Below are 54,749 nucleotides of genomic sequence, written 5' to 3'. Positions count from 1 at the left end.
GATAGCGCGCGAGGTGTCCGGCATCAGGTAGAAGTTTTTGGTACACGGCGTAGTCGGTGATTCCGGATTCGGCTTCAGGCAGGTCCCGGTCGCATTGACGCGAAACGAGGTGTTCCCTTTATTGGTTATTTTTCCCGCCACATAGACGAAGTCGATCTTCTTATCACGAGGCTGAACCACCAGAATGGTACTCACCACCGCACGCGTCATCCCGGTGCCGTTTTTTGGCGAACCGCTGTCCACCTCTTCGCTCACCCCTTCGTCCGTGAAGGTAATGCGGTAGTAACGCTCTTTGTTATCGGCATTACCGTGATAGTAGAATTTGACAATGTTGCTGGTGCCGGCGGGCATCACCATGCGCGTCGGCGTCAGCAACAGCTCGTCCACTTTCTCCGGATTAATGACGATCCCTTCATCCATCGGGCTGCTGATCCGCTGTGCGCGAACAGAAACAATACGCACGCTGTCTGCTTCGTTTTTTATTTCCTTGGCGGTGGAATCAGCGTCCGCTGGAATAATGGTGGTGACTTTTCCCACATTAATGGCCAGCGCGGAGGAAGAAATAAATAATAAAAATAAGAAGGCGGATTTGAGGTTAAACATGCTATTTCCCTAAACAGGGGCTTGCGCCCCTGGATCGATCAGGCCTTAGCCCCAGGTTGCGCGGAACGCAACGGCAACGGTACCTTCCCACAGGCTGTTGGTCAGGTCTTTGAACTCTTTCGTCGCGCCTGCGTTGTCCTGAGCGGAGTCAACGTAGAAGACGAATTTGTCCTGGCCGGTAATTTCGGTATCAGCCACCGCGCCAGCGCTGGTGGTCAGGTTCCACAGGCCAGAAGAAACGCCGGTGTTAGAAGAAGAATCAACCAGCGTGGTCCATGCGGTAGATTTTGCACCTACGGTGCCACCGATAGAGCCCAGATCGTTACCGCCCCAGCGCGCGCCTACCTTCAGTTTGGTCGCTTCACCACCCACGCTGAACAGCGTGTTGTTGGAATCGTCGAGGATGGCTTCAAGCTTGAAGCTGGTCGCCGTCGAGTGATCGCCACGGATAGCCACATCAAACAGACCGGTATCGGTGTTGAAAGATTTCGTGTTGGCGCTGTAAACGAAGTTCAGAGCACGCGTTGGCGTTACAACCAGGTCAGATTCGCTGTCTTTGGTCGCAGTTGCCTGCCAGGTAGCAGACGCCGTAGTTTCTGCGGCATTAACTGCGCTCAGAGCAGAAACAGACAGCAGGGAGCCCAGAACGATAGCGTTCAGTTTGTTCATTTATTTAGTCCTTCAAAAAAGAATCCACGTGTATAAAAAGGGGAGCCCCTTTTTCGAGGCGGAGTATAGACAGCCGCAAAATAACGAGGCAATACAGAAAAATTCACTCAGCGGTGCGCAACAATAAAAACATAAATAAATCTCCCGTATCTTATTGTTACGTATTGAGTAAATTACTCAACTTCTCGAGCGATAGATAAATATCGATTTTTCAGTAAAGAGAAATATCAGGACGTTGGAACAGCCACACACATCATTACAGGTAAAACCAGCCCCTTAATTAACCAGGCGTGCGGTTTAACGCTGGTAATATAGAAGAAGTTGATATTATCAAGTAACATTTCGTTTACAACACCATCCGGCGCTACATCATCTTCAGATTTATTCAGCTTTTTATCCTTAATATAAAAGATATTGCTTCCGTCGACTTTTTCTACGCTGAGCGTGTAATTCCTGTCAATCAGGTAGCTTTTGCCCTCTTTCTTTAGCACGCCTTTGTGAATAACCGTCACAACATCTTTGTTGTTGAACAGGAATAGCGTGGTTAACGACATATCGGTTAAATCACCCGTGGAATAGGTTTTCCAGGAAATGGTATCTGACTGGCAGCCAAACCCCTCATCCTGCGTTCTGGTAAAATAGACCCACACTAAGGCGATGACAGAAAGTACCAGTACGATACCGAACATGACACTCATTTTAGTCCTTGACATATTTTAACTCCCGGTCAGGCTTCTGTAAGAAATGCAGTTCTTATAATCGTCGATACTGTCCTGCTGATAACAGATAGCCAAAAAATAATTTTCTATCTGTGACTTTTTAAACCTGGAATAGTAAGCGTCGGCAACCTGGTGTTGACAGTCGATATGTTGTTTTGCAAGGACCTCTTTTACGTGATTAAAGTAGTGTTGCCGCGGTTGAAACATATTCTTATCGATAAGGTATACCGTACACCTGTCCACTTTACCGAGCAGATGCATATCAGAATCTTTCAGGCTCTCGGCATAGGACACTCTCTGGTGCAACAGTAAAATAACGGTGCCAATAACGATAACCAGTAACAACGTGCACAGTGAAAGAAAGAGCGTATGCATCGATATTATTCGTTTAGGCGGATCGGCGTCTTTCTTATGCAGTAATGTATCAGCCTCTTCAGAAGCAGATTGTTCGCTAAGCGCTGACACAACCGGCGGCCTGACCGTGTGATGCTCAATATGCGCGGCAAGGCTGAAGCCCTTGCCGCGTATGGTTTTTATCAGCAACGGGTCGCACCCTAATGTTCGAAACGCTTTTCTGATTTCACTGACGGCAACGTTCAGACTCACCGAGGAGCCGGAGAAGCCATGGTCCTCCCAGACCTTCTTTATCAGGTCATCTCTGTCGAGTGTTTTACCATTGTTGATGATAAGTTCATAAAGCAGACGTCCCGCCTGGTTAGATAACTTAATGGATGACTCTTCCTCTCCATTAATCATGATCATACCGGCATCCACTTCATAAAGCATTGTAAGATCAATGAGATACTTCATATAATTATTACGCCATTGTTAAAATTTTGTGCATTTGCCAGGCAATAATAAGTCTAAAGTTTATGTGGTCAAGTCGCGTGATATTAATTAAGAGAGGAATTCATAAAGCTTCATTAATTAACGATTATTAATTCATTAATAAAAATCTTCGAACTTACGCATTTAGGTTAAAACATTAAAAAAAACGTCCAGACAAGATTATAATCTTAAACTTTCGAAGTTGTTGGAATAATGTTTTGTTGTGTACATTTTTAGTGCAACATAATATCGTCAAAGCACTTTCCCGCGTCGCCATGCGTCTAGCCGGTACATCAGGGACATGTGTAGCCGATTAACATTCATTCTAAATTACACAAATCTTTATGGAGTTTATCATGTTCAAATCGATCATGACCGTTTCACTTCTGGCTGCCGCTGTGGCTTCTACCAGCGCTATGGCCGCAGACAATTCGGCGGGTGGTATCATTAACTTTACCGGCGCAATTACCGATACAACCTGTACCATTAACGGTGGTAAAAGCGCGGACTTTACCGTTGCGCTTTCCCCTATTACGGTAAAAGATGCAGGCACCACGGTTGGCCTGATCACCAAGAATAAAAAATCAATTGCGCTGACCTTCTCAGGCTGTACGCCGGCAGCAGGAACGACCGGTACTCCGCTGAAAGTTTATTTCTCCAGCGCGGATAATATCTCCACTGACGGTAAATACCTGCTGAATAACAGCGTGAACGAAAACGATGCCAGCGTGGCGCGTAATGTCGGCTTTGCGCTGGTAGAGCCAGGTTCGTCTACGCCTATTACGCTGAACCAGGCTTACACAACCAAGATTATGGGCACATCGACCAAGCCAGATTCCGAAACGCTGACGCTGGATGTTTATTACTATAAAACAAACGCCGCTGCCGCAACGGTGGGCGAGTTAAGCTCCAACGTAACGTATACCATTTCCTACCTGTAATAATGATTATTCAGGCTCTGCTTTCGCAGAGCCTGCATTTAAGGTTGCAATCATGCGCAAGGCAATTTTGCTGGCAGGCTTACTGCTAAGCACGGGTCACTCATGGGCCAATATTGTCATTAATGGCACCCGTGTCCTTTATCCTGAAAATAACAAAGAGGTGATCGTCCAGTTAATGAATACGGGCGATGCGCCCGCTCTGGTGCAATCCTGGATAGATGACGGTGATATTAATTCCACGCCGGAAACCGCAAATGTGCCGTTTCTGCTGTCGCCACCGGTGATAAAGGTCGATGAACATAATGGCCAACAGCTTCGTATTAAAAAGCTGCCGTCCAGTTTACCTGCGGATCGCGAATCCGTCTTTTTCCTGAATGTCCTTGACATTCCGCCCAAGCCTGAAAATTTGCAAAACCAGAATACCGTTCAGCTGGCGATTAAATCCCGTATCAAGCTTTTTTATCGGCCCGCTGCACTTAAAGGCACGCTGGATGACGCGGTGGCGAAACTGACGCTCGCCGCCGACGGCGATCGCCTTCGCATCACCAATAACAGCCCGTTCCATATTACTGTGGCCAATATTTCGCTGGGTAAAACGAAATTACTCCAGGAATCCCCGATGGTTTCCCCGTTTGGGCAGCTGACGGTTACCACAAAAAATACGGTTAAGCGCGGTCAGACCCTCGAGCTGATGTATGTGGACGATCTTGGCGCGTATAAAACCCGGACTTTCACCAGTCAGTGATCGGAAAGACTCACCATGAAAATGAAACAAAACAGACTCTGTCTGCTGGCAGTCTGCACGCTTCTGCTTTCGCATAAATCAGGGGCCGTCTCGTTTGATCCCTCCCTGCTTGCTGGCGCATCCGGTGAGTCCGATCTGTCACGCTTTTCCGAAAACAACGTCATGCCAGCCGGCAGTCAGGAGATGGATATCTACGTAAACGGCAGCTGGAGGGGGCGTTATACCGTCATCTACGGCGAGCAGCGTGACGACATCCGTCTTGCCTGGAAAGATGCCCAGTCGCTTGGCATTAATACCGCGTCCGTTCCTGCGCCTGCCATTGCGCATGGGCAGGTCCAGCTGCGCGATCTGGTTCAGGGCGGTGAAGTCAAAACCGATACCAGTACCCTGAGCCTGGCGCTCACCGTTCCGCAGGCGGCCGTGCTGCGTACAGAAGAAGGTTACATTGCCCCCCAGTTCTGGAGCGAAGGGATCCCGGCGCTGATGCTCTCGTGGAACACGACCTGGTATAACACCCGTACTAAGGGCACGGCGAAAGACACGAACGATGATTTTTATGCCGGGCTGGATTCCGGCCTTAACCTGTTCGGCTGGCAGTTTCGCGACAGCAGCGCCTGGCGGAAATCGGCCAGCGGGGAGAGCCAGTGGCAGAATAATACCCGTTACCTGCGCCGCCCCCTGGCCTCGCTGACCTCCAACCTGACGCTGGGTGACTTTTATATGCCGGGCGATCTGTTTGATTCGATGCGCGTGCGCGGCGTGTCGCTGGCGTCGGACATGAAAATGCGCCCAAATTCGCAGCAGGGTTTCTCACCGGTGGTTCACGGCGTGGCGCGGACGAACGCCCTGGTGAAAGTTATCCAGAACGGCAACGTGATCTACCAGGAGAACGTGCCGCCGGGCCAGTTTACGCTCGACAGCATTCAGCCTACCGGCTCTGCGGGCGATCTGCTGGTCGTTGTGCGTGAGGCAGACGGATCGCAGCAGTCCTTCACGGTGCCGTTTTCCGCCGTGCCCGGCATGTTAAAAGAGGGAGTAAGCCAGTACAGCGTGGTGGCGGGTAAAGTGCACCAGAACACGCTCGACGCCGAACCCGCATTTATGCAGGCCACGCTACGCTACGGGTTCAACAACCTTATCACCGGGTATACCGGGACGATTATTAGCGATGACTACCAGGCCGGGCTTGTCGGTACCGGGTGGAACCTTCCCTTTGGCGCGGTCTCGTTTGATGTCACCCACGCTAAAACCACCCTACAGGATCGCACCAGCAGCGGTCAGAGCTATCGCGTGTCGTACAGCAAATTTATCGATACCACCGCCACCAACTTCACCCTGGCGGCCTATCGCTATTCCACTAAAGGCTATTACAGCTTTAGCGACGCACTCTATTCACGTGAAGGGTATCAGCGCCTCAGAGCGCAATACGACGAATACGAAGATCGGTTTGGCGTGGCGCCCGACATGTCCCTGAGCACCTGGGATGCCCTGCGCGCCGCACAGCCCAAAAACACCTTCACGCTTAACCTTAATCAGCGCCTGCTCGATAACTGGGGCACGGTATTTATCTCCGGCACACAGCGCGATTACTGGAATTCGCAGCAAACCACGCGCGAGTATCAGATGGGCTATTCCAACGCCATTGGCCGCGCCAGCTATACCCTGTCGGCCAGCCGGGTGCGTAATAAAGACAGCGAAGAAGAGACGCGCCTTTATCTCTCCCTCAGCCTGCCGTTCTCGCTGTTTGATAATAATGCCTGGATCACCTCCAGCCTGACGGCCAGCGATTCACATTATGATCAGAGCAACATCAGCATGAGCGGGAATGCGCTGGCGTCGAACCGCCTGAGCTACACCCTCTCCGGCAGTAATGCGCGTGGGGGTAAAAATGCGGCAAGCGTTAACGCGGCGTACCGTTCGAACTTTGCGACACTCGGCGGCTCTTACAGCGAATCCTCTGACTACCGCCAGACCGGGCTCAGCGGACGGGGAAGCCTGGTGGCCTACCCGTGGCACGTTCTCGCCTCAAACGAAACCGGCAGCACCATGACTATCGTCGATGCGCCTGAGGCGGAGGGGCTGATGGTGAACGGCGATGAAAGCATTGTGACTAACCGCGATGGCGTGGCGCTGGTGCCTTACGCTACCCCGTACCGCAAAAACGCCATTACGTTATCGCAAACGGAAAACAGCGCGGGGGCGGAAGTGATCGGCAACATGGCTAACGTGGCCCCTTACGACGGGGCGGTGAGCTATATCCGCTTTGAAACCGACAAACGCCAGTCGTGGGTGCTGCATGCGACGCGTGCCGACGGCAAACCGCTGCCCTTCGGGACCGAAGTACTTGATGAAAACGGTGAGTCTGTCGGGTATGTCGGCCAGGCCAGCGTACTGTATATCCGCGCTGAACAGCCGCCACGCGCGCTCAACGTGCATCTCCGCGGCGGGAAGTGCGAAATTTCTGCCCCGGCCTGGGGGCTGAACAGCCCCTCATCGGTTTGCCATTAATTACGGATTATCATTATGTTACGATCATTCATGTTCCTGCTCCTCACCAGCATTAGCGGGATGAGCTATGCCACCTGCTCCGGCAGCAGCATCGTTTATGGCACGCCCATTACCGTGGATTTATCGGATAAGCTGAGCCCCGCCACGCCGACCTGGACAGGCAGCTTCTCCACCCAGTACAGCGGCTCGTTCAACTGCACGACGGGCAACAGCGAGTTTTCATACACGCCGATCCTGTCGACCGACAGTAAATACGCCACCATCCTCGGGTTCAGCAACAATAAGTATATGGTGCGGGCGGAGATCACCAATCCCCCGGCCAACAAAACCCTACCCGCCAGCGGAAACCATACGGCGGCTGAACTGAACACGCCGTTTACGGTTCGCTTCACCCTCGTTAGCCAGAGCGGCACCACGCTGACGGGTGATACGGCGAACATGAGCGACGTTCTGTTCGTCAGCGACATGAGCGGATTGTCGTTTTTGGAAATCATCCTCTGGCCAATCAATCAGGTCATCAAAATCGCCCAGTGGTTATTCAGCGGGTTCAAGTGGCCTTACGACAACCGCGATATGTTTGGTCAGCCGATGATCATCAAATACGCGCCGAAGCTGACTACCTGCTCCTTTGACAACGCGGGGCTGACCGTGGCGCTTCCGACGCTCGGCATTCCCCAGCTCAGCGCGTCCTCACAACCGGGGCTGACGCCTTTTTCACTGAACATGAGCTGTCAGAACGTCGGGGTTAACGGTAATTCCGATCGAACAATCGAGATGTTTCTTTCCAGCACGCAGCTGCTGTCAACCGACAGCTCGGTGCTGATCGACGGCAGCAGCAGCGCGGCGCAGGGCGTGGGGCTACGGCTGATAAAGCGCGATGCCCCGCAGACGCCGGTAACCTTTTCGACCTCAACCACCAGCCGCGGCAACGCCACGATGATTTTCAGTGTGGCGGCTGGCGCGGCGCTGAACGACCATTTCACCGTTCCTATGGCCGCGTACTATTACGTGTGGGCACCCGCCCGGTTAAGCCAGGGCAAGATCAATACCTCGGCTACGCTGAATATTATCTATCCCTGATGTGAACTATTCCTCCATCTTTCCAACCATTTGCACATACTTAATCAGTTCGCTATGGTTGGAAAGATTCAGCTTTTTCATCGCATTGTGTTTCTGTGTGGCAATGGTGCTTACCGAGCGGTTTCGATGACGGGCAATCTCGGTCGTTGAAAATCCTTCCACGATAAGATGAAGCACCTCCCACTCTCTGGCCGAGAGGATAGATCGCGATCGGGAACCTGACCGCACTACCCGCCTGAGCCACGAAGAGAGCGACGGTTTTTGTTCATCCGTCATGAGCAACGCGGGTAATTCTTTTTTCAGTTCAGTTAATTCATCCTGCTGGCTGATGGTTAATTCAAATTTCATCTCCAGAACTTTTTTTAACAGCCCGTACGGCAGTTCGGGTACCAAAAGCACGCGGCTGACGTGATGTGATTTACATAAAGATGTGAAACGGCTGCTGATCTCTGCACTCCACTCTTTATGATTAAGCAGATAATTAAATTCAGTGAAGAAAACATCCACATCATTATCTGCCACCGCCGCCAGAACCTGTTCTATGGAATCGACCTGAGTAATCTTCAGTACGTAATCGGGTAAAAGGTCCTGGAGTGCCCGGCATATTATCTCTTTAAATATATTTATTTTGTAAAACACCATTACCCTTACGACACGCTCAGTATTATCCATATCTTTTCTAAATTCTCGTGACCGGAGGAAAACGATAATAGTTTATGTATTCACCACTCACAACCTCTTCGCGCCAGGATTTTATCCTCCTCAGAGTTAAAAATCTGAACAAGGACATTAAATTTATAGAAAAAATTCTATTTTATTCTGCAAACGCTTTTCTCTCGCAGAGAAAGGTCTGTAGATAATCCTGAAACGATCGTAACCTTTCTGACATAAACACCAGTAAGCCACTGAAAAAACGGGGCATAAACCCCATTAAACAACCGCCAAATGCTTATTATCCACGCTTTTGCAGAATAAAAATCTGGCATGAATATTATTAGAAGATTAAAAAGATTGCATTTATCATTAAAACCATTTTTCAATTTTATCTTCCGCTAATAATTAGCAGCAGCTTTACTCGACAGATTGTATTGGCTTACATTGATGTCATCGCATCGCGTTATTTGAAAAAAGTGTTCGCTATTCTTTGTGAAATAAGAGAGTGCGAGTCCACCAGTATCTCTTATATGGACTGTTTACTCAGCGAAAGGAGAATGCCAATGCAAAATAAAAAAACAATTCACGTTGCCGTTGTTGACAGCTGCGAATTCACGATGATTGGCCTGCAATCGCTTGGAAAGCGTGAGCCTGACGAAAAACAGGATGTTATTTTCCATGGATTTACCCATATCGAAGAACTCGCTAAGAGTGAACAACTCTTTGATATCATCATTTATGATCCATTGAATACGCGTCATTTCCGGGTGACAACAAATGACGACATCCTTTGTATTAAACAGAAGCAAGTGACGGCGAAGATCTATATCTATTCGTTATCCGCAGGCTATTTGAAATTCAAACATGTTGATGGGGTAATCAGTAAAAGAGTCTCACTGGGGGATATCAAAGCGCTGTGGCAAATACTGATGAGCCAGACGCCGCAAGGATCTGGCCGTTACAACGTGGGCATGACCACCCGCTTACGCACCCCGGCAAGGCTGTCCAGCGAGGAGGCCAGCGTACTGCGCGGCTATTCCTGTAACCTCAAAACCAAGCAAATCGCCCGCCAGCTGGGGTGTAACGTCAGGCTGGTGTATTTCTATAAAAATAACGCCATGAACAAGCTGAAAGCCGTGCGTGGCCCCTCGTTTTACCAGAGCATTCGCTGGATCCTGAATTAAGAATTTGACCGTGTGTCGTTTGCCTTTTGTTCCCGTGTCCGCGGGAACCTTTTTCATTTTCTTAAGGCTGTAGCATGTATACCGTTCTTCCCTCTCCCCTGCTGCAACGTATCTCAGGGCTGCGATTTCAGCCGCTTGTCGATCTTCATTCGGGCCAGGTTTTCGCGCATGAAGTTCTCGTGGAGATCCATAACGTCAATCTGGAGATATTGTTTGCCTCTCTGCCTTCGCGCAGCGCGCTGCAAATCTTCTTCTGGCAGGCCAACACCCTTTTACAGATACCTGCCCGGGACGCTTACTGGCTAAACCTTCCCGCAGAACACCTTCTTAATGAACACGCTATCCGGCTGTTGCTGGCGTTGCGCCATCAGCACCGTCTAACGATTGAAATTCAGGATCCCCTCACCATTACGCGGCTGAGTGATGCTGAGCAAGGCCGTCTTCATACCACGCTTGTTCGGCTTAAAGAGGCGGGATGGCAAATCTGGCTGGACGATTTAACCCGGGAGCTGGCTGAGGCGTATGCGCGGCTGGCGCTGCCGCTGGACGGGGTAAAAATCGATCGCTCAGCGCTGCGGGAGCGCGCGCCGCTTGCCCCGTTTGTACAGGAGGTCAGGGCAGGCATCGCGCAATCAATTCTTATCGAAGGCATCGAGAATTCGCGGGATCTGGAGCGGGCCCGCGCGTCCGGCGCACAGTCTGGTCAGGGTTTTCTGTGGCCCGAAAGCCGCACCGATGCCCGCGTTACGCTATGAGGGCCAGCTTACCGTGATCTACCAGCCCGGCACCGCGCCACCGTTAAAAAGGGTCTCTGCCGCTTTCGCCACTTCCGGCGACTGATAGGATTGAATAAATTCCTTCACGTTTTCGGCGTCTTTGTTGTCTTCACGCGTGACCACTATATTCACGTAAGGCGAGTTTTTGTCCTCAATAAAGACGCTGTCATGCACCGGCGACAGCCCCGTTTGCTGAAGATAAGTGGTACTGATGATGGCCACATCGACTTTCGGATCGTCCAGCACGCGCGGCAGCTGCGCCCCTTCCAGCTCCATAATCTGTACGTGTTTGGGATTCGCGGTAATATCCAGTGCCGTCGGCAGCAGGCCAACATCCGGCTTAAGGGTAATCAGCTTCTCTTTTTGCAGCAGCAACAGCGCGCGACCCAGGTTGGTCGGATCGTTTGGAATTGCAATGGTGGCGCCGTCCTTCAGCTCAGCAATCGATTTTATCTTTCGGGAGTAGCCCGCCATTGGAAAGACGAAGGTATTGGCGACGGCGACCAGCGTGTAATTGTGCGCCTTGTTATCTTCCGCGAGAAACGGGCGGTGCTGGAAAACGTTAGCATCCAGCTCGCCCTGGTTGGTGGCATCGTTGGGTAGCAGCGAGCCGCTAAAGCCCACCAGCTCCACGTCCAGACCGTATTTCTCCTTTGCCACCTTTTTGGCGACTTCCGCCACGTCCTGCTCAGCGCCATTAATCACGCCGACTTTAATGTGTTTGGCATCATTGCCGCCTTGATCGCAACCTGCCAGCAGCAGGGCCGCGAGCACCAGAGCACTCAACTGAAATTTCACGAGACAGTTCCTTTCGACAGTGGTTTTGAAGACTATATCGACAACGAGACGGCAGGCTAAAAAACGAAAAGGCATCAGTAAGACGGATAGGTTATATGCGGCCTGTTGCCGGGTGGCGCTGCGCTTACCCGGCCTACGTGACAGGGGACGTTTAGGCCCGGTAAGCGTAGCGCCACCGGGCGATGGGGATCAGGCTGCGGTAGTCCAGTCCTCAACAGTAAGATCCTGCACCATCCCGAACGCACGATCGTTCGTGACAATCGTCGTTCCCCGGCTGATGGCGTGTGCGGCAATCAACTGATCGAGATCGCCCATCACCTTACCTTTCTTTTCCATTGCCGCACGCAGTTCACCGTAGGTGGCTGCGGCTTCGCTATCCCAGGCGCAGATGGTGATGGTGTTGAGAAACGATAATATTGTCTCTTTAAGCTCACTGTTCTGCTTCTTATCGGCACCATAAAGTAATTCCGCTTCCGTGATGCTCGAAATACAGACTTCCCCAGGCCTCAGCCCAGCCATACGGGTGACCACTTCAGGATGCTTTTTGAACAGATGGCTCACAATATTTGTATCGAGCATATGCCTCATGAACAAACTCCATCCAGAGGATCTCTTTTCGTCACACTCTGATTTCTCTCCTCCTTACTTAAAAATGAATCGGGTACATTCGTGTTTTCCAACAACCGGAAAAAATTATCCCAGGTTTTCACCTGCTCAGCCTTCGGGGTCAAAACCACATTCCCCTCCTCATCCCGGCGGATATAAACACTCTCCGTTTCAAACGCAAATTCCTCAGGCAAGACCACGGCCTGGTGTCGTCCTTTTTTGAATAATTTCGCTGTGCGCTCCATGGCAACCTCTGTCGGTTTATTGACCAGCCCACAGCATGCGCTCGCGTCCCGGAAAGCGACAAGAGAGACATTTAAAATTCAGAAAGCGACTCGCAATAAATAACAGAACCGCTAACCTCACGCCTGCCGACGCAGCGGCGCTTCGCGCAAAAACCACGACAGCACAAACGCCAGCACCATAATCCCTGCCGCAAGCATAAATACCGCATGGATAGCCGAGCCGAACGCATCCAGATAGTCCAGACGCAGGGCATCAGGCAGATGGTGAATGGCAACGGGATTGAGTTCACGCGGCAGTTCAGCCCCTTCCGGCAGTCTTTCTGTCAGGCCTGATTGCAGAATATGGGTGAACACCGCGCCAAACAGCGCAACGCCAATAGCCCCGCCGATGGAGCGGAACAGCGTCACCCCAGAGGTCGCTACGCCGTATTGATCGGCAGACACGCTGTTCTGCACCGCCAGCACCAGCACCTGCATCACCAGCCCAAGCCCCATGCCGAGCACGCTGGTAAACAGGTACAGCTGCCAGGTGGGGGACGTGACTGAAATGCGTGTCAGTAAAACCATCCCCACCACGCCGAGCAGCGTGCCGAGGATCGGAAACAGGCGGTATTTCCCGGTGCGGCTGATGATGCGCCCGCTGATGATTGAGGTGAGCAACAGCCCGCCCATCAGGGGGATCAGCTGCAAACCGGCCTGCGTCGGCGTGGCGTCTTTTACCACCTGTAAATAGAGCGGCAGGAAAGTGACGGAGCCAAACAGCGACATGCCGATAATAAAACCGATCAGGCTACAGAGCAGAAAGCTGCGGTCGCGGAACAGCGACAGCGGGATAATCGGCTCCCACGCCAGCCGCTCTTCGTAAATAAACCCGGCGATCCCCGTCAGGCCAAAGGCCAGAATGCACCACAGCTGCGGGTCGCTCCACTGGCGAAGCGTCCCCCCTTCGGTGGTAAACAGAATGATGCACAGCAACGCCATGCTGAGGTAAATCGCCCCCAGGTAATCAATCTCATGCTTGCTGCGCCGCGCGCTGCCGTGGAAGACCGCGCCAATAACGAGCAGCGCAAACAGCCCCAGCGGCAGATTTATGTAGAAAATCCAGCGCCAGGAGGCGTGCTGAACGAGAAACCCGCCGATAAGCGGGCCTATCACCGTCGCCAGGCCAAACACGCCGCCAAACAGCCCCTGATAGCGACCACGCTCGGCAGGCGGGATCACATCCGCTACGGCCGCCATGCTGATCACCATCAGACCGCCGCCCCCCAGCCCTTGCAGAGCGCGCATCAGCACCAGCTGGGTCATGTTCTGCGCCAGACCGCACAGTGCCGACCCCACAAGGAAAAGCACAATCGCGATTTGCAGGACGATTTTACGCCCAAACAGATCGCCGAATTTGCCGTACAGCGGTACCACGATGGTCGAACTGAGGATATAGGCCGTCACCACCCAGGAGAGCTTATCCAGCCCGCCCAGTTCGCCGACGATGGTCGGCAACGCGGTGGAGACAATGGTCTGATCCAGCGCCGAGAGCAGCATCACCAGCAGAAGTGCGCTGAACAGCAGCTTGATCGACGGCGCGTTTTTCGCAGGTTGAGTCATGACGTCAGACTCCATAAGAGAATCGCTTGAAATTAATTAATCGAATAATTAATATTCAGGTAAGTTATGGATAAGATCAAGAGACAGCGCGACCGTGCCAGCACTAAAAGACAATTCTGAACCCCGCCGTCCCGGTCGTCCGCGCGGCGGCAAACGCGTTACCGCCAGCCGCGAGCAGCTGCTGGATATCGCCCTGAACCTCTTCTCCCGCCAGGGGATTGCCAATACCTCGCTGAACGCCATCGCCCGCGAAGCTGGCGTGACGCCCGCCATGCTGCACTATTACTTCAACTCCAGAGAGCAGTTGCTGGATGCGATGATCGAGGAGCGCTTTCTGCCGTTACGCGAGCGGATCGGGACCATTTTCGCCGACAACCGGGAATCTCCGGTCAATGCCCTTACGGAAATGGTTAAGGTGCTGGCCGAACTGGCGGAAGAGCACCACTGGTTTGCACCGTTGTGGATGCAGGAGGTGATTGGCGAGATGCCGGTACTGCGTACGCATTTGCAGGAACGTTTTGGCGATGAGAAATATCAGACCACGCTGACAACCATTAAAGGCTGGCAGCAGGAAGGAAAGCTGAATCCCGCCCTGGCCCCCGAACTGCTGTTCACGACGCTGCTGAGCCTGGTGCTGGTGCCGTTCTCACGCATGCGCAACGACGAGAGGCTTAGCGCCCTCTCGCCGGAGAAAGTTGTGCGCCACGTGTTAGCCGTGATCGGCAACGGGATCGGCGGTTAAAGATGTTTGGTCAGGTAGTGTCTCTGCATTCCCTGATAAGGATAATCCTGCAAGGACATCTGCACCTTATAACCCTGCTTTTCATAGAACGGACGCGCCTGGAAGCTGACCGTATCCACCAGCGCGTGACGACAGCCTTTGCGGCGGGCCTCTTCTTCGGCCGTTTTGATGAGCTGGCTGCCAACGCCCGTTCCGCGCACGCTGTCGCTAACCCACAGAAAGTCGATGTTCAGCCAGTCGCCTTTACGTACGCCGATTAATCCGCCCAGCATGACGCCGTTGTCGTCTCGCACATATACGCCAATATCGCCGCTAAACGTCGCAAGATCTAAATACTGCGCGTTATAGGCTCTTAGCCCCGTTAATAATTCTTCTTTTTCTTCAGCCGTGACATTATCTGTAATGCTCAGGTGCATAATTTTCTCCTTATTTTTTGTACTGTTTCACTATCGCACAGATGCATAGCAGGGAAAATTCATACTTTTGGCTGGGGTCACGACGCTGAAAGCCGCCCTATATTTCAGGGAAAAGCCGTGGCTTTACCGGAGGTCATGATGAAATCAGCGCACCTGGGCGCCTGTTGGGATGCGGTGAGTCAGGTAGATTGTATGGAGGATTAGTGAGGGTTAAGCGCCGGGTGACGCTACGCTTACCCGGCCTGGAAAACATCTCTAACGCTTGCGCACATCCGGAATGATTAAATCCCCACGCAGCACGTACGACCCCAGCATCTGCGTTTTTTCATTCAGCCAGGTCACGATGCGCGCCGCCATGGCGTCCATGGAATACTCAATAGCCGGGATCACCGGGATACCCGGCAGATGCAGCGAACCGGCCAGGCTAAAGACCATGATGTCTTCCGGTACCGATTTATTAAACGCCTGAAGTTGCGGGATCACCCGCTGGGCTTCCTGCTCGTCTGCCACCAGCAACGCGTTGAAGTTCAGCGTGGACGCGTTGTTGAGTAATTCCTGAAGCGCAACGGACGACGAGGTCGCGTCCATAAACACGAGGTTGCGATTAAAGGGCAGGAAGTTTTTCTCCAGCGCGTGCTTGTAGCCCAGCAGCACCTGGTCGGCGAATCCGCTGCCGTGCGGGTGGATCAGGGCAATCTGGCGACGCCCCTGGCTGGTGAGGTAGTTACACGCCGTTTCAGCCGCGAACGCGTGATCGAACTGAATGCTGTTGGCGTTATCGGCCTCCATGCAGTCGACCAGAATCACGTTGTCCATGTCGACATCCAGCGGGAAACGCGCGCCAATCACCAGAATGTCATCACATAAGCCGCAGGAGAGTTCTTCAAGGGCGTTCATCACTTCTGTTTTGGTGTGCGCGAAACGCAGCAGCAGGTGTTTCTGATGCTGGCTGAGGTGCTTTTCCAGCGCGTACAGGTAACCGGTGGTCTGGTTAATGTTCTCCTGCGCGCAAATCACCCCAATGCAGCCCGTCGACTGGCTGAGCAGCGACTGGGCAATCACGTTAGGACGATAGTTCAGCTCATCCACCGCTTTCAGCACAGCCTGACGGCTGGCTTCCTTAACGCCACGCGACCCGCTCAACACCCGTGATACCGTGGCTTTGGACACCCCGGCCAGACGTGATACATCGTTGATTGTAGACATCTTTCTCCCCTGTCAGACGCAACTGGCGCCTGTAATTTCCATCACCGCTACGGCTCACATTATAGCCAGAACGGAGTATATCCGTTTCCGTTTTCCATGGAAACCGATTTTCCGTTTCCACTCAAATTGATGTCAAAACAGCCAAATTATGTGACCCACATCCAGTTAATAAGCCCCATAAGCAGGGGATATTGATGGTTGTCACACTTCTGTCTTTTATAAATGGAAACCGGTTTCCGTATCATGTCCAATCATCCTCGCAATAACTTTTTACATTTTGAGGATGGTTGTCGATGTTCAAGATTATGCTGTGCTGCTCTGCCGGGATGTCCACCAGCCTGCTGGTCAGCAAAATGGTCGATGTTGCAAAAGAACGGGGCTTGCCCGTGAAGATAGATGCGTACGGCGTATCCGAATTTGATACGCAGTTTCCGCACTATCAGGTGGTACTTCTCGGACCGCAAGTGAAATACATGTTAAAGACGCTTTCAGACAAGGCAGCGACGCAAGGCATTCCGGTGCAGCCCATCGACATGATGGACTATGGCATGCAGCGTGGCGATAAAGTACTGGACTATGCTCTGTCGCTCATCGAAGCGGCACACTAAAAGGTGTTCACATGAGTTCGTTATATCAATCTATGGTCGCGGTCATTGAGCAATCAATTACCCCGCTGGCCGCGAAGCTGGGTCAGCAAAAGTATGTGATTGCCATCCGCGACGGCTTTACCGCCGCGCTGCCGTTCATGATCATCGGCTCGTTTATGCTGGTGTTTATCTTCCCGCCGTTCTCGGCGGATACCACCAACAGCTTCGCCCGCGGCTGGCTGGACTTTTCCGAGACCTACCGCGAACAGCTGATGCTGCCGTTTAACCTCAGCATGGGGGTGATGACGTTCTTTATCTCGGTGGGGATTGGCGCGAGTCTGGGACGTCAGTTTAACCTCGACCCGGTGATGTCCGGTCTGCTGGCCTTTATGGCTTTCCTGCTGGTCGCCGCGCCGTATGCCGACGGCAAGATCTCCACGCAGTACCTCTCTGGTCAGGGCATTTTCACCGCGCTGATCACTGCAATTTACTCTACCCGCGTCTATGCGTGGCTGAAGCAGAACAACGTCACCATCCGCCTGCCGAAGGAAGTGCCAACCGGCGTGGCGCGTTCGTTTGAGATCCTGATCCCGGTGATGGTGGTGATCGGTACCCTGCACCCGCTGAACCTGTTCATTGAAGCGCAGACCGGCATGATCATCCCGCAGGCGATCATGCACCTGCTGGAGCCGCTGGTCTCGGCGTCCGACTCCCTGCCCGCCATTCTGCTCTCCGTGCTGCTGTGCCAGATCTTCTGGTTTGCCGGTATTCACGGCTCGCTGATTGTCACCGGCATCATGAACCCGTTCTGGATGGCGAACCTCTCGGCAAACCAGGCGGCACTGGCGGCGGGCGCAGCGCTGCCGCACGTTTATCTGCAAGGCTTCTGGGACCACTACCTGCTGATTGGCGGCGTAGGCTCAACCCTACCGCTGGCGTTCCTGCTGCTGCGCAGCCGCGTTACGCACCTGCGCACCATCGGCAAAATGGGCGTTGTGCCAAGCTTCTTTAACATCAACGAACCGATTCTGTTCGGCGCGCCGATCATCATGAACCCGATGCTGTTTATCCCGTTTGTGTTTGTTCCGCTGGTCAACGCCTGTCTGGCGTACGGCGCGACGAAGCTCGGCTGGCTGGCGCAGGTGGTGTCGTTAACCCCGTGGACCACGCCCGCGCCGATTGGCGCCTCGTGGGCGGCGAACTGGGCGCTCAGCCCGGTGGTGATGTGCCTCGTCTGCATGGTGATGTCGGCGCTGATGTACCTGCCGTTCCTGCGCGCCTACGAGCGTACGCTCATCAAAAACGAAGAGCAGAAAGCGCAGGCTGCAACCGTGGGTGCCGCTGAAGCCACAAGCAATTAAGTCAAAGAGGAAGAGTCATGAAATACGCATTTCCCGATAACTTCTGGTGGGGCAGCGCCAGCTCCGCTCTCCAGACCGAAGGGGCAAGAGAGGGGGAAACCACGTGGGATTACTGGTTTGCCCGCGAGCCGAACCGTTTTCACAACGGCGTGGGGCCGCAGCAGACCTCCGCGTTTTATCAGCACTGGAAAACGGACATTCAGCTGTTAAAGCAGCTGAACCACAACAGCTTTCGCACCTCGATTAGCTGGGCGCGCCTGATCCCCGACGGTATCGGTGAAGTGAACCCGGAAGCGGTCGATTTTTACAATCAGGTCATTGATGAGCTGAATGAACAGGGCATCACGCCGTTTATGACCCTGTTCCATTTCGACATGCCGATGGCGATGCAGGAGATCGGCGGCTGGGAAAACCGTGACGTGGTGGAAGCTTACGCCCGCTATGCGCAGATTTGCTTCGAGCTGTTTGGCGATCGCGTGCTGCACTGGTTTACCTTCAACGAGCCGATTGTGCCGGTAGAGGGCGGTTATCTGTACGACTTCCACTACCCGAACGTGGTGGATTTTCGTCGGGCAGCGACCGTGGCCTATCACACCGTACTGGCCCACGCGAAGGCGGTTCAGGCCTACCGCGCCGGGCATTACGCGGGGGAGATCGGCATCGTGCTGAACCTGACGCCGTCCTACCCGCGCTCGCAGAACCCGGCGGACGTGAAGGCCGCGCACATCGCAGACCTGATGTTTAACCGCAGCTTCCTTGACCCGGTCCTGCGCGGGGAATATCCGGCGGACCTGGTGGCGCTGCTGAAGGCGTACGACCAGCTGCCTGCCTGCAAGCCGGAAGACAGCGCGCTGATTGCGGAAGGAAAAATCGACCTGCTCGGCGTGAACTACTATCAGCCGCGTCGCGTGAAGTGTCGCGACAGCGCGGTGAACCCGCAGGCGCCGTTTATGCCGGAGTGGTTCTTTGATAACTACGAGATGCCGGGCCGCAAGATGAATCCGTACCGCGGCTGGGAAATCTACGCGCCGGGTATTTACGATATTCTGGTTAACCTGCGCGACAATTACGGTAACCCTCGCTGCTTTATTTCGGAAAACGGCATGGGCGTCGAAAATGAACAGCGCTTTATTGAAAATGGTCAGATTAACGATCAATACCGCATCGAGTTTATTTCAGAGCATTTATCGTGGCTGCATAAAGGGATTAGCGAAGGGTGCAATTGCCTTGGCTACCATATGTGGACGTTTATTGATAACTGGTCGTGGTGTAATGCGTATAAAAACCGCTACGGTTTTATCCAGCTCGATTTAGAGACGCAGCAGCGCACTATGAAGAAAAGCGGCGAGTGGTTTGCTGCCACTGCCTTAAATAATAGTTTTGAAAAAGAGTAATAATGATGATCGCACTAGAAGAAGCCGTAATGGAAATTATCGTCAACGCCGGGCAGTCCCGCAGCCTGTGCTTTGAAGCGCTGCACGCGGCGCGCCAGGGTAACCTTGATGAAGCCAAAAGCCTGCTGCGCGAAGCCGACGGCTACGCGCGCCAGGCGCACAAGATGCAGACCAAACTGATCGAGCAGGATGCGGGCGAAGCCCGCCAGCCGATGACGTTAATTATGGTGCACGCCCAGGATCATTTAATGAATTCCCTGCTGGCGCGTGAATTATCTGAAGAAATTATTCATTTATATCAGAGATAGTCTATGGCGAATTAATTACTGTAATACCTCTGTACCCTAAATAGAGATCCACTTGTTCTGATGATAGCGACATACTCTGTCAGATCGGAGCGGGATGGTTATTGTCTGAATAAAATTAAACTATATTGAGATAACCATGAATACGATTAAAAAACTTCCATTAACCATGGCGGTTATCGCCGCGCTGTGCCCAATTTCCGTCCTCGCACAAGAATTTACCCAGGAGCAAATCGACGCCATTGTGGCGAAAGCGGTAGATAAAGCCCTGGCCGAGCGTCAGGCCAAAATGGATGCGGCGGTCGCGAAAAAAGCGGACGTCATCACCGAGCCGCAGAGCGCGGCGCAGTCTCCGGATATGGCGATCCCGTTCGGGGTGAAATTTACCGGCTATGCCCGCTACGGCGCGCACTTCCAGGCCGCCGATCAGAAATACGTGGCGGTGGACGGCTCCTACAACGGCGCGTCCGCGATTGGTCGTCTGGGTAACGAAGGCAACGGCGGTGAATTCCAGCTCTCCAAGGCCTTCAAAGGGGACAACGGCGCCATCTGGGACATCAACGTGATGATCGACCACTGGGGCGACGAGGTTAACCTGAAGAAAGCCTACGCGGGCGTGACCAACATTATGGCCTCCAACCCGAACGCCTACTTCTGGGCCGGTCGTGACTTCCACCAGCGTCCACAGCAGGGCATTAACGATTACTTCTGGATGAACCACGACGGCCAGGGCGCCGGGGTGAAGAACTTCGACATTGGCGGCGTGCAGTTTGACGTGGCTGCCGTGGCGGCGGTCGAATCCTGTAGCCCGGAGGTGATGGAAGACGAAGCGAACCCGTCGCGCATCACCTGTACCGGCGGTTCCGGCACGGGCGACAAGGGCAACTACGCCGCGACCTCCAAAATCCACGGCATGAAGCTCGGCCCGATCGACATGGAGCTGTACGCCAACTACGGCTTCGACTCCAAGGCCGTTGAGAGCGACGAGCGTCTGAACGCCTGGCAGGGCGGCGTGGTGCTGAGCCACACCAACGACAGCGGCGTGAACAAGGTGATCGCCCGCTACTCCGATAACGCGGACAACAGCGTGTTCAACAAAACCGAAGACCTGACCACGGTCTACGCCAGCTTCGAAGGGCTGTATAAATTCACCCAGGCTACGCAGGTAGAGTACATTCTCGCCTTCCACGACTATGACAACAGCCGCGATGACGCCGACAACCGCAAGAACTACAACGCCATCGTGCGCCCGATGCACTGGTGGAACGACGTTCACTCCACCTGGCTGGAAGCGGGCTGGCAGCACGTTGATTACGACAACGGCGGCGACAACAAGGGCTGGAAGCTGACCCTGTCGCAGAACATGTCTATCGCCATGGGGCCGGAGTTCCGTCCGATGCTGCGCTTCTACGTGACCGGCGGCAAGGTGGATAATGAACGCACCGCGCGCGTAAACAATACCAAAGACGAGACGCTCGACGACTTCAACGTCGGCGCAATGTGGGAGGCGTGGTTCTAATACAGTGCCGTTTGTTTCGCCCGGCGGCGCTGCGCTTGCACGGGCCTACAAGGTTTTGTAGGCCGGATAAGCGTAGCGCCATCCGGCAAGATCCCATGTTATGCTACAAAAAAACCAACATAACAGGGGAGAACATGGGTTCCACACGCAAAGGGATGCTGAACGTCCTGATTGCCGCCGTTTTATGGGGCAGTTCCGGCGTTTGTGCGCAGTACATCATGGAGAAAAGCCACATTTCTTCGCCTTACCTGACCATGGTTCGCCTGCTGTTTACCGGCGTGATCCTGTTGACGCTCTCCTTCGTTCACGGCGACAAAATTTTCTCGGTCATCAAAAACCGCAAGGACGCCCTCAGCCTGCTGTTTTTCTCGCTGGTCGGCGCGCTTACCGTGCAGCTTACCTTCCTGCTGACGATTGAAAAATCCAACGCCGCTACGGCGACCGTGCTCCAGTTCCTGTCGCCGACCATTATCGTGGCGTGGTTCGCCCTGGCGCGGAAAACGCGTCCCGGCGTGTTTGTCCTGTCCGCGATTTTCACGTCGCTTGTGGGCACCTTCCTGCTGGTGACCCACGGCGACCCGACCTCGCTCTCCATCTCCCCTGCCGCGCTGTTCTTCGGCATCGCCTCGGCGTTTGCCGCCGCGTTTTACACCACCTATCCGTCGACGCTGATCGCCCGCTACGGCACGCTGCCCATTGTCGGCTGGAGTATGTTAATTGCGGGACTGATGCTAACGCCGTTCTACGCCGGACGCGGAACAACCTTCGCCATCGACGGCGGCCTGCTGCTGGCGTTTTTCTACCTGGTGGTGATCGGCACGGCGCTGACGTTCAGCCTGTATCTGAAGGGCGCGCAGATGATCGGCGGGCCGAAGGCGAGCATTCTGAGCTGCGCCGAGCCGCTGAGCAGCGCGCTGCTGTCGGTGGTGTTGCTGGGCGTGGCGTTCACCCTGCCTGACTGGCTGGGGACGCTGTTGATTGTGTCGTCGGTGGTGCTGATTTCGATGGATTCGAGAAGACGGGTGAAGGCATCGGCGTGATCTACGAAGAATAATGATAGCGGCACATTAAAATAGTGAGAGCGCTATCCGACACCCCGTAAACCAGACGGTCAGTATCATTGATTCGGCGGGACCAGTATCCGGAAAGGTTACCTTTAAGCGGTTCCGGCTTACCCAGGCCATCGAAGGGTTGACGCTTCGCATCTTCAATCAATTTATTGATTCTGCGAAGCGTTTTCTTATCCTGCTCCTGCCACCACAGGTAATCATCCCAGCCGTTATCAGTCCAAATCAGTAGCCTGGTCATCTATCAAATCCCTCTGCGTGGTTTTTCCGGTGTTGACCTGTGCGATTGACTCCATCAGTCGACTGGCATTGGCAGGCGAACTCATCAGATGGATGGTTTCCATCATCGAGTTGTAGTGCTGTAAAGACATCACTACCGCATCCCCCCCGTTTCGGCGGCTGATGATGGTGGTCTCCACGTTGTTATTCACGTCGTCCAACACATCTTTGAGTCGGCTTCGTGCTTCGGTAAACGTCACAACCTGCATATCTCCTCCTGTACAAGTTACGGTACAAGTATATCGATGGGGTGACTATTAATCAATCAGCGCGCCTTCACCTTTCCCGCCACCAGCAGCGCGGTCAGCAGCATCAGCGTGCCGGAAATCACCAGCGGTGACGTCAGCCCCAGATGGTCGAGCGCCACGCCGCCCACCGCCGCGCCGCAGGTGTTCGCCAGCTGGATCACCGCCACCTGAATCGACCCGGCTTTTTCCGCCTGATCGGCAAGCGAGCGGGTGATCCACGTCGACCAGCCCACCGGCACCAGCGCAAACGCAAAGCCCCAGACGATCGCAATCGCCGACGCAACCCACTTATCGCTGCCCCACAGCACCAGCACCGCGGCGCTGATCGCCAGCACCAACGGCGCACCCGCCAGCGCCACCTTCAGGGAGCGCTTCAGGAATTGGGACGACAGCGAGGTGCCGACGAAGCTGGCGATACCAAAGCTCAGCAGCACCAGCGTCAGGCCGTCCACGTCAAAGCCCGCCATGGTCATATAGACCGGGCGGATATAGGTGAAGAAGGCAAACTGCCCGGCAAAGGCCATGAAGATGGCGGTCATCCCCGCCAGCACGCCCGGACGCTTGAGCAGCGCGAACATGTTCTGTTTGTGGTGTGCCGCTTCGCCCGGCAGGGACGGCAGCGCTTTCCACACCCAGATAATGCAGAGCACACCCATCACTGCCGCCGCGTTAAAGACGTTACGCCAGCCGATAATCCCGCCGAGGAAGCTGCCCAGCGGCGCGGCGATCACCAGCGCGATGGAGACCGCGCCGAAGATAACGGACAGCGCTTTTGGCACGGTGCGCGCGGGCACCAGGCGCATGGTCAGCGAGGCCGACATCGCCCAGAAGCCGCCTAATCCCAGCCCCAGGCAGGCGCGACCCAGCAGCAGCAGGGTGAAGCTTTCAGCGAAAGAGACCAGCAGGCAGGAGAGCGTCAGCAGCACGCTGAACAGGATGACCACTTTACGACGGTCAATGGTGCCAATCGCCTGGGTGATAAACAGGCTGGCGAACATCGCCACAAAGGCGGTAACGGTGACGGATTGCCCCGCCACGCCTTCGGAAATGCCCAGATCCTGCGCCATCGGCGTCAGCAGGCTGACCGGCAGAAACTCAACGGTGATCAGGCAGGCGACGCAGAACGCCACGGAGAAAACCGCCGACCAGTTGGGGCGTGAAACCTCGCTGGTCTGCGGTCTGGTCGAGGGCTGGATATGTTCTGTCATGGCATCACCTGAAGATAAAAACGTGCGGAAAAGTCGCGCAGTTTATCATCAAAAGTGTGACGGATTTAACGATTTGACAACTTTTCTTGCATCGCCGCATTCGCCAGCCCGACGATCCACTCCTGGTGCCCGTTAATCATCGGGTTCGGCACGGTGCGAGCAAGCTCCTGTGCAGGCACGCCTTTCTGCGATTCCTGCGTCAGAATGCGCACGCGGTTTCCCGGAAGATCTTCAAACAGCCAGGCGTGGATCACGTCCAGACGAGAATTCGCATCCCCTTCCACCCAGCCGTGCCAGGCAATGCGCGCAGCTTCACCGTCCGTCGGCGGAACATACTCCGTCACCTGCGCTTCAACCGGGAAGCCGAAGGTGGTGAAGCGAAAGCGGGCGTTAGCGCTCAGCGCCGGGCCGCTGCCGTCGTGAAAACGAATGTCTTCCGCATTGCTGTAGTAGCCCGGCCAGAGGGAGGTGTCGTTGAGCTGCGCCCAGACTTCTTTCGCGCTCAGCCCGGCAACGATGATTTCATTAGATGCAAAGTTATCGGTGGTACCCGGCAGGTAGTCGTTCGGCCAGATAATGGCGGATTGTTTCATGGTTCACCTCATCAGTTAGTTGATGAGGTGATGGTGCCCCCGCGAGTGGTATAAATCTAATGACGATGCTTTATACTCTTCATCACGATTCGTGATATCAGTGCAGATAGAATACTCCCTCTTCCGGCAGGAAGAGCTGGTTGTAGCGCAGCTGGAAGGCGTTAAGCTCCTGCGGATCGGGCTCTATTTCGCGCATAAAGCCGAGCGCGAGGCGAATCTGCGCATCGGTAATGGGTGCGACCAGACGGGCTTTACGCAGCATACGGTGCCAGGTATGCAGATTTTCTTCGCTGCCATCGACGATGCAGACCTGCCAGATCAGTAGCACCTGCGCGGCATTTTGCAGATGCGCCTCGTCGGGGCGTTCAAGGTAGCGGATAAACTCATTGCCCGGCGTTTTACCGAACTGGTCAATCATCGACTCGACCGGCATCGGGGTGATCCCCAGCCGCTCGCTTAAACGTTTGATGGCGCGGCGGGAGTCTGAGGTCAGGACACGAAATCCAACCACAAACACCACGGCAAGCGTTGCCAGCATTATCCAGACCATGCGTTCTCCTTAGACTAGCCGCTCATCATAGCGGGAAACGCAGCGCGTCGACAGCGGGCAGCGCCATAATAGTGAACGGAAAAGAGGTGGAAAAACGTCATGAAAGCGGATCTGCGCACGCTGGATCTTAACCTGCTGAAAACGCTGGATGCCCTGCTGGACGAACGCAACGTCACCCGCGCGGCGGGGCGTCTTGCACTGACCCAGCCTGCGGTGAGCGGCATGCTCAACCGCCTGCGGGATTACTTTGACGATCCGCTATTTATTCGCGCGCCGCACGGGATGGTGCCAACCACGCGCGCCGAAGCGTTAGCCGCTCCGGTGAAGCGCATTCTCGCTGATATCGACATGCTGCTTCAGCCCGTGGCGTTTGACCCTATCACCGCAGCGCTCACCTTCACCCTCGCCGCGACTGACTACGCCCTGCGTGCGGTCGTCGTACCCTTTATCGCCGCCCTTAAGGTGCAGGCTCCCTCTGTCCGCGTGCGCGTCGTGCCCGTGGAACCGGGTCGCCTGGTCAGCCAGCTTGAACAGGGCAGCGTTGACGTGGCGCTGATCACTCCGCACACCACGCCAGATGAGCTTCACAGCCGTGCGCTTTATGATGAACGGTATGTTTGCATGATGCGTGCCGACCATCCGGATGCCGGAAAACCTGTCACGTTAGACCGTTTTTGCGCCCTGGAGCATGTACTCGTCTCTTACGAGGGCGATGGTTTTCGTGGCGTAACGGATAGCGCGCTGGAGAAAATTGGCCGCATGCGGCACGTGGGATTATCGGTGAGCAACTTTTTGGTGCTGCCGGACGTGCTGGCCCTCAGCGATATGATTGCCGTCGTGCCGTCACGCATCGCGGAAAACCAGACGGGGATGTTCGTCTGCGAGACACCGATTCCCGTACCCGGCTTTACCAAAAGCATGGCCTGGCACGGCAGAACGCACCGCAACCCCGCGCAGGCATGGCTGCGCGGGCTATTGCTGGAGACCAGTCAGCGCGCCTGAAGCCCTTTCAGCAGCGCCTCGTGGAAGCGTGCGGGGGCCTGCATCTGCGGCGCGTGGCCCATGTCATTAAACTCGACCAGCGTCGCGTGCGGAATGCGCTTCGCCGTCTCTTTCCCCAGCACCGCATAGTTGCCGAGCGTCTTGCGGATCTCCGGCGGGGCGAGGTCTTTCCCGATGGCGGTGTTGTCCTTCGTGCCGATCATCAATAATACCGGCATCTTCAGGTCGCTAAATTCGTAGATAACCGGCTGGGTGTAGATCATGTCGTAGAGCAGCGCCGAGTTCCACGCCACGCGCGCTTTACCCGGCCCGTTGTTCAGCCCGGCAAGCATGGTGACCCAGCGCTCGTATTCCGGCTTCCACTCCCCGGCGTAGTAGGTGTTTTTCTCGTACTGACGAATGCCGTCGGCGCTGACCTTCAGCTCGCGCTGGTGCCACTGGTCAACCGTGATATGCGGCACGCCGCGGGCTTTCCAGTCTTCCAGGCCTATCGGGTTCACCATCACCAGCTGCTCTACCTGCTGCGGCCACATTAGCGCGTAGCGGGTTGCCAGCATGCCGCCGGTCGAGTGGCCGATAACCGTCGCGCGATCGACGCCAAGCGATGTGAGCAGCGCGTGGGTGTTGTCCGCCAGCTGCTGGAAGGTGTACTGGTAATGGTCCGGCTTGGTGGATTTACAGAAGCCGATCTGGTCGGGTGCGATCACGCGATACCCGCTGGCCGACAGCGCACGGATCGTGCCGTCCCAGGTGCCGGCGCAGAAATTTTTGCCGTGCATCAGCACCACGGTACGTCCGTTGGGTTTTTCCGGCTTCACGTCCAGGTAAGCCATATCCAGAGGCTGGTTTTGCGAGGTAAAGGTAAAGTGTTTTACCGGCCAGCCGTAGTCGAAACCTTCCAGCTTCTCGCCGTAGGTGGGGGCATCCGCGGCCATTGCGGGAGACGCTAGCGCCATCAGCAGCGCCAGGCAGGACAATCGTCGGGTTAACATGCAAGCTCTCCGTTAGCAAAAGGGGCTAAGGCTGCACGAAAGGCGGCAGCAAAAAACACTGTAGAGCATGGAGAGGTGCGAGTGTGTAAAGCGGTGTAAAGGTAGGACGCGCAAATAAAAAAAGCCCGGCATCACACACCGGGCAAAGACGTTACCTGCACACTCAGGCCGCTTTTAATTTCTGCGCGCGGTTCTCGCGGCGAATTTTACGTTCTTCCAGCACCGCGACCATCGCCATCAGGACGATACAGCCAATCGCTGCCGCATCCAGCGCCGCGAAGGTGCCCGCCCAGCCGGTGAGGCCGAAAATCGGCGTGCCGTCGGCGATCATCCCCAGGCCCAGCTTGGCGAAGCTGTCGCCGATCAGGTAGGCGAAGGTGCCTTTAATCCCATCGGCGGCGCCGATCGCTTTTTTCGGCACGAACCCTACGGCCGCCACGCCAATCAGCAACTGCGGGCCAAACACCAGGAAGCCGAGCGCAAACAGGGACGCCAGATAAACGTACTGGTTGCTGGCGTGCTGGTAGACGCCCAGCGTGGCGATAATCAGCGCCAGCGCGACGCAGGCCACCAGCGCGCGACGGCCGTTGGCGAGATCCGAAAGCCAGCCCCACAGCAGCGTGCCGACCAGCGCGCCCACTTCGAACAGGGTGAAGCCCTGAATCGCCACCTCTTTCGAGAGCTTCAGCTCCTGGAAGGCGTATACCGTAGACCACTGGTCGATGCCGATGCGCACCACGTACAGGAAGATGTTCGAGAAGCACAGCAGCCAGATCACTTTGTTTTTCAGCACGTACTCAACAAAGATCTGCCATTTGGACATTTCGTTCTCTTCGGTCTCTTTGTCCTCTTCGCTGATCTCTTCCCCGAACAGCTCTTCGGCTTTGCCGAGGCCGTAGGATTCCGGGGAGTCGCTGCCGAAGCGCAGGCCGATAAAGCCGACGATCAGGGCGATAATCGACGGGAAGATAAACATGCCGATCACGTGACCGTCGAACAGGTAGTTCGCGCCAAACAGCGCCACGCCTGCCGCACCCGCCCCGCCGAGGTTGTGGGAGATGTTCCACATGCCGAGGTACGAACCCCGCTTGCGGCGCGGCGTCCATTTGGTGATGGTGGAGTAGCTGCACGACCCGCCGGTGCTCTGGAAGAAACCGCTCAGGGCGTAGAAAGCGATCATCAGGAACAGGCTGACGGAGCCCGAGCCCATGCTGGCGCTGAAGCCGAGCATACAGATGGCGGAGAGGATCAGCATAAACGGCAGGAACTGCTTGGTGTTTTTGCCGTCCGCGTAGTAGGACACAACCGTTTTCCCCACCCCGTAGGTGATGGAGAAGCCCAGGCCAATCATCCCCAGCTGCGTCATGCTCAGCCCGTAGGTCGAGATCATGTCGTTCTGCGCGATGTTAAAGTTTTTGCGGATCAGGTACATGGTCAGGTAGCCGATGAAGACCACCAGATAAGACTGCATGAACGGTTTGAACCACATCTTGCGCCGCACGTCGAGCGGCAGATCCAGGGTCGGCTTGCGTACCTGGTTTAGGAAGGCCAGCATGGTTGGTTTACTCCTGAGCTGATTTTTGCAGCATTGTAAAAATCAGCCGGGAGAGATGCCTGAGACAGCGTCCAGGTGAAACCGGGAAAATTTCTTAGTTTTGCGGCACTCGGCAACAAAAGGTGAGGCGCGTCACGCTTCGCGCGGCGTCTGGGCGTGCAAAAACGGCAGCAGCAGCAGGGCCGAGATGCCCGCCGCGATGGCGATCGCCGCGAAGAATCCGCTCCAGTGCCAGATGTCGATCACCCGCGCCAGCGGCCAGCCGGAGAGCGACGCGCCGAGGTAGGCAAACAGCCCGACAAAGCCCGTCGCCGCGCCTGCCGCCTCTTTGTGCGAGCACTCCGCCGCCGCCATGCCGATCAGCATCTGCGGGCCAAAGACGAAAAAGCCGATGGTGAAGAAGCACGCCGCCTGCATGACGTAGCTGGCGAACGGCATCAGCCACAGCGAGCCCACAGAGAGTAAAATCCCGGCGGCAAAAATCAGGTTCATCGGGCCGCGGTTGCCGTTGAACAGCTTATCCGATCCCCAGCCCGCTACCAGCGCGCCGATAAACCCGCCCAGCTCGAACATTGTGACCGCCGAATTAGCGGTGACCAGATCCACACCCAGCGTCTCGGACATGTACAGGTTGCCCCAGTCGTTGATGGCCGCGCGCACCACGTAGACCAGCACGTAGCAGAGGGACAGCAGCCAGATGTACGGATTTTTCAGCACGTATTTGGTGAGGATTTCCTGGCGGGACAGCCCGGCGCCCTCCTGCTGCTGGGCGATCTCCATCTCGTCGTGCCGCCAGTCGCCCACCGCAGGCAGGCCGACGGTTTGCGGCCTGTCGCGCAGGCGCCAGCAGAGGAACAGCCCGGCGACAATCGCGAGGGCACCGGCAATCATCATCCCCGTGCGCCAGCCGTAGTGCAGCGCGGCAGCCCCCACCACCATCGGGATCAGCGCCCCGCCGACGTTATGCGCGGTGTTCCAGATCGCCCACCAGCCGCCGCGCTCGTTGCGCGAGTACCAGGCGGTGAGCAGGCGGGCGCAGACCGGCGCGCCCCAGCCCTGGAAAAAGGCGTTCAGCGCCCACAGCAGAGCAAAGGCCCACAGCGAGGTGGAAAAGCCGAACAGGATGTTCACCACGCCGGTGGCGATCAGCCCGACGCCCATGAAATAGCGCGCGTTGGAGCGGTCGCTGACGATGCCGGAGAAAAACTTCGACAGGCCGTAGGTGATGTAAAACAGCGTCGCCAGCAAGCCGATATCGGTGCGCGTCATCACGCCGCTGGCGAGGATTTCCGGCGCGGCGGCGTTGAAGCTTTTGCGAGTGAAGTAGAATAGCGCGTAGCCGAGCCAGATGGTGGTCAGGATATGGCGACGCCAGTAGCGGTAGCGGGCGTCGATTTCCGCTTTGTTGCTTAAAGGGGCTACGCTGGCGGGCGTTTTAAACATGATACGTCCTTAACGGCAGGCTGACGCTGACGCGCGTCCCGTGGGTGCAGGAAAGGTTCAGCGTGCCGCCCAGCGCCTTGACGCGCTCGCGCATCCCCGCCAGGCCAAACCCCTGCTGGCCGGAGCCCGGCGGCAGGCCGCAGCCGTCGTCGTCTATCACCAGCATCAGTCGCTCGTCCTGCTGCCAGCCCTGGATCGTCACCGCGCTGGCATTGGCGTGTTTGACGATGTTGTTCAGCCCTTCCTGACAGACGCGGAACAGCGTCACGCGCTGGCCTTCGCTCAGCGCAGGTTCGTTAATACGCCAGTCAAGATGGCTGACAATGCCGCGGCTTTCGAGCTCCATCTCACGCATCAGGGAGCGTATCGCCTGCTCCAGCGACAGGTCATCAAGCTGGCGCGGACGCAGCCGTCCCAGCAAGCGGCGAACGGCGTCATAGACGCCCAGCGAAAGCTGTTCTATATGCGCCCCGCCCTGCTTCACGCTCGCGTTATCCGCCGCCAGACGCTGGACGATGCCCGCCTGCGTGCGGATGGCGGTAATGGTCTGGCCGATATCGTCGTGCAGCTCGCGGGCGACCTCCTGACGCACGCTCTCCTCGGTCTCCAGCAGACGCTCCGCCAGACGGCGGTTGCGCGCCAGCTCGGCTTGCAGGGACTGGTTCAGCTCGCGCAGACGCTGAATGCCCGCCCCGAGCAGCAGCCCGGTCAGGCTCTGGGCCAGCAGCGAGAGCAGCAGATCCACCGGATGATCGTGCCAGGTCTGGCTGGCGATCAGCGCGATGGCGTTCATCAGCGTGGCGATCAAAGCGCCCTGCCAGCCGTAGTGCCAGGCCAGAGCGATAATCGGCAGCGCCAGACAAAACGGCGTGAAGCGCGATAATTCAGCGGGCAGACCCAGCTGTAGCCACAGGCTCACGACAAACAGCAGCAGATACCAAATCAGGTGCCGGGCGCGCCAGTTCACCGGCTGGGAGACCAGCGCCGGGCCGAGCGGCTGCCAGACGGTGCTGGTAAGGTAGTGCCAGATCACAAGGCAGGTCGGGGCCAGCGTCAGTCCGCCGGTCAGGGTCAGCAGCAGGGCGTTGAGCACCTCCTTTTCGCCCATCCACGGCAGAGACTGCAACAGCGCGGCGGCAATCAGCGCCGCCCCCTGACGCAGCAGCGTGCGCCAGTCGCGCTGGTGACGATAGCGGGAAATCAGGGCAACGGGGAGAAGCGTGAGCAGGCTTCCGGTCATCAATAAGGGAAGATGCGCGAGGGCCACCTCCTGCGCCAGCCAGATCAGCATCAGCCACTCCGCACCGAGCAAAACGGGCCAGTATCCGCGCGGGCACTGGAGCATTAATCCCAGACGCAGGCCGAAGGGAAACAGCAGCACCGCCAGCTCCGGACGTTCCACCAGGTGCAGACTGATGCTCCACAGGCAAAACCATGCGGCGGAGAAGATAAAAAAGCTGGCAGCGACGGCGATCAGCCTTGAAAACAGGGAGTTCATTGCCAGCTGTCAAACATGCGGCGCGCCAGTTCAACGTCGTTGCTGACGTTGAGTTTTTCCATCAGGTTGGCGCGATGAACGTGTACGGTTTTGGGCGACAGGCCCAGCTCTACGGCAATCTCTTTTACCGACATGCCCTGGGCAAGCTTCTCCGCCACCTGGCGCTCGCGCCTGGTGAGCGGATCCTGCCGTCCGGCCGCCAGCTTGATGGCGATATCCGGCGTCAGGTAGCAGCCGCCGGTAGAGACGGTACGCACGGCGGCAATCAGCTCGTCCGGGCTACAGCGTTTGGAGAGGAAGCCGCGCGCGCCCGCGTTGAGCGCCTGCTCGACCAGCGCCGGGCTGTCGTGGACCGAAAGCATGATCGTCGCCATCCCTTTCGGCAGCTGGCTCAACAGCTCCAGCCCGGAGAGATCCGGCATCGAGATGTCGCAGATACAGACCTGCACCCCGCGCCCCGGCAGGCCCGCCAGCGCCTCGCGCCCGGAGCCAAACTCGGCCACAACCTGAAAATCCGGTTCGAGGTTGAGGAGCTGGGCAAAGCCGGAGCGGACGATAAGGTGGTCGTCGATGAGAGCGATGGTGGTCATGTGTGTTCCTGCGGTCTGAAATGCCGGATGGCGGCGTAAACGCCTTATCCGGCCTACGCGTAACGTCCTTGTAGGCCGGATAAGCGCAGCGTCATCCGGCAAAAGCCTCTTACCTTAAGTGATTTACTCGAAAAACACCGCAATTTTGTTAAACATGGTGGGATCGGACTGGTTGCGCGCCACTTTGGTGACATCTTCCAGCTTGTCGATCTGCGCCATCATCTGCTCCAGACGCTGGTCGTCGTTCACCAGTAGCCAGATGCGGCTGTGCTCGCTGCCCTGAATCGGCAGACACAAAATGCCTTCTACGTTAAACGCCCGGCGGGCAAAGAGCCCGCAGACGTGCGTCATAACGCCAGGGTGGTTGCGGACGGTGAGTTCCAGAATGACGTTATCATGTTGTTTCTGCATGGCTTATTCCCCCACCATCTCAGTATTGGCCGCACCCGGCGGCACCATCGGATACACTTTTTGCTGCGCGTCGATACGCACGTGGATCAGCGCCGGGCCCGGACGAGCAATCGCCTCCTGCAACGCCGCGTGGGCATCGTCTTCGGCGTTCAGATCGCAGGTGTGCAGGCCAAAACCGGCGGCAATCTGCATGAAGTTGATCGTCCCCGGATAGGTCGCGGCAAACACGCCCTGCTTGTAGAACAGGCTCTGCTGCTGGTGCACCAGACCCAGCGCCTCGTTGTTCATCAGGATGATTTTGACGTCCAGCTGGTTTTCGGCCGCGGTCGCCATTTCCTGAATGTTCATCATCAGGCTGCCGTCGCCGGAGAAGCAGATAACCTTGCGGTCCGGGTTGGCGAGCGCCGCGCCTACTGCCGCCGGCAGGCCGAAGCCCATGGTGCCGAGGCCGCCGGAGGTCAGCCACTGGCGCGGACGGTTCAGCGGATAGGCCTGCGCGGTCCACATCTGATGCTGGCCGACGTCGGTGGTGATGATCGCGCTGTCGTCCACGCAGGCGGCCACGGCGTTGATCAGCCCGTAGTGGCTCAGCGGGTCGCCCTCGGTTGGGATGGCGCCCGGGAACTCGCGTTGCAGATCGGCCACCAGTTTACGCCAGTCGGTGCGGTCAACTGCGTCCGTCTGCGGGATCAGCTGCGCCAGCACGTCGGCCACGTCGCCCTGAATCGCCACGTGCGGCTGCTTGATTTTACCCAGCTCGGCGCGGTCGATATCCACATGAATAATTTTGGCGTTCGGGCAGAACTCCTCGGTTTTGCCAATCGCCCGGTCATCAAAACGTGCACCCATAACAATCAGCAAATCCGCCTCTTGCAGGATGTAGTTGGTGCTGCGCGCGCCGTGCATGCCCAGCATGCCTAAAGACAATGGGTGCGCTTTAGGCAGCATGCCCAGCGCCATCAGGGTCATCGTGGTCGGCAGGCTGGCTTTTTCCGCGAACGCACGGATTTCATCCGCGGCGTTAATCGCCCCGCCGCCCAGATAGAGCACCGGACGTCTGGCGGCGTTAATCATGGCGGCGGCGTCGCGCACGCTCTCAGCGCTGAATTCCGGCGCGGGGGCACGCTCGCCCGGCGCAGGCAGCACGTCGATCTCGATCTCTGCGGTCTGTACGTCCTTAGGAATGTCTATCCACACCGGACCCGGGCGGCCAGACTGCGCAATGCGGAACGCATCGCTGATCACCTGAGGCAGCTCGCTGATATCGCGAACTAAATAGTTATGTTTGGTGATGGGGATAGAGATGCCGTAGGTATCCACTTCCTGGAACGCATCGGTGCCGATCATCGAGGACGGTACCTGGCCGGTAATGCAGATCAGCGGAATGGAGTCGAGACGCGCGTCGGCGATGGCGGTCACCAGGTTAGTGGCGCCCGGCCCGCTACAGGCCATACACACCGCCGGTTTGCCCTGGGTACGCGCCATGCCCTGAGCGATAAAACCGGCTCCCTGCTCGTGACGCGCCAGCACGTGGCGGATCTGCGTGCTTTGGCTTAACGCATCATACAGCGGCAGCACGGTTCCACCCGGAATACCCGCAACCGTGGTGATGCCCTGTCGTTCCAGTAAATGAACAATCAGCTGCGCGCCTGTAAAACGCGTCTTTGTGGATGTTGTGCCCGAACTTGCCATGCTCCAGTCCTTTTCTTCTGAGCCAGCCTTCCGGGGAGGGTCCTAAACGAAAAACCCCGCCCGGTTTGCGCCGGCGGGGTTTTGGATTCGTGTGTTGATCCAGTCCCTACGGCGCATTGCCGACGACCACCACCACACGCACGACGACCACTGCGGCTGGTTGCGCAGTTTTTAGTAGGGTCGAAGTGAAGATGGATGAAGTCATTGGGGACCTGTGTTTGGAATCATTGATTGAATTTATACAAACACAGGTTTTCGGGCGTGACAATGGAAATATTTTCATCTGCGCAAAAATGCGTCAGGGATCACGTTTCGTTTGTTGGGTGATGAAACCATAAAAAGGCTTTTATCTCACTCAATAAACAGCGCAGGCGAAACGCCAAAGCGGGCCGCCAGTTTTTTTATATGGTTCAGTGTGAGCTGACGCTGCCCATTGAGTACCCTTGAAACCATTGATTTACTGCCTATTTCATCCTGAAAATCCGAAATAGTGAGTTTGTGCTGATCCATAAGCGTTCTTAACACCGCAATCCCCACGGGAACAGATTCCATCTCCTGGCGTAGCGCGACAATTTCAGGCCGGTTTGCTTCGTAGCGGCTGATTCTCGCACATACAATATCCAGTAAAGGGCTGCCAGGTTCATGCATGAGCAGATACTCAACCAGCTCCAGTGCGTCCTGGTAATCCTTCTCGTTAGGATGTTCACCCAGCAGAGGAACAGCCGCAACAAGGTCATGCGTAGCTTTTAGTGCATCAGCAACGATCATCATTTCTTCCCCTTAGTGCGATGTTTCTCCGTAAAACGGTCATATTACTTATGAGTAAAAACATGGCGCACATAAAACTTTTGGCTTTCAAAGAAAATGAGAGCCACTACTCTGAGATTGTTATTTGCAATATCAATAACATAATGCTTATCGAGATACTTGAAGTTATCCAGCGTTGGAAACAGTTTTCTTAGCGCAGCAGGCGTCGGGCAATGGCTTTTTTCGATAACTCTTCCCAAAAAGAGAAGTTCATCCCTGTATTGTGGAAACTGGCTTACCGCCTCACAAACTGCCTTCATTGAGATTAAATGCATACTGCATGCCTGCCGCGTCCGTTGCCATAATGGCAACAATAACATGCGTTGCCAATATGTCAACGCCCGTCAATTTTTTGTCTAACCTCAGAAAACAAAAAACCCCGCCTAAGCGAGGTTTTTTTCAGGGTTTTGCGGTTGGTCGCCGCAGAACACACTGTGTTACGTCAACGCGAAAAGTATACGCGATCGAAGACGAACGCGCAATTCCGGCACGGATTTTGACGTTTTTGAGTATGGATCGCCTTCCAAATTTTGTCCATAAAATACTGTTCATGCATACAGTATTTATCTATACTGAGGGTGTTCGCAGTGAGCGAGGGGGCCGCAGTTTACCGGCGCAACGAAGTCCTGGCTGAAACGGGTGGTGCCGTCAGTGCCTTAACCCCTGAAGTGAGCACACTGTGTTACGTCAATCCAGGTGCTGGCCACAGGCGGCGGAAAGGTACGCCAGCATCGTGCTCCTTTTAACCAAAAGGAGACGCGTATGAGCGTCGTGGATATGGTCATACTTGTCCTCAAACTCATTGTTGCTGTATTGCAACTGCTTGATGCTGTCCTGAAATACGTTCGGTGATTCAGGTTCAAGTCGCACCTGAGAGGGGCGGGCAACCGCCCCTCTTTAACAACGAGGGAATGCTATGTCGCGTCTGTTAATTGAGCCTGTTACGCCTGATGAGCCGGGCTATATCGCCCTGAAGGCCGAGAGTATCGCGTTGAATTTCAACATGCTGCGCAGGCTGGAAGAGAACTGGCAGCGAGGTGAAAACCGCTTCAATGCCCCGGGTGAAAAGCTGCTGGGGGCGTTTCTTAACGGCAAGCTAGTGGGCGTGTGCGGTCTTAATCGCGATCCGTTCAGCCAGCAGCCGCGCGCCGGACGTATTCGTCATCTCTATGTCAGCGAAAAGTGCCGCGGGCTGGGCATTGGAAAGCAGCTTTTGACCGTGGTGATGGCGGATGCCAGCATCTGGTTTGATTTTCTTAATACCCATGCGCCGGAAACTGCGTACGGATTTTATCATCGGGCAGGCTTCAGGCTGGTGTCAGACGAACCCCGGGTCACGCACCGCCTTTTTTGCGCAGTGTAAGCGTCTGGCAGCATCCAAGGGTGAATGTTACAGTTGGATGACATTTCACCATTTGAAACGCCATGACCATCACCGTTTTCTGCATTTTACTGTTCGCCGCACTGCTGCATGCCAGCTGGAACGCCATCGTTAAGGCCGGAACGGACAAGCTCTACTCTGCGATCGGCGTCAGCGGTTCAGCCGCGCTTATTGCCCTGATTTTACTGCCTTTCTCTCCCCAGCCGACGGCTGCAAGCTGGCCCTATTTGTTCGTTTCCTGCGCGTTACAGGTGGTGTATACGGTACTGGTGGCAAAAACCTATCAGGTCTCCGACATGAGCCAGACCTATCCGCTGATGCGCGGTACCGCACCGCTGCTGGTGGCGCTGATCAGCGTGCTGGCGCTTGGCGACCACCTCTCCTGGCTTGCCTGGTCCGGTATCGGCGTCATTTGCCTGTCAATTCTGGCGATGGCGATGAATGGCCGCATGCAGTCGCGCAAGGGGATCTGGCTGGCACTGCTGAACGCCTGTTTTATCGCCGGGTATACGCTGGTGGACGGCACCGGCGTGCGGTTATCAGACTCGGCGCTGGGCTACACGCTCTGGACCTTCTTCATGAACGGCTTCTGCCTGCTGAGCTGGGCGATGGTAGCCCGCCGCCGTGAAGCGTCAGCCTATCTGCGCCTGCACTGGAAAAAGGGGCTACTCGGCGGCGTCGGGACGATGGGATCTTACGGTCTGGCGCTTTGGGCGATGACGCAGGCGCCGCTGGCGGTGGTCGCGGCGCTGCGTGAAACCTCGATTCTCTTCGGCGCATTAATCGCATTTGTGCTTTTAAAAGAGAAAGTTGCTGGCCTGCGCATCGCGGCGGCGCTGGGTATAGCCGCCGGTGCGGTCCTGCTTCGCCTGGCGTAATTCGCTGGCAACATTAGTTGCCGATCTTGTTTACAAATCCTGCCTTCACGCCCTCTGTCATTCATCACAGTAATGCTTAAATTGTCATCTCACTGTGGTAGATTCCTCGCGCATTTATGGGAATGCGTAGTCACTTATTCTTTATTTCTCTCTTTTGGCAAAAGTATTCAGCGACATGAAAAAGCAACGGAACGTGAACTTATTGTTGATGCTGGTGTTACTGGTGGCCGTCGGGCAGATGGCGCAAACCATCTATATTCCGGCGATTGCCGATATGGCAAAAGATCTGAACGTCCGCGAAGGGGCGGTACAGAGCGTGATGGCAGCCTACCTGCTGACCTATGGCGTTTCACAGCTGGTTTATGGTCCCCTGTCCGATCGCGTCGGGCGTCGCCCGGTCATTCTGGTGGGCATGAGCATTTTCATGGTGGCGACGGTCATTGCCATTACCACCCATAGCCTGACCGTACTGATTGCCGCCAGCGCTCTCCAGGGTGTGGGCACCGGCGTAGGCGGGGTCATGGCGCGTACCCTGCCGCGAGATATGTATCAAGGCACCCAGCTCCGTCACGCCAACAGCCTGTTAAACATGGGTATTCTGGTGAGCCCGCTGCTCGCGCCGCTGATCGGTGGCCTGCTGGACACCGTGTGGTCCTGGCGCGCCTGTTACGCCTTCCTGCTGGTGCTGTGCGCGATCGTCACCTTCAGCATGGCGCGCTGGATGCCGGAAACACGTCCGCAGGACGCGCCGCGCACGAAGCTTATCGCCAGCTATAAAACGCTGTTCGGCAACGGGTCGTTTACCTGTTATTTATTGATGCTGATCGGCGGCCTGGCGGGCATTGCCGTGTTCGAAGCCTGTTCCGGCGTGCTGCTGGGCGCAGGCCTTGGCCTGAGCAGCATGGTGGTGAGTATCCTGTTTATTCTGCCGATCCCGGCGGCGTTCTTCGGCGCATGGTTCGCCGGACGTCCGAACAAACGCTTCTCCACGCTGATGTGGCAGGCCGTGATCAGCTGTCTGCTGGCCGGGCTGATGATGTGGATCCCGGGGCTGTTTGACGTGATGTCGGTCTGGACGTTGCTCGTCCCGGCGGCGCTGTTCTTCTTCGGCGCGGGCATGCTGTTCCCGCTCGCCACCAGCGGCGCAATGGAGCCGTTCCCGTTCCTCGCGGGTACCGCTGGTGCCCTGGTGGGCGGTTTGCAGAATATTGGTTCCGGCGCGCTCGCCTGGCTCTCCGCGATGATGCCGCAGACCGGGCAGGCTAGTTTAGGCTTGCTGATGACTCTGATGGGGCTGCTGATTTTGCTGTGCTGGCTGCCGCTGGCGTCGCGTGTCTCGCATCACGAACAGCCTGTTTAATCGCATGATGGCCCGGCTTCTCGCCGGGCTTTTCACACCCGGGCGCAATCATCGCCTGCAATAGCCGCTCTGGCGCAGGACGCCACGCCCCCTCTTCCCCGTCATAAAACTGAACATCGGCGTTTATCGCATACGGAATAGCAGCCTTTTGCAGCTGGCACGCCATAAACGTGGCAAACGCCATCTGCGAGGCGGTTGGCGTCAGGGTTTTCGACTCGCCCACACCCCAGCCACCTACCCAACTCACGTGCCCGGTTTTTTGTTGCCAGCGCAGGGCGGCGTTGATTCGGTTGCGAATAGCCGTTTTCTCCGCCGCGGTTCCGGACGTCCACGGGTATTTGCCGTTCGTTTTCAGCGGACCCCACGGGAAAATATGCCACTCTGCCAGCAGGTAATTCTGGCTGTGCGCGGGCAGCTTCAGGCTGGACAAATCCTCTGGCGCGGCGCGCAGGCGAGGTGCGATAAAAATCATGCGGCTGGCATCAATGGCGTGAATGCCTTTGATCGCTTTCTCATACACCCGGTTGAGGGAAACCATGTTGTGGTTGAGCTTGTCCGCCGGTTCGTAGATCAGGTCAAACCCCAGTAACGGCGAACGCTGACCAAAATAATGCGCCACGGCAATCCACCAATCGATCACCGCTTTTTCGGTATCCGCTTTCGGGTCGTTTTTATATTCATCGGCCTGATAAGCGACGATGGGGATGATGCCGTATTGCTCGCAGGCCTCCACCAGCTTGCGCAGGTGAATCAGTCGCGCTTCCGTGGGTTCGCCCGCCACCCGAATGCGGACATGACGTATGCCTTTCACCCGAAAATCACGGACCACCAGCGGATCAAACTCTCGGATACCGCGCTCGGTGCGGGCCCAGTCGACGTCCATCCCGACACCCAGCATCTGCGCGTAACGGGCAGCCGTCAGCGGCGGCTCAGCGGCACAGGCCCAGCCGGAAGCGATCGCTAACACGGTGACAATGAAAGGCTTCAGCACGTCGCACCTTGCGAAAATCAAATCGTTAGCCTGTATTTAGCACGCTTTTTCGCATTTGGTGTAGAGCCAAAGCGTAATAATTCTTCAGTTCGCCCGCTCTTTCAGCCAGCCGATAAAGGCGTCAATTTTTGGCCATTGCCGGCCCGAAAGCGTTGAGACGTAGTAGTGCTGATGACATTTAAGCGTCTTTTCGCCGAAAGGGGCAATCAGCTCGCCGCACACGAGATGCTTTTGCACCAGCCTTTTTCGCCCCATCGCAACGCCGGCGTGGTGCGTCGCGGCAATAATCGCCAGATCCGCACGGTCGAACCCAATCCCCGATGAGGGCGGCATATTCACGCCAAAATGCGTCGCCCAGCTTGACCATTCATCCGTGGCGGAATCGTGGCTCCAGGCCTGACGGTCATGGAGCAGCGTGCAGCGGTGAAGGTTATCGGGATTTTGCGCCAGCGCGTGCTGCCTGGCATATTCCGGTGAGCAGACCGGCAGGATCGCTTCATCCATCAGGAAGTGATAACCGAGCTGCTTCGGCGGTGAATCATCGAAATAGAGCGCCAGATCGACGCCCGTTCGCTGCATATTCACGTCTTCATTGCCCGTCAGCACGTTCAGCGAAATAGACGGATAGCGTTGGGTAAAGTCGCCAAGCATCGGCACCAGCCAGCACTGGGCGATCGACGGACGGGAATAAACCGTCAGCGTGCCCGACAGCGCCTGGTTTTTAATGTCCAGAACCTCCTGGTTCAGCGCGTCGAGCGAGGATTTTAGCGTCCAGTACACGCGCTTCCCCTCCTGCGTCAGCTCAACTTTGCGGTGCGAGCGTGTAAACAGCTGAATGCCCAGCTCGTCTTCCAGCAGGCTGATGCGGTGGCTTACCGCGCTGGGGGTCAGGGACAGCTCAGCGGCTGCCAGCGCAAAAGATTCATACCGGGCAGCCGCTTCAAAGGTATGCATTTTGGACAGCTGCCAGCCGTTTAGCCGTCGCTTATCTTCCACCATCGCCCTCATCTCTTCGTGGTTGGTTCAATCTGGTTCACCTGAAACGCAATTTATATCATTTGTCAGTATGCCTCTTTTTTATGCTTAATACCGGATGAACCCCCTTGCGAAGAGATGGACGATGAAAAGCGCAACGATCAACGCGTTAACCGCACGGTTTCCTCTGGTTGAGGATCTGATTGCCCTGGAAGAAACCACCTGGCTCAACCCGCGTACCACGACGCTGGCTGAAGGGTTGCCCTATGTCGGGCTGACCAAAGCCGACGTTGACGACGCCCACGCGCGCCTGCAACGCTTCGCGCCGTATCTGGCGAAAGCCTTCCCGGAAACGGCGGCAGCGGGCGGAATTATTGAATCTGAACTGGTCGCCATTCCGGCAATGAAAACGCGTCTGGAGCAGGAATGTGGCGTAACGATCCCCGGCACGCTGCTGCTGAAAAAAGACAGCCATCTGCCTATTTCCGGCTCCATTAAAGCGCGCGGCGGCATTTATGAAGTGCTGGCTCACGCGGAGAAACTGGCGCTGGCCTCAGGCTTGCTCAAGCTGGATGACGATTACAGCATTCTGCTGGAGCCGCGCTTCAAGGACTTCTTCAGCCAGTACAGCATCGCCGTGGGCTCAACCGGCAACCTCGGGCTGTCCATCGGCATCATGAGCGCGCGCATCGGCTTTAAGGTTACGGTGCATATGTCTGCCGACGCCCGTGAATGGAAAAAAGCCAGGCTGCGCAGCCACGGCGTGATCGTTGTGGAATACGAGCAGGATTACGGTGTGGCGGTGGAGCAAGGGCGCAAAGCAGCGGAAAGCGATCCGAACTGCTTCTTTATTGACGATGAGAACTCCCGCACGCTGTTCCTGGGCTATGCGGTGGCGGGCGAGCGCCTGAAAGCGCAGTTTGCCGCACAGGGGCGCGTGGTGGACGCTGAACATCCCCTAAACGTCTATCTGCCGTGCGGCGTCGGCGGCGGGCCCGGCGGCGTGGCGTTTGGCCTGAAGCTGGCCTTTGGCGACAGCGTGCACTGTTTCTTCGCCGAGCCTACGCACTCGCCGTGCATGCTGCTGGGTGTCCATACCGGTCTGCACGATGAGATCGCCGTACAGGATCTGGGTATTGATAACGTGACGGCGGCGGACGGGCTGGCGGTAGGCCGCGCGTCCGGCTTCGTGGGTCGCGCGATGGAGCGTCTGCTTGACGGGTTCTTTACCCTCTCCGATCAGAGCATGTACGACCTGCTCGGCTGGCTGGCGCAGGAGGAGGGCATTCGCCTGGAGCCGTCGGCGCTGGCGGGGATGGTGGGGCCGGTACGGATAAAGTCAGATGCCAACACGACGCACCTGGTCTGGGCAACCGGCGGCGGCATGGTGCCGGATGACGAGATGGCGAATTATCTGGCGAAAGGGAAGTAATTATGCCGGGCGGCGGCGCCTTACCCGGCCTACAGATGCAAAATTTGTCGAATATGGGTTACCGCAAACAGCAGCGACAGGGACAACACGGCCAGGGCGATCAGGAACTTATCCCGCACCGCCCCTGGCTGTGCGAAATCACTGTGCGCGACGTCCATCAGGTTCCGGCTGCGGGTATAGCGCCATAAAATAATGGCTACCAGCGCCAGCACAACGATGGAGATCCAGAATGGCATCCCCGTGCGGTGCCAGTTGTGCTTAATGGCAAGCGCAATCAGCGCGCCATACCCCAGCAGCGTGCGTAGCCAGGCCAGCGAGGTACGCTCCGGCTGAAGCCCGGGGTCTGCTTCCCGCCGCGCTTTGCGGCTATCCGGCATAGAACACCAGTAACATCACGATGCCAGCCACCAGCAGCAAAATCGTACTGATGATAAGCAAACCGCGCGTGTAAGGGAGATCCTGCTTCAGACGCATCGCCTTTTCGTTGCGCAGCCACCGCAGGTAGCCGTAGATCGCCAGCACGCCGGCTAACAGACACAGTAGCAGGGACAGCGCTTCGCGGATCAGCGGGGTGGCAAAATCAGGGGCGAGTTGATCAAGGCCAACGCCTGCGGCCAGAAAGCCCAGGGCAGTACGGATCCACGCTAAAAATGTACGCTCGTTAGCCAGTGAGAAGCGGTAGTCCGGCGCTTCACCGAGGCGGGAAATGTTCATGAAGGTTCCTTGTCGTACCAGAAGCAGGCTTCAGCATAGCGTAAATTAACGGAGACAAGGAGACCGGCATCGGGTAATGCCGGTCAGCGAGGCTAGCCCATTCCCCAGAACAGCACCGCCAGTAGCTGTGGGGTGATGATGCGCAGAAACATCACCAGCGGATAAACCGTGGCGTAAGACAGCGCCGCCGCGCCGCTGGTGGCGTGCAGGTTATTGGCGAACGCCAGCGCGGGCGGATCGGTCATAGAGCCAGCCAGCATGCCGCACAGCGTGAGATAGTTCATTTTAGCGAACATACGCGCCAGTAATCCGACCGTTATCAGTGGGATGCCGGTAATAAATATGCCGTATCCTACCCAGCTCATCCCTTCGCCGTTCACCAGGGTATCGACAAAATCGCCGCCGGATTTCAGCCCCACCACCGCCAGAAACAGCACGATGCCTAACTCCCGCAGCGCCAGGTTAGCGCTCGGCGGCATAAACCAGTAGAGCTTACCGATGGAGCCGATACGCCCGAGGATCAGCGCCATAATGAGCGGCCCGCCAGCCAGACCCAGCTTCAGCGCTACCGGGAAGCCGGGCACGTACAGAGGGATGGAGCCAAGCATCACCCCAAGCCCGACACCGATAAAGACCGGCAGCATCTGCACCTGCTGGAGTTTTTGCTGCGCGTTTCCCACCATGTTCGCTACGGCATCAATGGATGACGGACGCCCGACCAGGTTGAGAATATCACCAAATTGCAGGCTCGCATCCTGGCTGGCCACCAGCTCCACGCCAGCGCGATTAAGACGGGAGATCACCACGTCATAGCGCTCTTTAACCTGCAAATCGCGTATTTTCTTGCCCAGCACCTTCTCATTGGTCACCACCACGCGCTCCACGCGCATATCCGTTCCACGGGTTGAGAGCGAGGTATCTACCTCCTGACCAATCACCAGCCGGGCATTGTTTAAATCCGCCGGTTGCCCTACCAGATGCAGGAGATCGCCGTGTTGAATAAGGGTATCGGGCGAAGGCACCATCAGCGTGTCATCGCGTTTCAGGCGTGAACAGATAATGGTCGCGCTGTTCAGAATGGGAACATCCTGTATCGCCATATTGTTCAGATTGGGATTTTCGACGCGAATGTTGATGGTTTTAATGAGCGCATGGCCGTTGGTCAGGGTGCTTTCATGCTCCTTCGCCTCCTGTTCAACGTTAACGCGGAACAGCACGCGCACCAGCCACATCGAGAGCAAAATACCGCAAATACCAAACGGATAGGCCATGGCGTAGCTCATCCCCATCTGATCGACGACATCAGCCGGGATACCCAAATCGCGCAGAATTTGCTGACCCGCCCCGAGCGCAGGCGTGTTAGTGACGGCTCCGGAGAAAATACCCAGCACGACAGGCAACGGAATAGCGAAGAGTTTATGCAGGATCGCGGTGACCAGCCCCCCCATCACAACAATGCCGAAAGCAAAGAGATTAAGGCGTAAACCGGAGACGCGCAGCGAAGCGAAGAAACCCGGACCCACCTGAATGCCGATGGTATACACAAAGAGGATCAGGCCAAATTCCTGAATGAAATGCAGCATATCGGCGCTGAGCACCCACCCAAGCTGGTCGGCAAAATGGCCGACAAAAATCCCGCCGAACAGCACCCCGCCGATACCAAACCCGACGCCGCGGATTTTGATATTCCCCAGCCACAACCCGACTACCGCGACAAGGGCCAACACGCTCACGGTTAACGCGATATCACTCATGATCCACATCCTGTGTATAACCATAGTTATACTAAGGATTCTCTCAGAGCCAGCGGCGGCTGTATGGGGGATGGCGCACAAAAAAGCCCTGCCGGGGCAGGGCTTCGTGCAGTCTGTGGGTAGTGTCGGGTGGCGGCTGCGCCTTACCCGACCTTCAGGTTTGGCAGGTTTTGCGCAGCCTCTACCCGGCAAAAAATGTATTAGCTATTCAACGCCGGACGTTCGCTAATGGCGATGCGCTGCGGCGCAATGGCTTCCGGCACGTTACGGATGAGGTCAATATTCAGCAGCCCGTTGGTAAACGTCGCGCCAGACACTTCCATATGGTCTGCCAGCGTAAAGCTCAGGCTGAACGGCTGAGTGACAAGCCCCTGATGCAGCCATTTGGTCTCGGTGTCTGGTTTTTCCGGCGACCCTTTCACGGTCAGGCGCGTGCCCTCAAGCTGGATGTCGAGATCTTCCTGACGGAACCCGGCCAGCGCGAGCGTGATGCGGTAGTGATTATCATCGCTTTTTTCGATGTTGTACGGCGGAAACGTCTGCTGTTCGGTCGCGCTTTGCAGCGCGTTAGCCAGTTTGTCAAAACCGATCCACTGACGCAGAAGAGGGGAAAAATCATAGTTACGCATACTAAATCTCCTTCTGAGAAGCGAGTTCGGCACAGTTTAATTTTGTGCGCAGTTGTACCTGCAAACCCTTACGGATTCGCATATGCTCCCTTTACGGCAAGCAATTTCAGGTGGGCCGCGTTAGCGACCCGCATAATTAGTTGATTTCGATACGGCGTGGTTTTTTCTCTTCCGGAATCACACGTTCCAGTTCGATAAACAGCAGGCCGTTCACCAGGTTCGCGCCCTTGACGTGGATGTTCTCAGCCAGCTGGAACTTGCGCTCAAAGTTGCGCTCTGCGATGCCCTGGTAAAGGTAGGTTCGTTCTTTCTGCTCGCCCGCATGGGAGCCTTTCACCACCAGCAGATTGTCCTGGGCGGTGATCTCCAGTTCGCTCTCTGCGAAACCGGCGACAGCAATCGCAATGCGGTAGTGGTTTTCGTCAACCAGTTCAACGTTGTAAGGAGGATAGCCGTTGCTCTGGCTCTGGTTGTTTTCTAAGTGGTTGAACAGACGATCAAAACCAATGGCAGAACGGTATAGCGGAGAGAGATCGAAGTTACGCATAGATAAAAGCTCCTGAAATCAGCGAGAAAATGTAGCCTTCCACCATGGACAGGCTTCCGTTCCCCCGAACACCCATCAGGCGTGTCCGTTATCGGGGTACATCCTTAAAATGGGTCTGGATACGGGCTTTTCAAGCGTATTAATGCGAGATTTTTTTGCACTTTGCTGGATGTCGCATAGACTCAGGGGCACAGCACAAAGGGTTAAATTGCGATGGCGACCACAGTGCAGATGTTTTGGACTGTCCATTTTGGACGCGCCTCGCTATAACCCTGAGTTGCAGGTCAATGCCGTGCTACTAAAGATGACTGAGTGATGATGAGAAATGTTCTGATTAAGCTGGCGACGTTCAGCGGGGTTGTTTTACTTTGCGGGTGTTCGAGCGTGATGTCGCACACCGGCGGTAAAGAAGGAACATATCCGGGGACGCGCGCCAGTGCCGCCATGATCTCTGATGATGAGACAAACTGGGGTACCAAATCTCTGGCGATTCTTGATATGCCGTTTACGGCGGTTGCCGATACGCTTCTGCTGCCGTGGGATATGTTCCGCACCGACAGCTCAGTGCGCTCGCGCGTTGAGAAAAGCGAGCAGGAGACGCTGGCAACCAACTCCGTCATCCCGCCCGCAGAGATGCCCCCGCGCTAATTCCGTGCGGTTTCCGTTAGCCACAGCTGGCGGAAACCGTCCTTCTCTTCCATCCACGCGATAAAACGCCCGTCCGGGGAATAGACCACTGCGTCAGCAGACGGCGGATTGCCATGATCGGACGTCAAAAACGTCACCTTTCCGGTCTGCGCATCGCAGCAGGCGATGCGGCTTTCGAGCACAAACCCAAGTGTGTGGCCGGAGGGATGCCAGTTAAAGGCCGACTGGATATCACTCTCACTGTGGGTCAACTGGCGCGGCTCGCCGCCCTCAGGTGAGATAAGCCACAGCTGCACAACGCCGTTATCGTCCCGCATTAAAAACGCAATCTGCGTCCCCTGCGGATTGCTGCGTACCCAGTGGCGCGGCACGTTCACCAGCCCCGGATACGACTTCTGATGGGTGAAGGTTAAGCGGCGTTGCGTGATGCCCGCAGGAGGCGCGGGCATCGTCTCAGGCGTTCCCTGCAACGGCGCCTCGCCCGCCCGTTTCCAGCCCTGCTCATCTTTGGGGAGGTCCACAATAAACAGTTCAGGCACCTTTTCGCCTTTCGCAGACACCGTATCGCCGATAAACGCCAGCCTGTCGTTGCCCACCCAGCCCTCTTCATAGGCGCGGTTAATCTCATCGCTGCCCGGTTGCGGGTTCGGCGTTGTACGGCTTACCAGCACGCTCCAGAAGGTGCCAGCATATTCCCGCGGATGGTTCCCCTGTGGGTTTACCGGGCCGAAAGGCGCAGCTACCCCGACGTTACGCAAATCCAGCTTCGGATCGCGCTCGTGCAGCACATGGTCGTTGTAGGTAAAGCTGACGAACTGCCCGTTCGGGCTAAAAACGTGGACGTGGCTGCCGCCACGCAGCGCGCCAGCCGTGTAAGGCGCGGTGATATCCATCGCATCGAGATTGCTCACCTCGCCGTTGTGCACAATCACTCCCTGACGATGGTGAAAATCATACTGCCAGTCTGCATCGGGGTTTTTCGGGCCGTGGATAAATACATATTTATCCTCAGCAGGATGAACGGTTACCACGCCGACATGCGCGCCGTCAGCGGCACGGTAGATCACCTCAACCTCGCCCGTACTGACATTGACCCGCTCAATGGTTTTACCGGTAAACGACGCGCCGGACGGCCGCACGTCATAGACAAGCCACTGGCTGTCTGGCGTCCAGGTGTTGATATTGGTGAGCTGGTGGTGGCGGGAAGCGAAGGTGATTTGTTTCATAAGGATACCCTGATGCGCGGTTATCGCATCAGGGTAAAACATCCTAAGGCGTTAGCCTACTCGTTTCACGTCGCCCACCAGCAGGATGTAGGAGAGCGCGCCGATCAGCGCCACGGCAGAGATATACACCAGAGCCGGACCAAAGCCGTAGTCCTGCGCAAGGTAGCCGATAACCAGCGGCACGGTGATCCCGCCCAGCCCGCCAACGAAGTTAAACACGCCGCCGGTCAGGCCGATCAGACGCATCGGCGCCAGGGACGACACCAGAGACCAGGTGATGGAGGCAAAGCCGTTCCCGAAGAATGCCACCGCCATCAGGGTCATAATCCACACCGGATCGTTGGTGTAGTTCGCCCCCATGATGCAGGTAGAGATCAGCAGCCCACAGATAATCGGTGTTTTACGCGCCACGCCCAGCGAGAAGCCTTTTTTCACCAGCTTGTCCGCCAGCCAGCCCGAGAGCAGTACGCCGAAGAAGGCCGCCAGGAACGGCACGGTGGTCATAAAGCCCGCCTTCAGAGCGGTGATCCCTTTTTCCTGCGTCAGGTAGTTCGGGAACCAGGTGAGGAAGAACCACAGCGTGGAGGTCACCGCGAACTGACCCAGATACACGCCCACCAGCTTACGGTGGAAGACCAGCTTCCAGTCCGCTTTGGTTAACGGCTGGCGCGCCTCTTTTTTCACCGGAGCATCGCCATCTACCAGACCGCCACCGTCGCGGATGTAGTCCAGCTCGGCTTTGGTGATGCTTTTGGTCAGACGCGGCGGCTGATACACCTTGAACCAGATGAGCGACCAGATAATGCCGATCCCGCCGGTGACGATAAACACCCAGTGCCAGCTCAGCAGCTCCTGGATCCAGATTAACAGCGGCGTCAGAAATGCCAGGCCCACAAACTGCCCGGAGGTGTAAAAGCCTACGGCAGAGGCACGCTCATGTTCCGGGAACCAGCTGGTCACCATGCGGTTGTTGGTCGGGAACGCGGGCGCTTCAAACACCCCGGTGATGGCGCGCAGGCCAATCAGCGACATCAGCCCGGTGGCGAAGCCCTGGAACAGGGTCGCCACGGACCAGCCCAAAATAGCGATAAAGTAGGTCAGACGCGATCCCACGCGGTCAAGGAACCAGCCGCCGGGGATCTGACAGAGCGTATACAGCCAGGCAAACGCCGAGAAGACATAGCCCATTTCCGCTTTGGTGATGCCGAACTCTTCCTGAATATGGGCCGATGCCACGGCGAGGTTGGCGCGGTCGACATAGCAAATGACCACGGTAATAAAGATCATCATCAGCGTCAGGTAACGGCGACGCCCGGTTTTTGCAGCAGTAACTGGAATATCCATCGCAATCTGTCTCCAGATTTTGGGCATAGCGAAGCCGCTCACCATGCCCTGTAATTTACAGAGGGTTATATTTTTGTATGTATGATTTTTGCCCGGAGGCGCTTCGCTTACCGGGCCTACGGGAGAGTAGGCCGGATAAGCGAAGCGCCATCCGGCTTTACCACTCGGCTACGGAACCGTCCTCATGACGCCACAGTGGATTACGCCAGTCCGGCGTATTTTTACTCAGCTCAATGACTTTGGCTTCGTCAATTTCCACGCCAAGGCCCGGCTTCGTTAACGGTTTAAAGAAACCGCCTTCCATGCTGAAGTCTTCTTTGTTTTTCACAAAGTCGAGCAGCTCCGCGCCCTTGTTATAGTGAATGCCCATGCTTTGTTCCTGGAACACCGCATTGCGGGAGACGAAGTCCACGTGCAGACAGGCTGCCAGCGCAATCGGTCCAAGCGGACAGTGCGGCGCCAGCGCCACATCGTAGGCTTCTGCCATGCCGGCAATTTTGTAGCATTCGGTGATGCCGCCCGCGTGGGAGAGGTCCGGTTGCAGGATCGCAATGCCGCCCGCTTCCAGCACGCGTTTAAACTCGAAGCGCGAAAACATGCGCTCACCCGCCGCGATGGGAATGTGCGTCTGTTCTGCCAGTTTCGGATAGTATTCCGCCTGCTCGGCCAGTACAGGCTCTTCGATAAACAGCGGGCGATACGGCTCGAGCTCTTTAATCAGCACTTTGGCCATCGGCGCGCTGACGCGGCCGTGGAAGTCCAGGCCAAACTCAATCTCGTTGCCGAAAGCCTCGCGGATTTGCGCCACGGTGTTCACCGCCCGGTCTACCGCGCGCGAGTTGTCGATAACGCCCATCTCTTCGCAGCCGTTGAGTTTGAAGGTGTCAAAACCAATGTTGCGCAGCTGGCGGATACCGTCGATGACTTCCGCAGGGCGATCGCCGCCCACCCAGCTGTAGGCTTTGATTTTGTCACGCACCAGACCGCCCATTAATTGCCAGACCGGGGCATTCAGCACTTTGCCCTTGATATCCCACAGCGCCTGGTCGATACCGGCGATGGCGCTCATCAGGATCGGACCGCCACGGTAAAATCCCGCCCGATACATGACCTGCCACAGGTCGTTGATGCGCGCCGGATCCTGGCCAATCAGGTATTCACCCAGCTCGTGAACCGCGGCTTCAACCGTACGCGCACGGCCTTCAATCACCGGCTCGCCCCAGCCGACCACGCCTTCGTCGGTTTCGATTTTCAGGAACATCCAGCGCGGGGGTAAACGGTACGTGGTGAGTTTGGTTATTTTCATTGCACTGCCTCTCGATACGCTTTCACAAATGCTGTCGCCTGCCGGGCGGTACGCTCAACGGACTGGCCTGCACGATAGAGATCGCTGCCCAGCCCCGCGCCCACACAGCCCGCGTTTATCCACTGCACCAGGTTTTCCGGCGTGACGCCGCCCACGGCAAAGACCGGCACGCTGGCGGGTAAGACCGCCTTCAGCGCTTTGATGTAGTCCGGGCCAAAAGCCGACGACGGGAAAATTTTGAGCGACTGTGCGCCCGCATCGAGAGCGGAAAAGGCTTCTGTGGCGGTGGCACACCCCGGGCAAACGGTCATGCCGTAATCCACCGCCCGGCGGATGACCTCGGGGTTGATATTGGGTGTGACGATAAGCTTGCAGCCCATCTTCGCCAGGTCATCCACCTGCTCCGGCTGCAACACGGTTCCTGCGCCAATCAGCGCCTTATCACCAAACGCCGCCACCACTGCCGGAATGCTTTTTTCCCACGCCGGTGAGTTGAGCGGGATTTCCACCGCGTCGAACCCGGCGTCGATAACCGCGCCAACGTGCGCTAACGCCTCGTCGGGCGTGATGCCGCGCAAAATCGCGATAAGGGGAAGATCAGTTTGCCACTGCATGAGCGATGCTCCTTATGCCTGCCTGAAATGCCGTGTCGCCCTCCACCGCGGCAACATCCCGTCCGATAGCGTGGAACGCCTGGCGGTAACGAGACGTCAGCGATGAACCCGCGACGAGCGTGATGGTCTGCTGCCCGGCAAACGCGTCGCTCAGGGTGGCGACTTCGGCGCCAATCAGCAGGCCGGACAGAAATTCGCTAACCTGCTCGCGCGGAAGATTTCCCAGCACGTGCGAGGCGCGAACCTCAAAAAGTTGCGGCAAAACGGCAGGGGATGCGATCCCGCGCTCAAGCCCGGCGGCAAACGCCTCCGGCGAAGGGTTCTGCTCCGGCAAACCGGCCCCTACCAGCGAATGCGTAAGCAGCAAATGATGCAATTCGCCGGTCATCACGGTTCGAAAATCATGAATTTGCTCAGCATCGGCCTGGACCCATTTGCAGTGCGTCCCGGGCATGACGTAGACAGAAGAAGGAGAAAGGGTGCGCGCCCCGAGCAGCTGCGTCTCTTCGCCGCGCATTACGTTTTGGTTATCGTCGCGAGAGACGCATAAACCGGGAATAATCCAGACATTGTCGCCAACGGACGTTAACCGCTCACCAACGGCGGCGAAATGAACCGGAACCGACAGGTAAGGTGCGACCTTCCAGCCCACGTTACTGCCAACCATTCCGGCCATCACCACCGGCGTATTACCGTCGCGCCAGCTTTTTGTCACCTCTGCTAACACCGCTTCAGGGGATTTACCGTTCAGGCGCGTGACGCCTGCTTCCGATTGCCTGCTTTCCAGGCACTGCTCGCCCTGGTAGAGCCAGGCGCGCAGATTGGTCGATCCCCAGTCAATTGCGATGTAGCGTGATGTCATGTGATTTCCTTCAACCTTCGTGTCGAGCTGGCGATCATGGTTAGCGCCGCCTGCTCTGCCGCATCGCCGTCCTGATGCCGTATCGCATCGAACAGCGCTTTATGTTCCTGAAGCGTTTTCGGCATGTTGGCCTCATCGCCCATCCAGGTACGTTCAAATACTGCTCGCTGTAGCGAGCTGATCGCCACGCTAAGCTGCTGTAAAACCGGGTTATGCACCGACTGCAATACCGCCTCGTGATAGCGAATGTCCGCTTCGTTGAACGCCTCCCGATTCTGGTTATTGGCGATCATGTCGTTCAACGCTGACTCAATCTGTGCCAGGTCACCTGACGTTGCGCGCTCTGCTGCCCAGCGGGCAATGGCCGGTTCCACCAGATTTCGGACTTCGCTCATCGCGCCGATAAGCCGTGGGTCGTAGTCGTTTTCCAGTACCCATTGCAGAACATCGGTATCGAGGTAGTTCCACTGGTTACGCGGCGCAACAAACGCCCCGCGATAGCGCTTCATTTCAATCAGCCGCTTCGCCATTAGCGAGCGGAACACTTCCCGGATGATGTTGCGCGAGGTTTCAAACTCTTCGCACAGTTCGGCCTCTGCTGGCAGCGGCGAACCGGGAACGTATTTGCCACCCACAATCTGGGTGCCCAGCGTGATGACAATGCGATCGGTTTTATTGAGTGTCATGGAGAGTCCTTGTGCTCTGTAAGTCCATCACTACTTTACCGCGACCGCTGAATTTCGCCTCACTTTTGCAGTACAAACGTGAGGCCATTCGTCTTTGTCGTGGTGACAATGTAGTACAATCAGTTAATGTTGTACTACAATCCAGATCACAAAAAGAACAATTCGATAAATTCAGGGCAAAAAAAAGCCCCGGTTGATAACCGGGGCTGATGATTTAAGCGTTTGTTACGACAGAACGAATTTCTCGATCGCCCAGGCAACGCCGTCTTCCAGGTTAGATTTGGTAACGAAGTTCGCCACGTCTTTTACCGATGGGATCGCGTTATCCATCGCCACGCCCATGCCCGCATACTCGATCATCGCAATATCGTTTTCCTGGTCGCCCAGCGCCATGATCTCCTCAGGCTTAATGCCCAGCGCATCGGCAAGCGATTTCACGCCCGTGCCTTTATTGACGCGTTTATCAAGGATTTCGAGGAAGTACGGCGCGCTTTTCAGCACGGTGTATTTCTCTTTTACCTCAGCCGGAATGCGTGAGATGGCTTTGTCGAGGATCGCGGGTTCGTCGATCATCATCACTTTCAGGAACTGGGTTGCCGGATCCATGTTTTCCGCTTCGCAGAACACCAGTGGAATGGTTGCAACGTAGGACTCGTGCACCGTGTAGTAGCTGATATCGCGGTTGGCGGTGTAAAGCGTATTACGATCGAGCGCGTGGAAGTGGGAGCCTACTTCGCGGGACAGTTTTTCCAGGAACAGGTAGTCATCATAGCTCAGTGCAGTTTGCGCCACCGTGCTGCCATCGGCTGCCTTTTGCACCAGTGCGCCGTTATAGGTGATGCAGTAATCGCCAGGCTGGTTCATGTGCAGCTCTTTCAGGTAGCTGTGCACCCCGGCATACGGGCGTCCGGTGGTGAGCACGACGTTCACGCCTTTTTCGCGTGCAGCGGCGATCGCGTTTTTAACGGCTGGAGAGATGGTGTGGTCCGGCAGCAGCAGCGTGCCGTCCATATCGATTGCAATGAGTTTGATGGCCATGAGGTCCCCGGGATAAATGAGTGCTACCTCATGCTAACGCGATTAAGCCCACAAAAATAGAGCTACTTTGCGCAACAAAAAGCCCCTTTTACGTTTATCCCGGGAACGGGAACTCACTCGCGGGTGAGAACAATTTTGCCAAACGCGCCGCGATCCAGATGTTCAAGCGCCTGTTCCAGCTCGTCAAAGCGGTAGCGATGCTCAATCACCGGTTTTAAGCCAGTGACGTCAACGGCACGGACAAAATCTTCCAGCGCCCGACGGTGTCCAACCCCAATCCCCTGAATGACGGGGGATTTCAGCAACAGTTCGCTCGCGGGCAGCGAAATGTCTGTCCCGGCCAGCACGCCAATCACTGAGATACGCCCGTGAACGGCAACGGCGCGCAGGGAATGCTTCAGGTTCTCGCCTCCCACGGTTTCAATGATATGGTCAATGCCGCGATCCTGCGTGAGTACCAACGCATTTTCAGCCCAGTCGCCTTTCAGCCGGTTAATGCCCTGGCTGGCGCCCAGTTTTTTGGCCAGCGCCAGTTTTTCATCACTCCCCGACGTGACAATCACCTCGGCGCCGTGCGCTTTTGCTATCTGCAAAGCGAATAGCGCCACGCCGCCCGTCCCCTGTACCAGCACCGATTGCCCGGCGCGTAAATGACCGCGCTCCACCAGCGCGAACCATGCGGTAAGCCCTGCGCAAGGAAGCGTGCTGGCCTCAGCGTCATTCAGGCTTTCCGGGGAGGCCACCAGCGCGTTTTCACTCACAATCACATATTCAGCCAGCATGCCCTGGAAGTATCCACCGGACGTTTTGTAGGGCAAATCACGCGCGTCTGCCTGCGGCTTGCCGTCGATCCACTCGGGGAAAAAGGTTGAGATGACGCGTGCGCCAGGTTTGAAGCGTGTCACCCCGTCGCCAATGCTGTCCACCACGCCCGCCATGTC

The 54,749-nt window shown here is 56.4% G+C and carries 61 protein-coding genes and 1 other annotated feature (2 of these 62 cut by a window edge); of the genes, 20 read left to right on the top strand and 41 right to left on the bottom strand.

Annotated features, from left to right (window positions below; translation table 11 throughout):
• The 4 genes from E0L16_RS15860 to E0L16_RS15845 all read right to left on the bottom strand — a co-directional run.
• A protein-coding gene (locus E0L16_RS15860) for an EcpB family pilus assembly chaperone (protein WP_063452099.1) crosses the window boundary here: on the bottom strand, window positions 1–603 show its 5' portion. 75 nt of this gene lie to the left of the window's left edge; 603 of the gene's 678 nt are visible here — the first part of the coding sequence; its start codon is at window positions 601–603; its stop codon lies off the left edge, out of view.
• A gap of 45 nt (window positions 604–648) precedes the next feature.
• Window positions 649–1,272 carry a common pilus major fimbrillin subunit EcpA gene (locus E0L16_RS15855; protein ID WP_063452098.1) on the bottom strand — a complete coding sequence of 208 codons (624 nt, stop codon included), beginning with the start codon at window positions 1,270–1,272 and terminating at the stop codon, window positions 649–651.
• Between the two features lie 227 nt (window positions 1,273–1,499).
• On the bottom strand, window positions 1,500–1,985 hold the full coding sequence (locus tag E0L16_RS15850) for a hypothetical protein (protein ID WP_074177809.1): 486 nt from the start codon (window positions 1,983–1,985) through the stop codon (window positions 1,500–1,502).
• A gap of 3 nt (window positions 1,986–1,988) precedes the next feature.
• Complete coding sequence (locus tag E0L16_RS15845) at window positions 1,989–2,801, bottom strand: winged helix-turn-helix domain-containing protein (protein ID WP_063868696.1); 813 nt, start codon at window positions 2,799–2,801, stop codon at window positions 1,989–1,991.
• Between the two features lie 374 nt (window positions 2,802–3,175).
• Here E0L16_RS15845 and E0L16_RS15840 point away from each other — a divergent pair, with 374 nt between their 5' ends.
• Genes E0L16_RS15840 through E0L16_RS15825 form a run of 4 tightly spaced genes read left to right on the top strand, consistent with a single transcriptional unit; the run spans window position 3,176 to window position 8,093 of the window.
• Window positions 3,176–3,760 (top strand): fimbrial protein, encoded by a 585-nt coding sequence (locus tag E0L16_RS15840; protein WP_131637340.1) that lies wholly within the window; start codon window positions 3,176–3,178, stop codon window positions 3,758–3,760.
• A gap of 52 nt (window positions 3,761–3,812) precedes the next feature.
• On the top strand, window positions 3,813–4,505 hold the full coding sequence (locus E0L16_RS15835; RefSeq protein WP_107534367.1) for a fimbrial biogenesis chaperone: 693 nt from the start codon (window positions 3,813–3,815) through the stop codon (window positions 4,503–4,505).
• A gap of 15 nt (window positions 4,506–4,520) precedes the next feature.
• A complete protein-coding gene (locus tag E0L16_RS15830; RefSeq protein WP_112792479.1) occupies window positions 4,521–7,013 on the top strand; it encodes a fimbria/pilus outer membrane usher protein in 2,493 nt (830 codons plus the stop codon).
• A gap of 15 nt (window positions 7,014–7,028) precedes the next feature.
• On the top strand, window positions 7,029–8,093 hold the full coding sequence (locus E0L16_RS15825; RefSeq protein ID WP_107534363.1) for a fimbrial protein: 1,065 nt from the start codon (window positions 7,029–7,031) through the stop codon (window positions 8,091–8,093).
• A 6-nt stretch (window positions 8,094–8,099) separates the two neighbouring features.
• Here the strand turns inward: E0L16_RS15825 and E0L16_RS15820 are convergent, their stop codons facing one another.
• Window positions 8,100–8,735, bottom strand: coding sequence for a LuxR C-terminal-related transcriptional regulator (locus tag E0L16_RS15820; RefSeq protein WP_063452216.1), 636 nt, complete (start codon window positions 8,733–8,735; stop codon window positions 8,100–8,102).
• Between the two features lie 575 nt (window positions 8,736–9,310).
• Between E0L16_RS15820 and E0L16_RS15815 the strand changes: the two genes are divergently transcribed.
• The gene (locus E0L16_RS15815) at window positions 9,311–9,931 is read left to right on the top strand and encodes a LuxR C-terminal-related transcriptional regulator (RefSeq protein ID WP_063868682.1); all 621 of its coding nucleotides are present in this window, start codon (window positions 9,311–9,313) and stop codon (window positions 9,929–9,931) included.
• Between the two features lie 74 nt (window positions 9,932–10,005).
• A complete protein-coding gene (locus tag E0L16_RS15810) occupies window positions 10,006–10,686 on the top strand; it encodes an EAL domain-containing protein (protein ID WP_107534359.1) in 681 nt (226 codons plus the stop codon).
• Window positions 10,687–10,704: 18 nt separating this feature from the next.
• Here E0L16_RS15810 and nlpA read toward each other — a convergent pair whose 3' ends face one another.
• The 4 genes from nlpA to E0L16_RS15790 form a co-directional block, all read right to left on the bottom strand.
• Entirely contained in the window at window positions 10,705–11,505 is an 801-nt protein-coding gene (gene nlpA, locus E0L16_RS15805) for a lipoprotein NlpA (protein ID WP_107534357.1), read from the bottom strand.
• Window positions 11,506–11,694: 189 nt separating this feature from the next.
• Window positions 11,695–12,093, bottom strand: a complete 399-nt coding sequence (locus E0L16_RS15800) for a type II toxin-antitoxin system VapC family toxin (protein ID WP_131637338.1) — start codon at window positions 12,091–12,093, stop codon at window positions 11,695–11,697.
• Complete coding sequence (locus E0L16_RS15795; protein ID WP_131637336.1) at window positions 12,090–12,356, bottom strand: antitoxin; 267 nt, start codon at window positions 12,354–12,356, stop codon at window positions 12,090–12,092. Before E0L16_RS15795 ends, E0L16_RS15800 begins: the two co-directional genes overlap by 4 nt.
• A 117-nt stretch (window positions 12,357–12,473) precedes the next feature.
• The gene (locus tag E0L16_RS15790) at window positions 12,474–13,973 is read right to left on the bottom strand and encodes an MDR family MFS transporter (RefSeq protein WP_063868676.1); all 1,500 of its coding nucleotides are present in this window, start codon (window positions 13,971–13,973) and stop codon (window positions 12,474–12,476) included.
• Between the two features lie 79 nt (window positions 13,974–14,052).
• Here E0L16_RS15790 and E0L16_RS15785 point away from each other — a divergent pair, with 79 nt between their 5' ends.
• On the top strand, window positions 14,053–14,700 hold the full coding sequence (locus E0L16_RS15785; protein WP_063868675.1) for a TetR/AcrR family transcriptional regulator: 648 nt from the start codon (window positions 14,053–14,055) through the stop codon (window positions 14,698–14,700).
• On the opposite strand, the gene E0L16_RS15780 is transcribed toward E0L16_RS15785, so the two are convergent.
• Both E0L16_RS15780 and E0L16_RS15770 read right to left on the bottom strand, forming a co-directional pair.
• Window positions 14,697–15,116: a GNAT family N-acetyltransferase gene (locus E0L16_RS15780; protein WP_131637334.1), complete on the bottom strand. Its 420-nt coding sequence runs from the start codon at window positions 15,114–15,116 to the stop codon at window positions 14,697–14,699. The two genes, E0L16_RS15785 and E0L16_RS15780, sit on opposite strands and share 4 nt — an antisense overlap.
• 255 nt (window positions 15,117–15,371) lie before the next feature.
• Window positions 15,372–16,322, bottom strand: coding sequence for a LacI family DNA-binding transcriptional regulator (locus E0L16_RS15770; RefSeq protein WP_063452081.1), 951 nt, complete (start codon window positions 16,320–16,322; stop codon window positions 15,372–15,374).
• A gap of 293 nt (window positions 16,323–16,615) precedes the next feature.
• Here E0L16_RS15770 and E0L16_RS15765 point away from each other — a divergent pair, with 293 nt between their 5' ends.
• The 6 genes from E0L16_RS15765 (at window position 16,616) to E0L16_RS15740 (ending at window position 22,528) form a co-directional block, all read left to right on the top strand.
• On the top strand, window positions 16,616–16,930 hold the full coding sequence (locus tag E0L16_RS15765) for a PTS sugar transporter subunit IIB (protein ID WP_045336018.1): 315 nt from the start codon (window positions 16,616–16,618) through the stop codon (window positions 16,928–16,930).
• Between the two features lie 11 nt (window positions 16,931–16,941).
• Window positions 16,942–18,270 (top strand): PTS cellobiose transporter subunit IIC, encoded by a 1,329-nt coding sequence (locus E0L16_RS15760; protein WP_003861036.1) that lies wholly within the window; start codon window positions 16,942–16,944, stop codon window positions 18,268–18,270.
• Between the two features lie 17 nt (window positions 18,271–18,287).
• The gene (locus E0L16_RS15755) at window positions 18,288–19,664 is read left to right on the top strand and encodes a glycoside hydrolase family 1 protein (RefSeq protein WP_131637332.1); all 1,377 of its coding nucleotides are present in this window, start codon (window positions 18,288–18,290) and stop codon (window positions 19,662–19,664) included.
• 5 nt (window positions 19,665–19,669) lie between these two features.
• Window positions 19,670–19,972, top strand: a complete 303-nt coding sequence (locus tag E0L16_RS15750) for a PTS lactose/cellobiose transporter subunit IIA (RefSeq protein WP_014168006.1) — start codon at window positions 19,670–19,672, stop codon at window positions 19,970–19,972.
• A 136-nt stretch (window positions 19,973–20,108) separates the two neighbouring features.
• Entirely contained in the window at window positions 20,109–21,488 is a 1,380-nt protein-coding gene (locus E0L16_RS15745; RefSeq protein ID WP_063868667.1) for a carbohydrate porin, read from the top strand.
• Between the two features lie 134 nt (window positions 21,489–21,622).
• Window positions 21,623–22,528, top strand: a complete 906-nt coding sequence (locus E0L16_RS15740; RefSeq protein ID WP_063452078.1) for an EamA family transporter — start codon at window positions 21,623–21,625, stop codon at window positions 22,526–22,528.
• Window position 22,529: 1 nt separating this feature from the next.
• On the opposite strand, the gene E0L16_RS15735 is transcribed toward E0L16_RS15740, so the two are convergent.
• From E0L16_RS15735 to E0L16_RS15715, 5 genes are all read right to left on the bottom strand, one after another.
• Window positions 22,530–22,796, bottom strand: a complete 267-nt coding sequence (locus E0L16_RS15735) for a Txe/YoeB family addiction module toxin (RefSeq protein ID WP_112792470.1) — start codon at window positions 22,794–22,796, stop codon at window positions 22,530–22,532.
• Window positions 22,771–23,043, bottom strand: coding sequence for a type II toxin-antitoxin system Phd/YefM family antitoxin (locus E0L16_RS15730; protein WP_131637330.1), 273 nt, complete (start codon window positions 23,041–23,043; stop codon window positions 22,771–22,773). The genes E0L16_RS15735 and E0L16_RS15730 overlap by 26 nt, the downstream gene beginning before the upstream one ends.
• Window positions 23,044–23,099: 56 nt before the next feature.
• Complete coding sequence (nepI, locus tag E0L16_RS15725) at window positions 23,100–24,290, bottom strand: purine ribonucleoside efflux pump NepI (RefSeq protein ID WP_107534342.1); 1,191 nt, start codon at window positions 24,288–24,290, stop codon at window positions 23,100–23,102.
• A 65-nt stretch (window positions 24,291–24,355) separates the two neighbouring features.
• A complete protein-coding gene (locus E0L16_RS15720; RefSeq protein ID WP_131637328.1) occupies window positions 24,356–24,883 on the bottom strand; it encodes an SRPBCC domain-containing protein in 528 nt (175 codons plus the stop codon).
• Window positions 24,884–24,980: 97 nt separating this feature from the next.
• On the bottom strand, window positions 24,981–25,433 hold the full coding sequence (locus E0L16_RS15715) for a DUF1198 domain-containing protein (protein WP_131637326.1): 453 nt from the start codon (window positions 25,431–25,433) through the stop codon (window positions 24,981–24,983).
• A 99-nt stretch (window positions 25,434–25,532) separates the two neighbouring features.
• Between E0L16_RS15715 and E0L16_RS15710 the strand changes: the two genes are divergently transcribed.
• On the top strand, window positions 25,533–26,435 hold the full coding sequence (locus tag E0L16_RS15710; RefSeq protein WP_131637324.1) for a LysR family transcriptional regulator: 903 nt from the start codon (window positions 25,533–25,535) through the stop codon (window positions 26,433–26,435).
• On the opposite strand, the gene E0L16_RS15705 is transcribed toward E0L16_RS15710, so the two are convergent.
• From E0L16_RS15705 to E0L16_RS15660, 10 genes are all read right to left on the bottom strand, one after another.
• Window positions 26,423–27,427 carry an alpha/beta fold hydrolase gene (locus tag E0L16_RS15705; RefSeq protein ID WP_131637322.1) on the bottom strand — a complete coding sequence of 335 codons (1,005 nt, stop codon included), beginning with the start codon at window positions 27,425–27,427 and terminating at the stop codon, window positions 26,423–26,425. The genes E0L16_RS15710 and E0L16_RS15705 overlap by 13 nt on opposite strands.
• A gap of 163 nt (window positions 27,428–27,590) precedes the next feature.
• Window positions 27,591–28,982, bottom strand: coding sequence for a hexose-6-phosphate:phosphate antiporter UhpT (uhpT, locus tag E0L16_RS15700; protein WP_131637320.1), 1,392 nt, complete (start codon window positions 28,980–28,982; stop codon window positions 27,591–27,593).
• A 132-nt stretch (window positions 28,983–29,114) separates the two neighbouring features.
• A complete protein-coding gene (uhpC, locus tag E0L16_RS15695) occupies window positions 29,115–30,425 on the bottom strand; it encodes an MFS transporter (protein ID WP_131637318.1) in 1,311 nt (436 codons plus the stop codon).
• A complete protein-coding gene (gene uhpB, locus E0L16_RS15690) occupies window positions 30,418–31,923 on the bottom strand; it encodes a signal transduction histidine-protein kinase/phosphatase UhpB (protein WP_131637316.1) in 1,506 nt (501 codons plus the stop codon). The genes uhpC and uhpB overlap by 8 nt, the downstream gene beginning before the upstream one ends.
• Window positions 31,920–32,513, bottom strand: coding sequence for a response regulator transcription factor UhpA (gene uhpA / locus E0L16_RS15685; protein WP_003861054.1), 594 nt, complete (start codon window positions 32,511–32,513; stop codon window positions 31,920–31,922). Before uhpA ends, uhpB begins: the two co-directional genes overlap by 4 nt.
• Before the next feature lie 123 nt (window positions 32,514–32,636).
• On the bottom strand, window positions 32,637–32,924 hold the full coding sequence (gene ilvN / locus E0L16_RS15680; protein WP_010426528.1) for an acetolactate synthase small subunit: 288 nt from the start codon (window positions 32,922–32,924) through the stop codon (window positions 32,637–32,639).
• A 3-nt stretch (window positions 32,925–32,927) separates the two neighbouring features.
• A complete protein-coding gene (ilvB, locus tag E0L16_RS15675) occupies window positions 32,928–34,616 on the bottom strand; it encodes an acetolactate synthase large subunit (protein ID WP_131637314.1) in 1,689 nt (562 codons plus the stop codon).
• 106 nt (window positions 34,617–34,722) lie between these two features.
• Window positions 34,723–34,821, bottom strand: coding sequence for an ilvB operon leader peptide IvbL (gene ivbL / locus E0L16_RS15670; RefSeq protein ID WP_057979964.1), 99 nt, complete (start codon window positions 34,819–34,821; stop codon window positions 34,723–34,725).
• 146 nt (window positions 34,822–34,967) lie between these two features.
• A complete protein-coding gene (locus tag E0L16_RS15665) occupies window positions 34,968–35,384 on the bottom strand; it encodes a helix-turn-helix domain-containing protein (protein ID WP_063452214.1) in 417 nt (138 codons plus the stop codon).
• A gap of 44 nt (window positions 35,385–35,428) precedes the next feature.
• The gene (locus E0L16_RS15660; protein ID WP_131637312.1) at window positions 35,429–35,698 is read right to left on the bottom strand and encodes a type II toxin-antitoxin system HigB family toxin; all 270 of its coding nucleotides are present in this window, start codon (window positions 35,696–35,698) and stop codon (window positions 35,429–35,431) included.
• Between the two features lie 487 nt (window positions 35,699–36,185).
• Between E0L16_RS15660 and tisB the strand changes: the two genes are divergently transcribed.
• The 4 genes from tisB to emrD all read left to right on the top strand — a co-directional run bounded on the left by tisB (window position 36,186) and on the right by emrD (window position 39,042).
• Entirely contained in the window at window positions 36,186–36,275 is a 90-nt protein-coding gene (gene tisB / locus E0L16_RS22360; RefSeq protein WP_017383683.1) for a type I toxin-antitoxin system toxin TisB, read from the top strand.
• Between the two features lie 64 nt (window positions 36,276–36,339).
• On the top strand, window positions 36,340–36,786 hold the full coding sequence (locus E0L16_RS15650) for a GNAT family N-acetyltransferase (protein WP_063868644.1): 447 nt from the start codon (window positions 36,340–36,342) through the stop codon (window positions 36,784–36,786).
• A gap of 62 nt (window positions 36,787–36,848) precedes the next feature.
• Entirely contained in the window at window positions 36,849–37,682 is an 834-nt protein-coding gene (locus tag E0L16_RS15645) for a DMT family transporter (protein ID WP_063868642.1), read from the top strand.
• A gap of 175 nt (window positions 37,683–37,857) precedes the next feature.
• The gene (gene emrD, locus E0L16_RS15640; RefSeq protein WP_107535638.1) at window positions 37,858–39,042 is read left to right on the top strand and encodes a multidrug efflux MFS transporter EmrD; all 1,185 of its coding nucleotides are present in this window, start codon (window positions 37,858–37,860) and stop codon (window positions 39,040–39,042) included.
• Here emrD and E0L16_RS15635 read toward each other — a convergent pair.
• Both E0L16_RS15635 and dsdC read right to left on the bottom strand, forming a co-directional pair.
• A complete protein-coding gene (locus E0L16_RS15635; RefSeq protein WP_131637310.1) occupies window positions 38,945–40,033 on the bottom strand; it encodes a cellulase family glycosylhydrolase in 1,089 nt (362 codons plus the stop codon). The genes emrD and E0L16_RS15635 overlap by 98 nt on opposite strands.
• 84 nt (window positions 40,034–40,117) lie before the next feature.
• Complete coding sequence (gene dsdC / locus E0L16_RS15630; protein WP_242672231.1) at window positions 40,118–41,032, bottom strand: DNA-binding transcriptional regulator DsdC; 915 nt, start codon at window positions 41,030–41,032, stop codon at window positions 40,118–40,120.
• A 121-nt stretch (window positions 41,033–41,153) separates the two neighbouring features.
• Between dsdC and dsdA the strand changes: the two genes are divergently transcribed.
• Window positions 41,154–42,440 (top strand): D-serine ammonia-lyase, encoded by a 1,287-nt coding sequence (dsdA, locus tag E0L16_RS15625; RefSeq protein WP_131637306.1) that lies wholly within the window; start codon window positions 41,154–41,156, stop codon window positions 42,438–42,440.
• A gap of 29 nt (window positions 42,441–42,469) precedes the next feature.
• Here the strand turns inward: dsdA and E0L16_RS15620 are convergent, their stop codons facing one another.
• The 5 genes from E0L16_RS15620 to ibpA form a co-directional block, all read right to left on the bottom strand.
• Window positions 42,470–42,817, bottom strand: a complete 348-nt coding sequence (locus tag E0L16_RS15620; RefSeq protein ID WP_112792460.1) for a DUF202 domain-containing protein — start codon at window positions 42,815–42,817, stop codon at window positions 42,470–42,472.
• A complete protein-coding gene (locus tag E0L16_RS15615; RefSeq protein WP_063452060.1) occupies window positions 42,807–43,154 on the bottom strand; it encodes a YidH family protein in 348 nt (115 codons plus the stop codon). Before E0L16_RS15615 ends, E0L16_RS15620 begins: the two co-directional genes overlap by 11 nt.
• Window positions 43,155–43,246: 92 nt before the next feature.
• Window positions 43,247–44,908: a putative transporter gene (locus E0L16_RS15610; RefSeq protein ID WP_131637304.1), complete on the bottom strand. Its 1,662-nt coding sequence runs from the start codon at window positions 44,906–44,908 to the stop codon at window positions 43,247–43,249.
• Between the two features lie 200 nt (window positions 44,909–45,108).
• Complete coding sequence (ibpB, locus tag E0L16_RS15605; protein WP_131637302.1) at window positions 45,109–45,537, bottom strand: small heat shock chaperone IbpB; 429 nt, start codon at window positions 45,535–45,537, stop codon at window positions 45,109–45,111.
• A 136-nt stretch (window positions 45,538–45,673) separates the two neighbouring features.
• A complete protein-coding gene (ibpA, locus tag E0L16_RS15600; protein WP_003861094.1) occupies window positions 45,674–46,084 on the bottom strand; it encodes a small heat shock chaperone IbpA in 411 nt (136 codons plus the stop codon).
• Window positions 46,078–46,151: a sequence feature (ROSE (Repression Of Heat Shock gene Expression) occurs in the 5'-region of heat shock genes and acts as an RNA thermometer to modulate expression.), on the bottom strand. (Overlaps the previous gene by 7 nt.)
• Before the next feature lie 248 nt (window positions 46,152–46,399).
• Between ibpA and E0L16_RS15590 the strand changes: the two genes are divergently transcribed.
• Window positions 46,400–46,732, top strand: coding sequence for a YceK/YidQ family lipoprotein (locus E0L16_RS15590; protein WP_063868628.1), 333 nt, complete (start codon window positions 46,400–46,402; stop codon window positions 46,730–46,732).
• On the opposite strand, the gene E0L16_RS15585 is transcribed toward E0L16_RS15590, so the two are convergent.
• From E0L16_RS15585 to E0L16_RS15550, 8 genes are all read right to left on the bottom strand, one after another.
• Entirely contained in the window at window positions 46,729–47,958 is a 1,230-nt protein-coding gene (locus tag E0L16_RS15585) for a YidR family protein (RefSeq protein ID WP_207388512.1), read from the bottom strand. The genes E0L16_RS15590 and E0L16_RS15585 overlap by 4 nt on opposite strands.
• A gap of 51 nt (window positions 47,959–48,009) precedes the next feature.
• Window positions 48,010–49,347 (bottom strand): MFS transporter, encoded by a 1,338-nt coding sequence (locus tag E0L16_RS15580; RefSeq protein WP_077221130.1) that lies wholly within the window; start codon window positions 49,345–49,347, stop codon window positions 48,010–48,012.
• A gap of 112 nt (window positions 49,348–49,459) precedes the next feature.
• Complete coding sequence (dgoD, locus tag E0L16_RS15575; RefSeq protein ID WP_063868621.1) at window positions 49,460–50,608, bottom strand: galactonate dehydratase; 1,149 nt, start codon at window positions 50,606–50,608, stop codon at window positions 49,460–49,462.
• Complete coding sequence (locus E0L16_RS15570; protein WP_131637298.1) at window positions 50,605–51,222, bottom strand: 2-dehydro-3-deoxy-6-phosphogalactonate aldolase; 618 nt, start codon at window positions 51,220–51,222, stop codon at window positions 50,605–50,607. The genes dgoD and E0L16_RS15570 overlap by 4 nt, the downstream gene beginning before the upstream one ends.
• Entirely contained in the window at window positions 51,206–52,084 is an 879-nt protein-coding gene (locus tag E0L16_RS15565; protein WP_131637296.1) for a 2-dehydro-3-deoxygalactonokinase, read from the bottom strand. Before E0L16_RS15565 ends, E0L16_RS15570 begins: the two co-directional genes overlap by 17 nt.
• On the bottom strand, window positions 52,081–52,770 hold the full coding sequence (gene dgoR, locus E0L16_RS15560; protein WP_003861109.1) for a D-galactonate utilization transcriptional regulator DgoR: 690 nt from the start codon (window positions 52,768–52,770) through the stop codon (window positions 52,081–52,083). Before dgoR ends, E0L16_RS15565 begins: the two co-directional genes overlap by 4 nt.
• Before the next feature lie 225 nt (window positions 52,771–52,995).
• Window positions 52,996–53,808, bottom strand: coding sequence for a sugar-phosphatase (yidA, locus tag E0L16_RS15555; protein WP_045308263.1), 813 nt, complete (start codon window positions 53,806–53,808; stop codon window positions 52,996–52,998).
• A gap of 113 nt (window positions 53,809–53,921) precedes the next feature.
• Window positions 53,922–54,749, bottom strand: the 3' portion of a protein-coding gene (locus E0L16_RS15550) for a zinc-dependent alcohol dehydrogenase family protein (RefSeq protein ID WP_131637294.1). It continues 198 nt past the right edge of the window; the window shows 828 of its 1,026 coding nt (coding positions 199–1,026); its start codon lies off the right edge, out of view; it ends in the stop codon at window positions 53,922–53,924.

It is taken from the genome of Enterobacter quasihormaechei (assembly GCF_004331385.1).
Lineage (GTDB): Bacteria > Pseudomonadota > Gammaproteobacteria > Enterobacterales > Enterobacteriaceae > Enterobacter > Enterobacter quasihormaechei.
This window is presented reverse-complemented; position numbering and strand designations above follow the sequence as displayed.

What these genes read in the sequence shown, in the direction of transcription:
- E0L16_RS15855 (WP_063452098.1), bottom strand. Translation starts at nt 1,272, where the DNA reads ATGAACAAACTGAACGCTATCGTTCTGGGCTCCCTGCTGTCTGTTTCT.
- E0L16_RS15850 (WP_074177809.1), bottom strand. Translation starts at nt 1,985, where the DNA reads ATGTCAAGGACTAAAATGAGTGTCATGTTCGGTATCGTACTGGTACTT.
- E0L16_RS15845 (WP_063868696.1), bottom strand. Translation starts at nt 2,801, where the DNA reads ATGAAGTATCTCATTGATCTTACAATGCTTTATGAAGTGGATGCCGGT.
- E0L16_RS15840 (WP_131637340.1), top strand. Translation starts at nt 3,176, where the DNA reads ATGTTCAAATCGATCATGACCGTTTCACTTCTGGCTGCCGCTGTGGCT.
- E0L16_RS15835 (WP_107534367.1), top strand. Translation starts at nt 3,813, where the DNA reads ATGCGCAAGGCAATTTTGCTGGCAGGCTTACTGCTAAGCACGGGTCAC.
- E0L16_RS15830 (WP_112792479.1), top strand. Translation starts at nt 4,521, where the DNA reads ATGAAAATGAAACAAAACAGACTCTGTCTGCTGGCAGTCTGCACGCTT.
- E0L16_RS15825 (WP_107534363.1), top strand. Translation starts at nt 7,029, where the DNA reads ATGTTACGATCATTCATGTTCCTGCTCCTCACCAGCATTAGCGGGATG.
- E0L16_RS15820 (WP_063452216.1), bottom strand. Translation starts at nt 8,735, where the DNA reads ATGGTGTTTTACAAAATAAATATATTTAAAGAGATAATATGCCGGGCA.
- E0L16_RS15815 (WP_063868682.1), top strand. Translation starts at nt 9,311, where the DNA reads ATGCAAAATAAAAAAACAATTCACGTTGCCGTTGTTGACAGCTGCGAA.
- E0L16_RS15810 (WP_107534359.1), top strand. Translation starts at nt 10,006, where the DNA reads ATGTATACCGTTCTTCCCTCTCCCCTGCTGCAACGTATCTCAGGGCTG.
- E0L16_RS15800 (WP_131637338.1), bottom strand. Translation starts at nt 12,093, where the DNA reads ATGAGGCATATGCTCGATACAAATATTGTGAGCCATCTGTTCAAAAAG.
- E0L16_RS15795 (WP_131637336.1), bottom strand. Translation starts at nt 12,356, where the DNA reads ATGGAGCGCACAGCGAAATTATTCAAAAAAGGACGACACCAGGCCGTG.
- E0L16_RS15790 (WP_063868676.1), bottom strand. Translation starts at nt 13,973, where the DNA reads ATGGAGTCTGACGTCATGACTCAACCTGCGAAAAACGCGCCGTCGATC.
- E0L16_RS15780 (WP_131637334.1), bottom strand. Translation starts at nt 15,116, where the DNA reads ATGCACCTGAGCATTACAGATAATGTCACGGCTGAAGAAAAAGAAGAA.
- E0L16_RS15770 (WP_063452081.1), bottom strand. Translation starts at nt 16,322, where the DNA reads ATGTCTACAATCAACGATGTATCACGTCTGGCCGGGGTGTCCAAAGCC.
- E0L16_RS15765 (WP_045336018.1), top strand. Translation starts at nt 16,616, where the DNA reads ATGTTCAAGATTATGCTGTGCTGCTCTGCCGGGATGTCCACCAGCCTG.
- E0L16_RS15760 (WP_003861036.1), top strand. Translation starts at nt 16,942, where the DNA reads ATGAGTTCGTTATATCAATCTATGGTCGCGGTCATTGAGCAATCAATT.
- E0L16_RS15755 (WP_131637332.1), top strand. Translation starts at nt 18,288, where the DNA reads ATGAAATACGCATTTCCCGATAACTTCTGGTGGGGCAGCGCCAGCTCC.
- E0L16_RS15750 (WP_014168006.1), top strand. Translation starts at nt 19,670, where the DNA reads ATGATCGCACTAGAAGAAGCCGTAATGGAAATTATCGTCAACGCCGGG.
- E0L16_RS15745 (WP_063868667.1), top strand. Translation starts at nt 20,109, where the DNA reads ATGAATACGATTAAAAAACTTCCATTAACCATGGCGGTTATCGCCGCG.
- E0L16_RS15740 (WP_063452078.1), top strand. Translation starts at nt 21,623, where the DNA reads ATGGGTTCCACACGCAAAGGGATGCTGAACGTCCTGATTGCCGCCGTT.
- E0L16_RS15735 (WP_112792470.1), bottom strand. Translation starts at nt 22,796, where the DNA reads ATGACCAGGCTACTGATTTGGACTGATAACGGCTGGGATGATTACCTG.
- E0L16_RS15730 (WP_131637330.1), bottom strand. Translation starts at nt 23,043, where the DNA reads ATGCAGGTTGTGACGTTTACCGAAGCACGAAGCCGACTCAAAGATGTG.
- nepI (WP_107534342.1), bottom strand. Translation starts at nt 24,290, where the DNA reads ATGACAGAACATATCCAGCCCTCGACCAGACCGCAGACCAGCGAGGTT.
- E0L16_RS15720 (WP_131637328.1), bottom strand. Translation starts at nt 24,883, where the DNA reads ATGAAACAATCCGCCATTATCTGGCCGAACGACTACCTGCCGGGTACC.
- E0L16_RS15715 (WP_131637326.1), bottom strand. Translation starts at nt 25,433, where the DNA reads ATGGTCTGGATAATGCTGGCAACGCTTGCCGTGGTGTTTGTGGTTGGA.
- E0L16_RS15710 (WP_131637324.1), top strand. Translation starts at nt 25,533, where the DNA reads ATGAAAGCGGATCTGCGCACGCTGGATCTTAACCTGCTGAAAACGCTG.
- E0L16_RS15705 (WP_131637322.1), bottom strand. Translation starts at nt 27,427, where the DNA reads ATGTTAACCCGACGATTGTCCTGCCTGGCGCTGCTGATGGCGCTAGCG.
- uhpT (WP_131637320.1), bottom strand. Translation starts at nt 28,982, where the DNA reads ATGCTGGCCTTCCTAAACCAGGTACGCAAGCCGACCCTGGATCTGCCG.
- uhpC (WP_131637318.1), bottom strand. Translation starts at nt 30,425, where the DNA reads ATGTTTAAAACGCCCGCCAGCGTAGCCCCTTTAAGCAACAAAGCGGAA.
- uhpB (WP_131637316.1), bottom strand. Translation starts at nt 31,923, where the DNA reads ATGAACTCCCTGTTTTCAAGGCTGATCGCCGTCGCTGCCAGCTTTTTT.
- uhpA (WP_003861054.1), bottom strand. Translation starts at nt 32,513, where the DNA reads ATGACCACCATCGCTCTCATCGACGACCACCTTATCGTCCGCTCCGGC.
- ilvN (WP_010426528.1), bottom strand. Translation starts at nt 32,924, where the DNA reads ATGCAGAAACAACATGATAACGTCATTCTGGAACTCACCGTCCGCAAC.
- ilvB (WP_131637314.1), bottom strand. Translation starts at nt 34,616, where the DNA reads ATGGCAAGTTCGGGCACAACATCCACAAAGACGCGTTTTACAGGCGCG.
- ivbL (WP_057979964.1), bottom strand. Translation starts at nt 34,821, where the DNA reads ATGACTTCATCCATCTTCACTTCGACCCTACTAAAAACTGCGCAACCA.
- E0L16_RS15665 (WP_063452214.1), bottom strand. Translation starts at nt 35,384, where the DNA reads ATGATCGTTGCTGATGCACTAAAAGCTACGCATGACCTTGTTGCGGCT.
- E0L16_RS15660 (WP_131637312.1), bottom strand. Translation starts at nt 35,698, where the DNA reads ATGCATTTAATCTCAATGAAGGCAGTTTGTGAGGCGGTAAGCCAGTTT.
- tisB (WP_017383683.1), top strand. Translation starts at nt 36,186, where the DNA reads ATGAGCGTCGTGGATATGGTCATACTTGTCCTCAAACTCATTGTTGCT.
- E0L16_RS15650 (WP_063868644.1), top strand. Translation starts at nt 36,340, where the DNA reads ATGTCGCGTCTGTTAATTGAGCCTGTTACGCCTGATGAGCCGGGCTAT.
- E0L16_RS15645 (WP_063868642.1), top strand. Translation starts at nt 36,849, where the DNA reads ATGACCATCACCGTTTTCTGCATTTTACTGTTCGCCGCACTGCTGCAT.
- emrD (WP_107535638.1), top strand. Translation starts at nt 37,858, where the DNA reads ATGAAAAAGCAACGGAACGTGAACTTATTGTTGATGCTGGTGTTACTG.
- dsdC (WP_242672231.1), bottom strand. Translation starts at nt 41,032, where the DNA reads ATGGTGGAAGATAAGCGACGGCTAAACGGCTGGCAGCTGTCCAAAATG.
- dsdA (WP_131637306.1), top strand. Translation starts at nt 41,154, where the DNA reads ATGAAAAGCGCAACGATCAACGCGTTAACCGCACGGTTTCCTCTGGTT.
- E0L16_RS15620 (WP_112792460.1), bottom strand. Translation starts at nt 42,817, where the DNA reads ATGCCGGATAGCCGCAAAGCGCGGCGGGAAGCAGACCCCGGGCTTCAG.
- E0L16_RS15615 (WP_063452060.1), bottom strand. Translation starts at nt 43,154, where the DNA reads ATGAACATTTCCCGCCTCGGTGAAGCGCCGGACTACCGCTTCTCACTG.
- E0L16_RS15610 (WP_131637304.1), bottom strand. Translation starts at nt 44,908, where the DNA reads ATGAGTGATATCGCGTTAACCGTGAGCGTGTTGGCCCTTGTCGCGGTA.
- ibpB (WP_131637302.1), bottom strand. Translation starts at nt 45,537, where the DNA reads ATGCGTAACTATGATTTTTCCCCTCTTCTGCGTCAGTGGATCGGTTTT.
- ibpA (WP_003861094.1), bottom strand. Translation starts at nt 46,084, where the DNA reads ATGCGTAACTTCGATCTCTCTCCGCTATACCGTTCTGCCATTGGTTTT.
- E0L16_RS15590 (WP_063868628.1), top strand. Translation starts at nt 46,400, where the DNA reads ATGATGAGAAATGTTCTGATTAAGCTGGCGACGTTCAGCGGGGTTGTT.
- E0L16_RS15585 (WP_207388512.1), bottom strand. Translation starts at nt 47,958, where the DNA reads ATGAAACAAATCACCTTCGCTTCCCGCCACCACCAGCTCACCAATATC.
- E0L16_RS15580 (WP_077221130.1), bottom strand. Translation starts at nt 49,347, where the DNA reads ATGGTGAGCGGCTTCGCTATGCCCAAAATCTGGAGACAGATTGCGATG.
- dgoD (WP_063868621.1), bottom strand. Translation starts at nt 50,608, where the DNA reads ATGAAAATAACCAAACTCACCACGTACCGTTTACCCCCGCGCTGGATG.
- E0L16_RS15570 (WP_131637298.1), bottom strand. Translation starts at nt 51,222, where the DNA reads ATGCAGTGGCAAACTGATCTTCCCCTTATCGCGATTTTGCGCGGCATC.
- E0L16_RS15565 (WP_131637296.1), bottom strand. Translation starts at nt 52,084, where the DNA reads ATGACATCACGCTACATCGCAATTGACTGGGGATCGACCAATCTGCGC.
- dgoR (WP_003861109.1), bottom strand. Translation starts at nt 52,770, where the DNA reads ATGACACTCAATAAAACCGATCGCATTGTCATCACGCTGGGCACCCAG.
- yidA (WP_045308263.1), bottom strand. Translation starts at nt 53,808, where the DNA reads ATGGCCATCAAACTCATTGCAATCGATATGGACGGCACGCTGCTGCTG.